This window comes from Streptomyces malaysiensis subsp. samsunensis, from assembly GCF_024519315.1.
Taxonomy (GTDB): domain Bacteria; phylum Actinomycetota; class Actinomycetes; order Streptomycetales; family Streptomycetaceae; genus Streptomyces; species Streptomyces malaysiensis.
In genome coordinates this window covers 171,700-227,816 of record NZ_JANIIC010000007.1, presented here as the reverse complement: position 1 = coordinate 227,816, position 56,117 = coordinate 171,700, and the positions used below count along the sequence as shown (strand labels likewise).

Annotated in this window: 54 protein-coding genes and 1 riboswitch (2 of these 55 only partly in view); of the genes, 17 read left to right on the top strand and 37 right to left on the bottom strand. The window is 71.4% G+C overall.

The window, feature by feature from the left end:
• On the bottom strand, positions 1 to 467 hold the 5' portion of the coding sequence (locus NQU54_RS09210; RefSeq protein WP_257630620.1) for a sulfite oxidase-like oxidoreductase. The gene continues 157 nt to the left of window position 1, outside the view; the window shows 467 of its 624 coding nt (coding positions 1-467); its start codon is at positions 465 to 467; the stop codon falls past the left edge of the window.
• 158 nt (positions 468 to 625) lie between these two features.
• Between NQU54_RS09210 and bfr the strand changes: the two genes are divergently transcribed.
• Positions 626 to 1,141 (top strand): bacterioferritin, encoded by a 516-nt coding sequence (gene bfr, locus NQU54_RS09205; protein WP_069869354.1) that lies wholly within the window; start codon positions 626 to 628, stop codon positions 1,139 to 1,141.
• A gap of 28 nt (positions 1,142 to 1,169) precedes the next feature.
• Here the strand turns inward: bfr and NQU54_RS09200 are convergent, their stop codons facing one another.
• Together NQU54_RS09200 and NQU54_RS09195 are read right to left on the bottom strand one after the other, a co-directional pair.
• A complete protein-coding gene (locus tag NQU54_RS09200; RefSeq protein WP_257630619.1) occupies positions 1,170 to 1,436 on the bottom strand; it encodes a (2Fe-2S)-binding protein in 267 nt (88 codons plus the stop codon).
• A gap of 163 nt (positions 1,437 to 1,599) precedes the next feature.
• On the bottom strand, positions 1,600 to 2,949 hold the full coding sequence (locus tag NQU54_RS09195; RefSeq protein WP_167501199.1) for a class II 3-deoxy-7-phosphoheptulonate synthase: 1,350 nt from the start codon (positions 2,947 to 2,949) through the stop codon (positions 1,600 to 1,602).
• 129 nt (positions 2,950 to 3,078) lie between these two features.
• Between NQU54_RS09195 and NQU54_RS50010 the strand changes: the two genes are divergently transcribed.
• Together NQU54_RS50010 and NQU54_RS09190 are read left to right on the top strand one after the other, a co-directional pair.
• Positions 3,079 to 3,135 carry a trp operon leader peptide gene (locus NQU54_RS50010; protein WP_107119202.1) on the top strand — a complete coding sequence of 19 codons (57 nt, stop codon included), beginning with the start codon at positions 3,079 to 3,081 and terminating at the stop codon, positions 3,133 to 3,135.
• Positions 3,136 to 3,228: 93 nt separating this feature from the next.
• Complete coding sequence (locus tag NQU54_RS09190) at positions 3,229 to 5,250, top strand: anthranilate synthase family protein (protein WP_257630618.1); 2,022 nt, start codon at positions 3,229 to 3,231, stop codon at positions 5,248 to 5,250.
• A gap of 171 nt (positions 5,251 to 5,421) precedes the next feature.
• On the opposite strand, the gene NQU54_RS09185 is transcribed toward NQU54_RS09190, so the two are convergent.
• The 4 genes from NQU54_RS09185 to NQU54_RS09170 all read right to left on the bottom strand — a co-directional run bounded on the left by NQU54_RS09185 (position 5,422) and on the right by NQU54_RS09170 (position 9,382).
• Positions 5,422 to 6,450, bottom strand: coding sequence for a 6-phosphofructokinase (locus NQU54_RS09185; protein ID WP_257630617.1), 1,029 nt, complete (start codon positions 6,448 to 6,450; stop codon positions 5,422 to 5,424).
• A 180-nt stretch (positions 6,451 to 6,630) separates the two neighbouring features.
• Complete coding sequence (locus NQU54_RS09180) at positions 6,631 to 7,311, bottom strand: response regulator (protein ID WP_257630616.1); 681 nt, start codon at positions 7,309 to 7,311, stop codon at positions 6,631 to 6,633.
• A gap of 22 nt (positions 7,312 to 7,333) precedes the next feature.
• Positions 7,334 to 8,578, bottom strand: coding sequence for a MacS family sensor histidine kinase (gene macS, locus NQU54_RS09175; protein ID WP_372505829.1), 1,245 nt, complete (start codon positions 8,576 to 8,578; stop codon positions 7,334 to 7,336).
• A gap of 78 nt (positions 8,579 to 8,656) precedes the next feature.
• Positions 8,657 to 9,382 carry a lysophospholipid acyltransferase family protein gene (locus NQU54_RS09170; RefSeq protein WP_069869349.1) on the bottom strand — a complete coding sequence of 242 codons (726 nt, stop codon included), beginning with the start codon at positions 9,380 to 9,382 and terminating at the stop codon, positions 8,657 to 8,659.
• 126 nt (positions 9,383 to 9,508) lie between these two features.
• On the opposite strand from NQU54_RS09170, the gene NQU54_RS09165 reads away from it, so the two are divergent.
• Together NQU54_RS09165 and NQU54_RS09160 are read left to right on the top strand one after the other, a co-directional pair.
• Positions 9,509 to 10,324, top strand: coding sequence for an alpha/beta hydrolase (locus NQU54_RS09165; protein ID WP_257630614.1), 816 nt, complete (start codon positions 9,509 to 9,511; stop codon positions 10,322 to 10,324).
• A complete protein-coding gene (locus NQU54_RS09160; protein WP_257630613.1) occupies positions 10,317 to 10,928 on the top strand; it encodes a hypothetical protein in 612 nt (203 codons plus the stop codon). Before NQU54_RS09165 ends, NQU54_RS09160 begins: the two co-directional genes overlap by 8 nt.
• Positions 10,929 to 11,064: 136 nt before the next feature.
• On the opposite strand, the gene NQU54_RS09155 is transcribed toward NQU54_RS09160, so the two are convergent.
• From NQU54_RS09155 to NQU54_RS09130, 6 genes are all read right to left on the bottom strand, one after another.
• Positions 11,065 to 11,862, bottom strand: a complete 798-nt coding sequence (locus tag NQU54_RS09155) for an endonuclease/exonuclease/phosphatase family protein (protein WP_257630612.1) — start codon at positions 11,860 to 11,862, stop codon at positions 11,065 to 11,067.
• A gap of 22 nt (positions 11,863 to 11,884) precedes the next feature.
• Positions 11,885 to 12,826, bottom strand: a complete 942-nt coding sequence (locus NQU54_RS09150) for an ROK family glucokinase (RefSeq protein WP_069869346.1) — start codon at positions 12,824 to 12,826, stop codon at positions 11,885 to 11,887.
• A 57-nt stretch (positions 12,827 to 12,883) separates the two neighbouring features.
• A complete protein-coding gene (locus tag NQU54_RS09145) occupies positions 12,884 to 13,339 on the bottom strand; it encodes a DUF5304 domain-containing protein (RefSeq protein WP_257630611.1) in 456 nt (151 codons plus the stop codon).
• A gap of 222 nt (positions 13,340 to 13,561) precedes the next feature.
• The gene (locus tag NQU54_RS09140; protein WP_257630610.1) at positions 13,562 to 14,860 is read right to left on the bottom strand and encodes an ArsA family ATPase; all 1,299 of its coding nucleotides are present in this window, start codon (positions 14,858 to 14,860) and stop codon (positions 13,562 to 13,564) included.
• 129 nt (positions 14,861 to 14,989) lie between these two features.
• Positions 14,990 to 15,430, bottom strand: a complete 441-nt coding sequence (locus tag NQU54_RS09135; protein ID WP_257630609.1) for an SRPBCC family protein — start codon at positions 15,428 to 15,430, stop codon at positions 14,990 to 14,992.
• Positions 15,431 to 15,496: 66 nt separating this feature from the next.
• Positions 15,497 to 16,258, bottom strand: coding sequence for a metallophosphoesterase family protein (locus NQU54_RS09130; RefSeq protein ID WP_069869342.1), 762 nt, complete (start codon positions 16,256 to 16,258; stop codon positions 15,497 to 15,499).
• A 251-nt stretch (positions 16,259 to 16,509) separates the two neighbouring features.
• Here NQU54_RS09130 and NQU54_RS09125 point away from each other — a divergent pair, with 251 nt between their 5' ends.
• On the top strand, positions 16,510 to 18,306 hold the full coding sequence (locus tag NQU54_RS09125) for an AMP-dependent synthetase/ligase (RefSeq protein ID WP_257630608.1): 1,797 nt from the start codon (positions 16,510 to 16,512) through the stop codon (positions 18,304 to 18,306).
• Between the two features lie 58 nt (positions 18,307 to 18,364).
• Here NQU54_RS09125 and NQU54_RS09120 read toward each other — a convergent pair whose 3' ends face one another.
• The 6 genes from NQU54_RS09120 to NQU54_RS09095 form a co-directional block, all read right to left on the bottom strand.
• On the bottom strand, positions 18,365 to 19,507 hold the full coding sequence (locus tag NQU54_RS09120) for a glycosyltransferase family 4 protein (RefSeq protein ID WP_257630607.1): 1,143 nt from the start codon (positions 19,505 to 19,507) through the stop codon (positions 18,365 to 18,367).
• Positions 19,508 to 19,577: 70 nt separating this feature from the next.
• The gene (locus tag NQU54_RS09115) at positions 19,578 to 20,852 is read right to left on the bottom strand and encodes a hypothetical protein (RefSeq protein ID WP_372505827.1); all 1,275 of its coding nucleotides are present in this window, start codon (positions 20,850 to 20,852) and stop codon (positions 19,578 to 19,580) included.
• Positions 20,853 to 21,192: 340 nt separating this feature from the next.
• Positions 21,193 to 22,353, bottom strand: a complete 1,161-nt coding sequence (locus NQU54_RS09110; protein WP_257630606.1) for a C40 family peptidase — start codon at positions 22,351 to 22,353, stop codon at positions 21,193 to 21,195.
• Between the two features lie 216 nt (positions 22,354 to 22,569).
• Complete coding sequence (locus NQU54_RS09105) at positions 22,570 to 23,595, bottom strand: C40 family peptidase (protein WP_093707363.1); 1,026 nt, start codon at positions 23,593 to 23,595, stop codon at positions 22,570 to 22,572.
• A 405-nt stretch (positions 23,596 to 24,000) separates the two neighbouring features.
• Positions 24,001 to 25,362 (bottom strand): NYN domain-containing protein, encoded by a 1,362-nt coding sequence (locus NQU54_RS09100; RefSeq protein ID WP_257630605.1) that lies wholly within the window; start codon positions 25,360 to 25,362, stop codon positions 24,001 to 24,003.
• A gap of 17 nt (positions 25,363 to 25,379) precedes the next feature.
• Positions 25,380 to 25,625, bottom strand: coding sequence for a hypothetical protein (locus NQU54_RS09095; RefSeq protein WP_069869335.1), 246 nt, complete (start codon positions 25,623 to 25,625; stop codon positions 25,380 to 25,382).
• 152 nt (positions 25,626 to 25,777) lie between these two features.
• Between NQU54_RS09095 and NQU54_RS09090 the strand changes: the two genes are divergently transcribed.
• A complete protein-coding gene (locus tag NQU54_RS09090; RefSeq protein WP_167501208.1) occupies positions 25,778 to 26,512 on the top strand; it encodes a rhomboid family intramembrane serine protease in 735 nt (244 codons plus the stop codon).
• The gene (locus NQU54_RS09085; protein ID WP_069869333.1) at positions 26,509 to 26,790 is read left to right on the top strand and encodes an Lrp/AsnC ligand binding domain-containing protein; all 282 of its coding nucleotides are present in this window, start codon (positions 26,509 to 26,511) and stop codon (positions 26,788 to 26,790) included. Before NQU54_RS09090 ends, NQU54_RS09085 begins: the two co-directional genes overlap by 4 nt.
• Positions 26,791 to 26,917: 127 nt before the next feature.
• Here NQU54_RS09085 and NQU54_RS09080 read toward each other — a convergent pair whose 3' ends face one another.
• The 6 genes from NQU54_RS09080 to ctaE all read right to left on the bottom strand — a co-directional run bounded on the left by NQU54_RS09080 (position 26,918) and on the right by ctaE (position 34,189).
• Entirely contained in the window at positions 26,918 to 28,345 is a 1,428-nt protein-coding gene (locus NQU54_RS09080; RefSeq protein ID WP_257630604.1) for an aminotransferase class V-fold PLP-dependent enzyme, read from the bottom strand.
• 197 nt (positions 28,346 to 28,542) lie between these two features.
• Positions 28,543 to 28,661, bottom strand: a riboswitch (SAM riboswitch).
• Between the two features lie 90 nt (positions 28,662 to 28,751).
• The gene (trpD, locus tag NQU54_RS09075) at positions 28,752 to 29,825 is read right to left on the bottom strand and encodes an anthranilate phosphoribosyltransferase (RefSeq protein ID WP_069869331.1); all 1,074 of its coding nucleotides are present in this window, start codon (positions 29,823 to 29,825) and stop codon (positions 28,752 to 28,754) included.
• A gap of 178 nt (positions 29,826 to 30,003) precedes the next feature.
• Complete coding sequence (gene qcrB, locus NQU54_RS09070) at positions 30,004 to 31,641, bottom strand: cytochrome bc1 complex cytochrome b subunit (RefSeq protein ID WP_257630603.1); 1,638 nt, start codon at positions 31,639 to 31,641, stop codon at positions 30,004 to 30,006.
• Complete coding sequence (gene qcrA / locus NQU54_RS09065; protein WP_257630602.1) at positions 31,638 to 32,693, bottom strand: cytochrome bc1 complex Rieske iron-sulfur subunit; 1,056 nt, start codon at positions 32,691 to 32,693, stop codon at positions 31,638 to 31,640. Before qcrA ends, qcrB begins: the two co-directional genes overlap by 4 nt.
• Positions 32,690 to 33,499: a cytochrome bc1 complex diheme cytochrome c subunit gene (gene qcrC / locus NQU54_RS09060; RefSeq protein ID WP_069869328.1), complete on the bottom strand. Its 810-nt coding sequence runs from the start codon at positions 33,497 to 33,499 to the stop codon at positions 32,690 to 32,692. The genes qcrA and qcrC overlap by 4 nt, the downstream gene beginning before the upstream one ends.
• A gap of 69 nt (positions 33,500 to 33,568) precedes the next feature.
• Positions 33,569 to 34,189 carry an aa3-type cytochrome oxidase subunit III gene (ctaE, locus tag NQU54_RS09055; RefSeq protein ID WP_069869327.1) on the bottom strand — a complete coding sequence of 207 codons (621 nt, stop codon included), beginning with the start codon at positions 34,187 to 34,189 and terminating at the stop codon, positions 33,569 to 33,571.
• Positions 34,190 to 34,400: 211 nt separating this feature from the next.
• Here ctaE and NQU54_RS09050 point away from each other — a divergent pair, with 211 nt between their 5' ends.
• Entirely contained in the window at positions 34,401 to 34,802 is a 402-nt protein-coding gene (locus NQU54_RS09050; protein WP_257630601.1) for a hypothetical protein, read from the top strand.
• Between the two features lie 25 nt (positions 34,803 to 34,827).
• Here the strand turns inward: NQU54_RS09050 and NQU54_RS09045 are convergent, their stop codons facing one another.
• The 4 genes from NQU54_RS09045 to ctaC form a co-directional block, all read right to left on the bottom strand.
• Positions 34,828 to 36,075 (bottom strand): L,D-transpeptidase, encoded by a 1,248-nt coding sequence (locus NQU54_RS09045; protein ID WP_257630600.1) that lies wholly within the window; start codon positions 36,073 to 36,075, stop codon positions 34,828 to 34,830.
• Positions 36,076 to 36,226: 151 nt separating this feature from the next.
• The gene (locus NQU54_RS09040) at positions 36,227 to 36,625 is read right to left on the bottom strand and encodes a cytochrome c oxidase subunit 4 (RefSeq protein ID WP_099013467.1); all 399 of its coding nucleotides are present in this window, start codon (positions 36,623 to 36,625) and stop codon (positions 36,227 to 36,229) included.
• A complete protein-coding gene (gene ctaD / locus NQU54_RS09035; protein WP_099013468.1) occupies positions 36,622 to 38,361 on the bottom strand; it encodes an aa3-type cytochrome oxidase subunit I in 1,740 nt (579 codons plus the stop codon). Before ctaD ends, NQU54_RS09040 begins: the two co-directional genes overlap by 4 nt.
• Positions 38,358 to 39,320, bottom strand: a complete 963-nt coding sequence (gene ctaC, locus NQU54_RS09030) for an aa3-type cytochrome oxidase subunit II (RefSeq protein WP_069869322.1) — start codon at positions 39,318 to 39,320, stop codon at positions 38,358 to 38,360. Before ctaC ends, ctaD begins: the two co-directional genes overlap by 4 nt.
• A 396-nt stretch (positions 39,321 to 39,716) precedes the next feature.
• Here ctaC and NQU54_RS09025 point away from each other — a divergent pair, with 396 nt between their 5' ends.
• Positions 39,717 to 41,120, top strand: a complete 1,404-nt coding sequence (locus NQU54_RS09025; protein ID WP_257630599.1) for a cysteine desulfurase/sulfurtransferase TusA family protein — start codon at positions 39,717 to 39,719, stop codon at positions 41,118 to 41,120.
• A gap of 178 nt (positions 41,121 to 41,298) precedes the next feature.
• On the opposite strand, the gene NQU54_RS09020 is transcribed toward NQU54_RS09025, so the two are convergent.
• Entirely contained in the window at positions 41,299 to 42,273 is a 975-nt protein-coding gene (locus NQU54_RS09020) for a carbohydrate kinase family protein (protein WP_257630598.1), read from the bottom strand.
• Between the two features lie 174 nt (positions 42,274 to 42,447).
• Between NQU54_RS09020 and NQU54_RS09015 the strand changes: the two genes are divergently transcribed.
• Both NQU54_RS09015 and NQU54_RS09010 read left to right on the top strand, forming a co-directional pair.
• On the top strand, positions 42,448 to 42,678 hold the full coding sequence (locus NQU54_RS09015) for a hypothetical protein (RefSeq protein WP_257630597.1): 231 nt from the start codon (positions 42,448 to 42,450) through the stop codon (positions 42,676 to 42,678).
• 91 nt (positions 42,679 to 42,769) lie between these two features.
• Positions 42,770 to 44,263, top strand: coding sequence for a hypothetical protein (locus tag NQU54_RS09010; protein WP_257630596.1), 1,494 nt, complete (start codon positions 42,770 to 42,772; stop codon positions 44,261 to 44,263).
• 116 nt (positions 44,264 to 44,379) lie between these two features.
• Here NQU54_RS09010 and erpA read toward each other — a convergent pair whose 3' ends face one another.
• Positions 44,380 to 44,733, bottom strand: coding sequence for an iron-sulfur cluster insertion protein ErpA (gene erpA / locus NQU54_RS09005; protein ID WP_257630595.1), 354 nt, complete (start codon positions 44,731 to 44,733; stop codon positions 44,380 to 44,382).
• Between the two features lie 227 nt (positions 44,734 to 44,960).
• Here erpA and nadA point away from each other — a divergent pair, with 227 nt between their 5' ends.
• On the top strand, positions 44,961 to 46,148 hold the full coding sequence (nadA, locus tag NQU54_RS09000; RefSeq protein ID WP_502362195.1) for a quinolinate synthase NadA: 1,188 nt from the start codon (positions 44,961 to 44,963) through the stop codon (positions 46,146 to 46,148).
• A gap of 139 nt (positions 46,149 to 46,287) precedes the next feature.
• Here the strand turns inward: nadA and NQU54_RS08995 are convergent, their stop codons facing one another.
• From NQU54_RS08995 to NQU54_RS08980, 4 genes are all read right to left on the bottom strand, one after another.
• On the bottom strand, positions 46,288 to 46,965 hold the full coding sequence (locus tag NQU54_RS08995) for a response regulator (protein ID WP_257630593.1): 678 nt from the start codon (positions 46,963 to 46,965) through the stop codon (positions 46,288 to 46,290).
• Positions 46,962 to 48,269 (bottom strand): sensor histidine kinase, encoded by a 1,308-nt coding sequence (locus NQU54_RS08990; RefSeq protein WP_257630592.1) that lies wholly within the window; start codon positions 48,267 to 48,269, stop codon positions 46,962 to 46,964. The genes NQU54_RS08995 and NQU54_RS08990 overlap by 4 nt, the downstream gene beginning before the upstream one ends.
• A 103-nt stretch (positions 48,270 to 48,372) precedes the next feature.
• Complete coding sequence (gene pspAA, locus NQU54_RS08985; RefSeq protein ID WP_069869315.1) at positions 48,373 to 48,651, bottom strand: PspA-associated protein PspAA; 279 nt, start codon at positions 48,649 to 48,651, stop codon at positions 48,373 to 48,375.
• Between the two features lie 43 nt (positions 48,652 to 48,694).
• Complete coding sequence (locus NQU54_RS08980) at positions 48,695 to 49,471, bottom strand: PspA/IM30 family protein (protein WP_069869399.1); 777 nt, start codon at positions 49,469 to 49,471, stop codon at positions 48,695 to 48,697.
• 263 nt (positions 49,472 to 49,734) lie between these two features.
• Between NQU54_RS08980 and NQU54_RS08975 the strand changes: the two genes are divergently transcribed.
• Positions 49,735 to 50,331 carry a DUF3043 domain-containing protein gene (locus NQU54_RS08975; RefSeq protein ID WP_372505826.1) on the top strand — a complete coding sequence of 199 codons (597 nt, stop codon included), beginning with the start codon at positions 49,735 to 49,737 and terminating at the stop codon, positions 50,329 to 50,331.
• Positions 50,332 to 50,417: 86 nt separating this feature from the next.
• Positions 50,418 to 51,170: a class I SAM-dependent methyltransferase gene (locus NQU54_RS08970; RefSeq protein WP_079153456.1), complete on the top strand. Its 753-nt coding sequence runs from the start codon at positions 50,418 to 50,420 to the stop codon at positions 51,168 to 51,170.
• 394 nt (positions 51,171 to 51,564) lie between these two features.
• Here NQU54_RS08970 and NQU54_RS08965 read toward each other — a convergent pair whose 3' ends face one another.
• Positions 51,565 to 51,768, bottom strand: a complete 204-nt coding sequence (locus NQU54_RS08965) for a hypothetical protein (RefSeq protein ID WP_069869314.1) — start codon at positions 51,766 to 51,768, stop codon at positions 51,565 to 51,567.
• 140 nt (positions 51,769 to 51,908) lie between these two features.
• Between NQU54_RS08965 and NQU54_RS08960 the strand changes: the two genes are divergently transcribed.
• Together NQU54_RS08960 and cobT are read left to right on the top strand one after the other, a co-directional pair.
• Positions 51,909 to 53,108: a bifunctional adenosylcobinamide kinase/adenosylcobinamide-phosphate guanylyltransferase gene (locus NQU54_RS08960; RefSeq protein WP_257630591.1), complete on the top strand. Its 1,200-nt coding sequence runs from the start codon at positions 51,909 to 51,911 to the stop codon at positions 53,106 to 53,108.
• 1,234 nt (positions 53,109 to 54,342) lie between these two features.
• Positions 54,343 to 55,428 carry a nicotinate-nucleotide--dimethylbenzimidazole phosphoribosyltransferase gene (cobT, locus tag NQU54_RS08955; protein ID WP_257630590.1) on the top strand — a complete coding sequence of 362 codons (1,086 nt, stop codon included), beginning with the start codon at positions 54,343 to 54,345 and terminating at the stop codon, positions 55,426 to 55,428.
• A gap of 12 nt (positions 55,429 to 55,440) precedes the next feature.
• On the opposite strand, the gene NQU54_RS08950 is transcribed toward cobT, so the two are convergent.
• Positions 55,441 to 56,117: the 3' portion of an adenosylcobinamide-GDP ribazoletransferase gene (locus NQU54_RS08950; protein WP_069869396.1), read on the bottom strand. 79 nt of this gene lie beyond the right edge of the window; only the last 677 of its 756 coding nucleotides appear in the window; the start codon falls outside the window, past its right edge — the gene reads right to left on this strand; its stop codon occupies positions 55,441 to 55,443.

Genomic DNA, 56,117 nt, shown 5'->3' with positions numbered 1-56,117 from the left:
TAGAGATGGGGCACCACCAGCCGCACCGGAAAGCCGTGCTCGGCGGTGAGCGGCTCGCCGTCCTTGTGGGTGGCGAAAATCGCGGTCTCCGTCATGAAGTCGGTCAGCCGGAGATTCGAGCTGAAGCCGTATTCCGCCCACACCATCACATGGGTGACATCGGGCGCCGGCGGTGCGAGCTCCACGATCGCCAGCGCGGAAACCCCGCCCCATTCGGCGTCGAGCATGCTGAATTTGGTGACGCAGTGCAGATCGGCGACAACGGTCGAGTAGGGCAGGGCCGAGAACTCCTCATGCGTCCAGCAGCGTTTATCGCCATCCGCCGTGGCGCCGAAGACCCGGAACTCCCATCGGTCCGGCTTGAACTTCGGGACCGGCCCATAGTGCGTAACCGGCCAACCGCGCTGGAGTCGCTGCCCCGGAGGCAGCTTCGCGAGCTCCCCCTCGCGGCTTTCCGACTGACCCATGGGCTCCATGGTCTCAGACCACCAGGGGTGGTCGTGACCAGGGCATCAGGGACAGGCACAACTCGTACTAAGCGTGCACTTACTGGACGCCCCAACAGGCGCGATGCGACGATGCGCGGAACCTGCCGTTCCCGATCGGATTGGAAGGAGCCCCTCCGATGCAGGGTGACCCCGAGGTCCTCGAGTTCCTCAACGAGCAGCTGACCGGCGAGCTGACCGCGATCAATCAGTACTTTCTGCACTCAAAGATGCAGGATCACTTTGGCTGGACTCGGCTTGCCAAATACACCCGGTCGGAGTCTTTCGATGAGATGAAGCATGCGGAGATGCTCACCGACCGGATCCTTCTCCTGGATGGGCTGCCCAATTACCAGCGGCTCTTCCATGTGCGGGTGGGTCAGACGGTGACCGAGATGTTCCAGGCCGACCGGCAGGTGGAGATCGAGGCGATCGACCGCCTCCGGCGCGGCATCGAGCTGATGCGGTCCAAGGGGGACATCACCTCGGCGAATGTCTTCGAGTACATCCTCGCCGACGAGGAACTCCACATCGACTATCTCGACACCCAGCTCGAACTGGTCGAGAAGCTGGGCGAGCCGCTCTACATCGCCCAGCAGATCGAGCAGCCCAGCGACAACGGCGACAACTACTCCGGGAGCGGAAAGGGCCACTGAGCCCGCGGCGGCAGCACCGATCCGCCGGTCAGGCCGCTTCGGCCGCCGCCTGTGCCGGGGCGGCAGCGGCTGCGATAGCCGCCGTTGTCGCGGCCGTCGTCAGGACCACCGGGTCCAGCGCCTCGCGCCGGGGGCAGGCACCGCGGCCCAGCAATGCCTGGATCTTCCGCACGCACGATCCGCAGTCCGTGCCCGCCTTGCAGGCACCGGCGATCTGGCGCGGGGTGCACGCGCCCGTCTCCGCGTGCTCACGCACCTGCCGCTCGGTGATGCCGAAGCATGAGCAGACGTACACGGGCTCTCCAGCGGTGACGATGGCGGATGGCGACAGCGTTGATCAGTGAGGTAACCCTTACCTTACCTGCCGCATCGGGCCCCCACAACGCACAGCGGGCGCGGATCCATGTGATCCGCGCCCCACCTGCGTCTTTGTGATCTCCACCGACCCCGGACGATGCCTACTGGTCCCGGTACATCTCCGCCACCAGGAACGCCAGGTCCAGCGACTGGCTGCGGTTGAGCCGCGGGTCGCACGCCGTCTCGTAGCGCTGGTGCAGATCGTCGACGAAGATCTCGTCGCCGCCGCCCACGCACTCGGTGACATCGTCGCCGGTCAGCTCCACATGGATACCGCCGGGATGGGTGCCGAGCTCCTTGTGGACCTCGAAGAAGCCCTTGACCTCGTCCAGCACATCGTCGAAGCGGCGAGTCTTGTGCCCGGACGCCGCCTCGAAGGTGTTGCCGTGCATCGGGTCGCAGACCCAGACGACCTGCGCACCGGAGGCGGTCACCTTCTCCACCAGGTCGGGCAGCTTGTCGCGGACCTTGTCCGCGCCCATCCGGGTGATGAAGGTCAGCCGGCCCGGCTCGCGGTCCGGGTCGATCCGCTCGATCAGCGACAGCGCCTCTTCCGGCGTGGTCGTCGGGCCCAGCTTCACGCCCACCGGGTTGCGGACCTTGGAAGCGAACTCGATATGCGCCCCGTCCAGCTGCCGGGTGCGCTCACCGATCCAGACCATGTGCCCCGAGACGTCGTACAGCTCACCGGTGCGCGAGTCGGTGCGGGTCAGCGCCGTCTCGTAGTCCAGGATCAGCGCCTCGTGCGAGGAGAAGAACTCGACGGTCTTGAACTCCTCCGGGTCCACCCCGCAGGCGTTCATGAAGGCCAGCGCCCGGTCGATCTCGCGCGCCAGCACCTCGTAGCGCTGCCCCGAGGGAGAGGACTTCACGAAGTCCTGGTTCCAGGCGTGCACCTGGCGCAGGTCCGCGTAGCCACCGGTGGTGAAGGCGCGCACCAGGTTCAGCGTCGAGGCCGACGCCTGGTACATCCGCTTCAGCCGCTGCGGATCGGGGATCCGCGCCTCGGGGGTGAACTCGAATCCGTTGACGGAGTCGCCACGGTAGGTGGGCAGGGTCACCCCGTCGCGGGTCTCGGTCGGCTTGGAGCGCGGCTTGCTGTACTGCCCGGCGATCCGGCCCACCTTCACCACCGGGACGGACCCGGCGTAGGTCAGCACGGCGCCCATCTGGAGGAGCGTCTTCAGCTTGTTCCGGATCTGGTCGGCGCCCACGCCGTCGAACGCCTCGGCGCAGTCACCGCCCTGGAGCAGAAACGCCTCGCCCCGCGCCACGGCCCCCAGGCGGTGCCGCAGCGCGTCGCACTCGCCGGCGAAGACGAGCGGCGGATAGGACTCGAGCTCAGCGATCACATCGCGCAGAGCCGCTCGGTCCGGCCAGTCGGGCTGCTGCGCCGCGGGAAGAGACTGCCAGGTGTTGCCACCAGCGTGGGTTTCAGCGTTCACGGTCACCCGCACAAGGTTACGGGGTCTTTACCGCCGTCCAGTCCGCCGCCCAGAAGATGAGACACCGGCCTTCCCATCACCTTCGAGAACTCCGGGCTCCACCTCATGCCCCGCCGCTGAGGTAGAGTCCACCGCATGTTCGCGCGACTGACCATGACCTGGTGGTGGACCGCTCATCCGGCGGCCCGCTGAATCGCGCACTCCCAAGATCTCGCGAAGGCCGCCCGAGGGGCGGCCTTCGGCGTTTCCGCGGGTCGTTCCTCATTCCGGAAGGAACCACCCGCCATGCAGAACAACGCTGAGGCCGTCGTCGCACGGCTGCTCTCCGACGACGCGCCGCCCTTCGCCCTGCTGCACCGCCGCACCCCCGGCCGGGCGCCCGACACCGTCGAGGTGCTGCTCGGCCCGGTCGGCGAGGTGGCGCGGCTGGCCGACATCCCGCTGCCCACCGGGGCGCCGGAGGACGGCGCGCCGGTCGCGGACGCCCTCGCGCTGGTGCCGTTCCGGCAGATCCGCGAGCGGGGGTTCGAGGTGCGCGACGACGGCACGCCGCTGGCCGTGCTGCGCCCGCGCGAGACCCACGAGCTGCCGCTCGCCGAGGCGCTGGCGGCGCTGCCCGCGCATCCGGTGCGGGTCGAGGGCGGGGCGTTCGACGTGCCCGACGACGCGTACGCCGACATCGTGAGCCGGGTCATCGAGGACGAGATCGGCACCGGCGAGGGCGCCAACTTCGTCATCCGGCGGACGTTCCGGGGCGAGATCCCGGGGTTCGGCAGAAGCGACGCGCTCGCGCTCTTCCGGCGGCTGCTGGCCGGTGAGCGGGGCGCCTACTGGACGTATGTGGTGCGGCTGGCGGACGGGCGGACGCTGGTGGGCGCCAGCCCGGAGGTGCATGTACGGATGACGGGAGGGAGGGGCGAGCGCGAAGCGCCCTCGTTCGAGGGTGGTGGCGGGCGAGGGGCGGGCACGGTCGTGATGAACCCGATCAGCGGGACGTACCGCTACCCCGAGGGCGGGCCGAGCGCGGAGGGGCTGCTGGAGTTCCTGCACGACCGCAAGGAGGTGGAGGAGCTGTCCATGGTCGTGGACGAGGAGCTGAAGATGATGTGCACCGTCGGCGACATGGGCGGGACGGTGATCGGGCCCCGGCTGAAGGAGATGGCGCATCTCGCGCACACCGAGTACGAGTTGCGCGGCCGCTCCTCGCTCGATGTCCGGGAGGTGCTCCGCGAGACGATGTTCGCCGCGACGGTCACCGGTTCGCCGGTGCAGAACGCCTGCCGGGTGATCGAGCGCTACGAGCCCATCGGACCGGACGGGGCCGGCCGCGGCTACTACGCCGGGGCGCTCGCGCTGATCGGACGGGACGGCGGCGGTGCGCAGACCCTGGACTCGCCGATCCTGATCCGGACCGCCGACATCGACGCCGGGGGATCGCTGAAGGTGGCGGTCGGCGCGACGCTCGTGCGCCACTCGGACCCGCGCGGCGAAGTGGCCGAGACCCATGCGAAGGCGGCCGGGGTGCTGACCGCGCTGGGCGTGCGGCCCGCGCCCGTACGGTCCGGGGCGGAGGGCCCGCGGCCGCGGCTCGCGGACGATCCGCGGGTGCGGGCGGCGCTGGACGCGCGGCGGGCGGACCTCGCGCCGTTCTGGCTGCGGATGCAGGAGCCGCCGCGGCGAGGGCGGGGGTCGGCGGATGGGCCCGTGGCCGGCGGGCTGTCCGGGCACGCCCTGGTGATCGACGCCGAGGACACCTTCACCGCGATGCTGGCGCATCTGCTGCGCACCTCGGGGCTGACCGTGACCGTGCGGCGGTACGACGAGCCGGGGGTGCGGGAGGCCGCGCCGGCGCATCAGGGGCCCGTGGTGCTCGGCCCGGGCCCCGGCGACCCGGGCGACACGGCCGACCCGAAGATGCGGTTCCTGCGGGCGCTGACCGCCGAGCTGGTGGCCGGGCACCGGCACGGGCTGCTGGGCGTGTGCCTGGGGAACGAGCTGATCGCGGCCGAGCTGGGGCTGGAGGTCGTACGCAAGGACGTGCCGTTCCAGGGCGCGCAGGAGCGGATCGACTTCTTCGGGCGCGAGGAGACCGTCGGCTTCTACAACACCTTCACGGCGCGCTGTGACGAGGCGGCGGAGGCGGAGCTGGCGACGCACCGCGTGGAGCTGAGCCGGGACCCGGTGACCGGCGATGTGCACGCGCTGCGCGGACCGGGTTTCGCCGGGGTGCAGTTCCACCCGGAGTCGGTGCTGTCACGGGACGGTGCGGCGCTGGTGGCGGAGCTGCTGGCGGCCGTGCTGGTCTGAGGGGCGCACCGGCCCGGAGTGCGGCCGGTGCCAAGGGCCCGGCGGTGGGCGCCGCGCTGCGGGGCGCGGTGGGCCCGAACGGCCCCGAGGAGCCCGCCCGGCGGGCGGCGTGACGATGGGCCGGGTGCGGGGTACGCACCCGGCCCATCGCCGTACTGCACCCAGACGGCCTCAGCCGAAGAAGACCTCGGCCTCGGCGTAGAGCGAGGGATCGACCGTCTTGAGCCGTGCGGTCGCCTCGGCGAGCGGAACCCGGACGATGTCGGTGCCGCGCAGCGCGACCATCTTCCCGAAGTCCTCGTCCCGCACCGCGTCGATGGCGTGCAGCCCGAAGCGGGTGGCGAGCCAGCGGTCGAAGGCGCTGGGCGTGCCCCCGCGCTGGACATGGCCGAGGACGGTGGTGCGGGCCTCCTTACCGGTGCGCTTCTCGATCTGCTTGGCCAGCCACTCGCCGACCCCGGAGAGCCGGACATGGCCGAAGGAGTCCAGGGTGTCGTCCTTCAGGACCGCGTCGCCGTCCTTGGGCATGGCGCCCTCGGCGACGACGACGATCGGGGCGTAGCGGATCTTGAAGCGGGATTCGACCCAGGCACAGATCTGGTCGACGTCGAAGCGCTGCTCGGGGATGAGGATGACGTTGGCCCCGCCGGCGAGCCCCGAGTGCAGGGCGATCCATCCGGCGTGACGGCCCATCACCTCCACCACGAGGACGCGCATATGGGATTCGGCGGTGGTGTGGAGCCGGTCGATGGCCTCGGTGGCGATGTTGACGGCGGTGTCGAAGCCGAAGGTGTAGTCGGTGGCGGAGAGGTCGTTGTCGATGGTCTTGGGGACGCCGACGCAGCGGATTCCGTAGTCGCCGGAGAGCCGGGCGGCGACGCCGAGGGTGTCCTCGCCGCCGATCGCGATCAGCGCGTCGACCTCCTCCTTGACCAGGGTCTCCTTGACCCTGCGGATGCCGTCCTCACTTTTGAGGGGGTTGGTGCGGGAGGAACCGAGAATGGTGCCGCCGCGCGGCAGGATGCCGCGCACCGCGCGGATGTCGAGGGGAACGGTGTCGTTCTCGAGAGGGCCTCGCCAGCCGTCTCGGAAGCCGATGAAGTCATAGCCGTATTCCTGTACGCCCTTGCGCACGACGGCGCGGATGACCGCGTTGAGCCCGGGGCAGTCACCGCCGCCGGTCAGCACTCCGACCCGCATCGTTTCTTCCCTTCTCCCGTGGAATCCCGTGATTGGGCCCGGTACGGAAAGCCACGCTAACGGTGATCCAGGTCACACGGGATGGGGCGTCACTCGATTCCCGTGCGCACCAAGGGAGTTGGTTTTGAACTTCACCCGTACGAGGGGTGACTGGGCGTCACCGGCCTCGGCCGGACGGCGTCAGGCGTCGTCCAGGCCGCGCTCGATCGCATAGCGGACCAGCTCCACCCTGTTGTGCAGCTGGAGCTTGCCGAGGGTGTTCTGGACGTGGTTCTGCACCGTGCGGTGCGAGATGACCAGCCGCTCGGCGATCTGCTTGTACGAAAGGCCCTTGGCCACCAGCCGCAGCACCTCCGTCTCACGCTCCGTGAGCTGCGGGGCGGCAGGCTGGTCGGCTGCGGTGGGGGTGGGCTCGCCCGCGAGCCGCCGGTACTCGCCGAGCACCAGGCCCGCGAGGCCGGGGGTGAACACCGGGTCGCCGGCCGCCGTGCGGCGCACCGCGTCCAGGAGTTCCTCGGTGCTGGCCGACTTCAGCAGATAGCCGGTGGCCCCGGACTTGACCGCCTCCAGGACGTCCGCGTGCTCACCGCTCGCGGAGAGCACCAGCACCCGCAGCTCGGGGCGGTCGGCCAGGACCTCCTTGCACACCTCGACCCCCGCCAGCCCGGGCAGGTTGAGGTCGAGCACCAGGACATCGGGCCCGGCGGCCTTGGCCCGGCGGACCGCCTGCGGTCCGTCCCCGGCCGTGGCCACCACGTCGAACCCGGCCTCGGCCAGGTCCCGGGCCACCGCGTCACGCCACATCGGATGGTCGTCGACCACCATCACCGTCACCGGGCGGCCGTCGTGCTGAGTGGTCATCGTGCCGCTCCCCCCTTCGCCTTCATCGTGCCGCTTCCCCCTTCGCCTTCGCCTTCCTCGCCGACGCCTTGGGGACCGTCAGCTCCACCTCGGTGCCCTGCCCCGGCGCCGAGATCCACGCGGCGGTGCCGCCGAGGTCGCGCAGCCGCCCCCGGATCGACAGGGCCACCCCCAGGCGGCCCTCCGCCTCCGCGTCCGCCAGCCGCCCCTCGGGGATGCCGGGGCCGTCGTCCCGTACGGTCACCATCACCGCGTCCGGCTCGTCCTCCAGCAGGATCCAGGCGTGCGCGTCCTGCCCGGCGTGGACCCGTACGTTGTCCAGGGCGGCGCCGACGGCGGCGGCCAACTCCCCGGCGACGCCCGCCGGGAGGACCACCGGGGCGCCCGGCTCGGAGAAGGTGACCCGGGAACCGGCGTGCGGCGCCAGCAGGGCCCGCAGATCGCAGGGACCGCCGTCGGAGCGCTCGGGGCCCGGCGCGCAGGGCTCGGCCGACGGTCCCACCGCGTCCGGGAGGCCGTCCGGATCGGGTGCGGCGTCCACCCCGTCCGCCCCGCGCGACGGGGTCACCAGACCGGTGGAGACCAGCGTGCGCAGCGCGATCTCCTGCTCCCCCGCCATCCGGCCCAGTTCGGCCGCCTCGCCGCCGATCGCGGCGCCGCGCCGCTGCACCATGGCGAGCACCTGGAGCACGCTGTCGTGGATGTCGCGGGCCAGCCGCTCCCGCTCCCGGGTCGCCGCCTCGATGCGCAGCGCCCGCGCGAGGGTGCGCTCACTGGCGCGGGCCACCTCGACCACATAGCCGATGCCCACGCTCGCCACCCACACCAGCGACAGCATATGGATGGTGTCCTGGGCGAATTCGCCGCGTTCGATCACATTGGCGGCGCAGACCACGGTGGAGGCCGAAGCGCCCCAGCGCCAGCCGCCCTTGATCGCGAAGCCGAGGACCGCGCCCATCGTCCATATGGAAGGCAGGGTGGGTGTGCCCTCGGCGATCCGGTCGTGGTTGTCCACGAGCGGGGTGAGCAGAATGCCGGTCACCGCGATGCCGAGGTCGCCGACGAGGAACCGCCGGGTGCAGCGCTCGGCCGAGGAGACCATCCGGAAGGTGAGGGCCGTCCACAGCGTCAGCACCGCCATGTAGACGACGGCGCCGACCGGATGGTCGTAGTCGTCGAAGGAGTAGACGCACAGGCCGAGCGCGTAGAGCAGGGTGAGCACCCGGTAGGCGGTCAGCGCCTGCCACAGCGGCTGCTCGACGGACATCCGCACCACGCGCTCGCCCCCGGCGCGCTCACCTCTGGACCGCTCCGCCAATGTCCCCCACCCCCGGTGCCGGCGCGGCTAGGCGCCGGACTTGTGCTTGTCCTTCTCCTTCTCGGCCTGCTTCCGGGCCGCCTCCGCGTCCGCGATCTGCCGCTTGGCGGCGGTCGCGTAGATGTCCACGTACTCCTGGCCGGAGAGCTTCATGATCTCGTACATGACCTCGTCGGTCACCGAGCGCAGGATGAAGCGGTCGCCGTCCATGCCGTGGTAGCGGCTGAAGTCCAGCGGCTTGCCGATCCGGATGCCGGGCCGCATCAGCTTCGGCATGACCTGGCCGGGGGGCTGGATCTTCTCGGTGTCGATCATCGCCACGGGGATCACCGGCGCACCGGTGGCGAGCGCGACCCTCGCCAGACCGCCCGGCTTGCCCCGGTAGAGCCGTCCGTCGGGCGAGCGGGTGCCCTCGGGGTAGATGCCGAAGAGCTCACCCCGCTTGATCACCTCGATACCCGCCTTGATGGCGGCCTCACCGGCGCCGCGCGAGCCCGAGCGGTCCACCGGGAGCTGTCCGACGCCCTTGAAGAAGGCCGCCGTGAGCCGCCCCTTGAGCCCGGGGGTGGTGAAGTACTCCTGCTTGGCGATGAAGGTGACCTTGCGGTCGAGCACCGCGGGCAGGAAGAAGGAGTCGGAGAAGGAGAGGTGGTTGCTCGCGAGGATCGCCGGACCCTCGGCGGGGACATGTTCCAAGCCCTCGACCCAGGGCCGGAAGGTGAGCTTCAACGCGCCACCCACCGACAGCTTCATTGCGCCGTAGAACAACCGGGACCTCCTGTATCCGACGAGGAGACCTTAACCTGCCTACCCCGTACGCGGCGCGCCGCGTACGCTGAGGACCTCGATGCCCGCTTCCCCAGTGAACGGAGATCCGTGGTGCCGCTCCTGCCCGGAGCCGAGCCGTTCCGCCACGACGGCGGAGAGATCGGCGTCCTCGTCTGTCACGGCTTCACCGGCTCCCCGCAGTCCGTGCGGCCCTGGGCCGACCATCTCGCGGCCCGTGGTCTGACCGTCTCACTGCCGCTGCTTCCCGGCCATGGCACGCGCTGGCAGGATCTCGCCGTCACCGGCTGGCAGGACTGGTACGCCGAGGTGGACCGCGAGTTGCGCAGGCTGTCCCGGGAGTGCGCGCGGGTGTTCGTCTGCGGTCTGTCGATGGGCGGGGCGCTCGCGCTGCGGCTGGCCGCCCAGCACTCCGCGGCCATCAGCGGCGTCGCCGTCGTGAATCCGGCCAACCGGATCCACGATCCGCTCGCCGTGGCCCTTCCGGTGCTGCGTCATCTGGTGCCGTCGGTGAAGGGCATCGTGAGCGATATCGCCAAGCCGGGGGCGCGGGAGTCCGGCTACGACCGGATGCCGCTGCACGCCGTGCACTCGATGCGCCGCTTCTACCGGGTGGTCGACGCCGAACTGCCGCAGGTGACCCAGCCGCTGCTGGTGATGCACAGCCCCCAGGACCATGTGGTGCCGCCGGCCGACTCCGAGCGCATCCTGAGTCAGGTGTCCTCGCGGGACGTCACCGAGCGGCTGCTGGAGCGCAGCTACCACGTGGCGACCCTGGACCACGACGCCGACTTCATCTTCGAGGAGACGGACGCGTTCATCACCCGGCTGACGGCGGGTATGGGTGAAGACACCCGGACCGGCCTCGGGAAGGGCAGCGGAAAGGAGGGGGCGGCGGCCAGTGGCTGAGCGCGATTCGAATGAGAACGAGGCGGACGCGCGGCGGGACGACGACGCCGCCTTCGCCGCGATCGTCGCCGCGTACGGTGAGGAGCCGCAGGACCCGCCGGGCGCCGAGCGGTGGCCCGCCGTCGAGAACCTCGACGAGGAGCGGGACCGCCGGTCCGCGGCCGACGACGACACCACCGACGCCGAGGGATCCGGTGACGGCGACGCCGCCGGCGACGCGGCCACGGGCGGGCTGACCAAGACCGACAAGACCGACAAGCCGGTGGGCGGCTTCATCGTCTACGCCCCCGGGGTGGGCCCCCGCGACTGGGAGCCCGACGAGCCGTCCGAGGACGACTTCGACGAGACCGGCGAGGGCCATTTCGTCCCGCCCGAGCCGCCTCCGCTCCCCGAGTCCGACGCCACCTCCCGCTTCGCCTGGCTGGGCGTGCTGGGCGGGCCGCTGCTGCTGCTCGGTGTGGTGCTGTTCCAGGTGGAGATGGTCTGGTGGATCGCGACGCTGGGCGTCGGGGGTTTCCTGGGCGGCTTCGTCACGCTGGTGCTGCGGATGAAGGACGACGACGAGGACGAGGACGAGGACCCGGGGCGCGGCGCCGTCGTCTGAGCCTCGCCGTCGTTCGACCACGGCGCTCCGGAACCGGGCACCCCGGCTCCGGGTCCGGGTCCAGCCCGGACGGGCGTCCGGCCCCTGCCCTGGGCGGGCGTCCGAATCCCGCCCGGAGCGGGTTCGGACCGCGGGCTCAGACCGGGGATACGCGGGGCAGCCTGAGCGCGGCCAGGACCGGAAGGTGGTCCGTGGCCGCCCGGAGGTCGGCGTCGGTGACGCCCGGCAGCCCGGCCGGGACCCCACAGCCGATGATCTCGACGCCTTCGGAGGCGAAGAGGGCGTCGATGCGCCGGCGCGGATCCTCGGGGGTCGAGGTGGCCTCGCTCCCCCAGGGCTCGGTGGCCCAGCCGTCCCGCAGCTTCCCCGCGATCCGGCGGAAGGCGCGGCCGTCGGGCCGGTCGTTGATGTCACCGGCCGCGATGGCGTACGGGACGTCCAGCGCGGTCAGGTGGTCCAGCAGCATCCCGGCCTGTTCGTAGCGCTCGGCCTCCGCGAGGCTCAGATGGCAGCTGACCACTCCGAGCCGGACGCCGTCGCCGCCCACCGGACCGCCGGTGTCGCGGTGGCCGCCGCCGAAGCGCAGCACGGCGGTGGCGAAGCCGCGCCGGTGCAGCCCGGGGACGCGGGGCAGCAGGGTGTCCTCGGCGTGCTCCACATGGGCGCGCAGCGAGGTGAGGATCATCGGGCCGGCGGCGGTGGCCCCGCCCGTGGTGTAGACGAGGCCGGTCTCCCGGGCCAGCCAGGCGGCGGCCTTGCGCCAGCGGAAGAAGCGCGGTGCCTCCTGGACGCAGACGACGTCGGGGGCGCAGGCCCGGATCACCCGGGCCAGCGCTTCGCGGTCGTCGCGCAGGGAACGGATGTTGTAGCTGAGCACCCGCACCACCGCCGCGTCCGGGCCGGTGGTGGATCCGGGCAGGTCCGCGAGCGGCACGATGACGTTCCCCCCTCGCGTCTCAGCCCTGGCGGGCCAGGTCGGCGGCGCCGACGAGCCCGGCCTTGCCACCGAGCTGGGCGGCGAGCACCTGGGCGTGCGGACGCCACTGATTGCCCACCAGCCAGCGACGGAAGGACTTGCGGATCGGCTCCAGGACGAGATCGCCCTCGTCGGAGACCCCGCCGCCGACGATGAACGCCGAGGGGTCGAAGAGCGAGGCGAGGTCGGCGAGCCCGGCCCCGGCCCAGCGGGCCAGCTCACGGAAGGAGTCGATGGCGACGGGGTCGCCCTGGCGGGCGGCGTCGCTGATGTGCTTGCCTTCGATGCCCTCGGCGGTGCCGTCACCGAGGCCGAGGAGCAGCGTGGCGTTCTCCGGGGTGGCGGCGGCGCGCTGCTGTGCGTAGCGGACCAGCGCACGGCCGGAGGCGTACTGCTCCCAGCAGCCCTGGCTGCCGCAGCCGCACAGCAGACCGTCCGGGACGACCCTTATGTGGCCGAACTCGGCCGCGACGCCGAAGCGGCCGCGGTGCAGCCTGCCGCCGATGATGATGCCGCCGCCGAGGCCGGTGCCCAGCGTGATGCACACGACGTCGTCATGGCCGACTCCGGCGCCGAAGCGGTACTCGCCCCAGGCGGCGGCGTTGGCGTCGTTCTCCACCACGACGGGCAGGCCGACGCGCTGTTCGACCTTGTCCTTGAGCGCCTCGTGCCGCCAGTTGATGTTGGGCGCGAAGAGCACCGTGGCGCGCTTGTCGTCCACGTACCCGGCCGCGCCGATGCCGACGGCCTCGATGTCGTGCCCCTCGCTGACGATGCGCACCGCGTCCGCGATGGCGTCGACGACTCCCTCGGGAGTCTGCGGGGTCGATACCTGGCTCGTCTCGAGAATCGAGCCCTCTTCGTCGACCACGCCGGCCGCGATCTTCGTGCCGCCGATGTCGACGCCGATGGTGAGTCCCATGAGTCCCTCAGTTATTTGGTCGAACCCCGCCGAGGCTAACGGTACCGGAGGTGGCGCTCAGTCGAGGTCGATGTGTTCACTACTCGAACTCTCGGATTCTTCGCCTCCGCCCTTCGTACCGCTCTCGGAGCCTTGGGTCCAGCGCCGCTCCTGGCCGGTCACGGCGGCACGATAGGCGGCGAGCAGTTCGGTTCCGGCACTTGCGAGGTGTTCGAAAACATCTGGATTGCGCTCTATGACCGGTTCTACGGCGGCCTTCGCCTGTTCGATCAATTGTTGTACGGCCCCCTGAACAGCCGCCCCGGCGATGGGCGCCTGGGCCACCTTGTCGGCGAGCGCGTCGGCCAGCTTGAGGAACTCGTCGGCCACGCTCCCCGGCTCCTCGGCGGTCTGCCTGGCCCGCTCGGCGGCGAGGTCCTCGGCACAGGCACGCTCCCAGGCATCGGGGTCTATCTCGGTGACCGGCACTTCGGTGACCGGGGGCTCCGGGGGGCGCTCGGTGGCATCGCTCATGGCGAACTCCTGCGGCGGGGATGCTGGCTGCCCGGTGACGTTCATCCGGGCTTGTGACCGACGTTACCGGAAGGAGGAGGCCGGGTCAGAGCCGGAGACCGGCCGGAGTCCGAGCGGAGACCGGCCGGAGTCGGGGCCCGGGACGGGCCGAACTCCGGCCCGTGTCGGGGCCTGGGACCGGCCGGGGTCGCGGCCGAGGACCGGCCCGGGTCGCGGCCCGGTTCAGAGCCTCTTCGGCCACAGGTCGGGGTCGGGGGTGAAGCGGACCTGGAGCCATCCGTCGCGCAGCCCGGCGCCGGAGACCGTACAGCGGCGCAGCGCGGACGGCAGCGGCAGCACCCGGTGGAACGGGCCGACGGCGACGATCAGTTCGTCGCCCCGGCGCACCAGCCCGAGCCCGTCGCGGTCGGCGCCGGGCAGCGGCAGCCGCCACAGCAGCACCCCGTCCTCGGCCAGCCGGTCCTCGACGGTCCAGGGGTCGGGGGCGGGCCGGTCGGGCCGCGCCCCGGGGGCCCCGACGGCCCCGGCGAGCGCGGCCAGCCCGGCCGGGGCGCGCTGGGCGCCGTCGCCGGGCGGCGCGTCCACGGGCCGCGGGTCGCCGAGGCCGTGCGGATCGCGGCCCAGATGCGGCAGCTCACGGACCGGAACGGTGGGTGCCCACTGTTCGTACAGCTCCTTGAGCGCGTCCTGCTGCTGGCCGGAGAGCGCGGCGAGCCACGGGTCGGAGGTGCCGGTGGGCAGCAGCCGGTTGGCGATCACCGCCTCCACCCGGCAGCCGTGCAGGGCGAGACCGGCACGGGCGGTGCGCAGCGCCCGGTCGGCGAGCGGTCCTGGCTCCACGACCAGCCGTACCGTCGTGGCCTCGGACTCGATCACGCCCTGGACGGCGGCCAGCTCCCGCTCCCAGCGCTCGGCCGTCTCGTACAGCTTCTGCGCGGGCATCGGCACCCCCGCCAGCTGGGCGAGCATCGGCCGCAGCGCACGGGCCGCCTGCCGCTCGGCGGGCAGCAGCCGCCGCAGATAGCGCCGCAGTTGCTCGGGCAGCGCGAGCAGCGCCACGGTGTCCGGCGCGGGCGGCAGATCGACGACGAGGACGTCCCAGCCGGTGCCGGGCGGGGCGGTCTGGGCGGCGCGCAGGGCGCGCAGCAGCGCGATGGCCTCCACCCCGGGGAGCGCGGTCAGCTCCTCGCCGTCCAGCGGGGTGGCGCCGAGCATGTCGATCAGACCATGGCCGCGATCTTGAAGGGCGGTCAGCTCACCGCGGAACCACTCGTCCGCGACGACCCGCGCGGCCCACAGCCCCGGGGCGAGCTCGACCGGTACGGACCACGGCAGCCGGTCCGCCGACCGCCCGGGGGCGGACCGCAGCGCGCCGATGCCGAGCAGCGCCTCGGGGGTGCCGTCCGGGTCGGCGGTGAGCAGCAGCGTCCGCTGCCCCTCACGGGCGGCGGCGAGGGCGGTCGCGGCGGCCACGGTGGTGCGGCCCGCGCCGCCGGTACCGGTGACGAGGACCGTACGCATGAAAGGAGCCTCCGGCAGGGTGATGCGTCAGATGCGTGGCATGGGCCGGACGATCCGCCCTGGCCGGAGCGTACCCCGCGCCACCTACCGCCCCGGGCACCGTCGGGGCCCGGGGGTGGCCCGCGCGGGTCAGGCGCCCTCGACGCGCTTCTTCAGGCCCGCGAGCGCGCGGTCGATGATGACCTTTTCGGCCTTGCGCTTGATCATGCCCAGCATGGGGATCTTGACGTCGACCGTGAGCTGGTACGTCACCTCGGTGCTCTTGCCGCCGTCGCGCACCGACAGCCGGTAGGAGCCGTCGAGGGTGCGCAGCATCTGGGACTTGACCAGGGACCAGTTGACCTGGTCGGCTCCGGTCCAGCTGTACTGGAGGGTGTAGTCGTCCTTGATCGCTCCGGCGTCGAGCAGCATCCGCACCTGCTCGGCCCGCCCCTGGGCGTCCTTGGTGAGGATGTCGGCCTCCTTCACCTCACCGGACCACTCCGGGTAACGGTCGAAGTCGGCGATCACCTCCATCACGTCGGCCGGGGCCGCCTCGATCGTGATGCTCGAGCTGGTGTGTTCCGCCATCGCCGTGGCTCCTCCGTACCGGTCCGCCGCATGGGATCCCTGCCGGTGCAGGCTACCGCGCGCCGGTCACCACTCCAGCGTCCAGGGGGTGCCGGAGGACGCGAAGTGTCCGACATTGACGCACTCGGTGGCGCCGATCCGCATACGGCGGGCGAGCGGCTGATGGACATGGCCGAAGAGGGCGTACTTGGGACGGACGGTGTGGATCGCCTCCAGCAGGGCCGCGCTGCCGCGCTCGAAACGGCGGGCGACGGTGTCGTAGCAGAGGTCGGGCACCTCAGGGGGGATGTGGGTGCAGATCACGTCCACCGCGCCGAGGGCCGCGATCTTCGCCGCATAGGTCTCGTCGTCGATCTCGTAGGGGGTGCGCATCGGGGTGCGCAGCCCACCGCCCACGAAACCGAAGACCAGCCCGCCGATCTCGACGCGCTCACCGTCGAGGACGGTGGTGCCGGACTGGGCGTATTCCGGCCACAGCGACGGCATGTCGACATTCCCGTAGGTGGCGTACGTCGGGGTGGGGAACGCGGCGAAGAGCTCGGCGTACTGGCGGCGGACCGCGGACTCTATGGCCGCGTTGCGGTCGAGCCCCGCCCACAGCCGGTTGCCGAGCTCCCGGGCCTCCTCGAAGCGGCGGGCGGTGCGCAGCTCGACCAGCCGGTCGGCGTTCTCCTCCCCGAAGAGGTCGGGGAAGATGCCACGTGAGTGATCGGCGTAGTCGAGGAAGAGGACGAGGTCACCGAGGCAGATCAGGGCGTCGGCGCCGTCACCGGCCTTCTCGAGGTCCTCACTGTTGCCGTGCACGTCACTCACCACGTGGACTCGCATGCGTGTCACCCTAAGACGTAAGGGCCCGCGCCCGTAAGGTGTTCTGCCTGCACCGCCCCGCGTCCACCTGCGGTTCCTCAGCGGACGCGGCTTCCGTCGACTAGTCTGCGGGCAGCGTGAAGGCGGTGTGTGACGCATCAAACATCTGGGCTGGAACCCCTATCCCGGAAGCGTACCGATGGGTAACGTCCGGGCCGTCCATCACCCCCATGCCCTGTAGCGGCGCCGGCGCCCCATGAGGAGCAGCAGTCTTGCGCGAGTTCAGCCTTCCGGCCCTGTACGAGGTTCCGGCCGACGGCAATCTGACGGATCTCATCCGCCGCAATGCCGCACAGCATCCCGATGTCGCCGTGGTCGGCCGCAAGGTCGACGACCGTTGGGAGGACGTGACCGCGACCGCGTTCCTGGCCGAGGTCCGCGCCGCCGCGAAGGGTCTGATCGCGGCCGGGGTGGAGCCGGGCGACCGGGTCGGCCTGATGTCCCGGACCCGCTACGAGTGGACCCTGCTGGACTTCGCCATCTGGAGCGCGGGCGGGGTCACCGTGCCGGTGTACGAGACGAGTTCACCGGAGCAGATCCAGTGGATCCTCAGCGATTCCGGCGCGGTGGCGGCCCTGGTCGAGACCGGCACCCATGAGGCCGCCGTCGAGGCGGTCCGGGACACCCTGCCCGCCCTGAAGCACGTCTGGCGGATCGAGGGCGACGCCATCGACACGCTGCGGAAGCTGGGCGCGGACGTGGCCGACGAGAAGGTGGACGAGCGCTCCTCGATCGCCACCGCCGACTCCCCCGCCACCATCGTCTACACCTCGGGCACCACCGGCCGTCCCAAGGGCTGTGTGCTCTCGCACCGCAGCTTCTTCGCCGAATGCGGCAACGCGGTGGCGCGGCTCAAACCGATCTTCAACACCGGTGAGTCGTCGGTGCTGCTCTTCCTCCCCGAGGCGCATGTCTTCGGACGCCTGGTGGAGATCGCGGCGGTGCTGGCGCCCATCAAGCTCGGCCATGTGCCGGATGTGAAGTCCCTGACCGACGAACTCGCCGCCTTCCGGCCCACCTTGGTGCTGGGCGTGCCGCGCGTCTTCGAGAAGGTCTACAACTCGGCGCGGGCGAAGGCCCGCTCCGAGGGCAAGGGCAAGATCTTCGACAAGGCGGCCGAGACCGCCATCGAGTACAGCAAGGCGCTGGACGCCCCGGGCGGGCCGTCCCTCGGGCTCCGGTTCAAGCACAAGGTCTTCGACCGGCTGGTCTACAGCAAGCTGCGGGCCGTGCTGGGCGGCCGGGCCACCCACGCCATCTCCGGCGGGGCGCCGCTGGGCGAGCGGCTGGGCCACTTCTACCGGGGCATCGGCTTCACGGTGCTCGAGGGGTACGGCCTGACCGAGTCCTGCGCGGCGACCGCCTTCAACCCCTGGGACCGGCAGAAGATCGGCTCGGTCGGGCAGCCGATGCCGGGCACGGTGGTGCGCATCGCCGACGACGGCGAGGTGCTGCTCCACGGTGAGCACCTCTTCACCGAGTACTGGAACAACGAGGCGGCCACGGCGGAGGCGCTGTCGGACGGCTGGTTCCACACCGGGGACGTGGGCACGCTCGACGAGGACGGCTATCTCACCATCACCGGCCGGAAGAAGGAGATCATCATCACCGCGGGCGGCAAGAACGTCGCCCCGGCGGTGATCGAGGACCGGATCCGCGCCCATGCCCTGGTCGCCGAGTGCATGGTCGTCGGCGACGGCCGTCCCTTCGTGGGCGCGCTGGTCACCGTGGACGAGGAGTTCCTGCCGCGCTGGGCGGCCGAGCACGGCAAGCCCGAGGGCGTGACGGTGGACGAGCTGCTGGAGGACCCGGAGCTGCTGGCCGAGATCCAGCGGGCGGTGGACGACGGCAACGCGGCGGTGTCCAAGGCGGAGTCGGTGCGCAAGTTCCGGGTGCTGGCGGCGCAGTTCACCGAGGACTCCGGGCATGTGACGCCCTCGCTGAAGCTGAAGCGGAACGTGGTGGCGAAGGACTTCGCGGCGGAGATCGAGGCCCTCTACCGCGGCTGACGGCGGCGGGACCGTCCATCAAGGCTCACGACGGCCCGAGACTCGCCCCGGGCCGTCGTCACAGCAGCGACTTCAGCCGGTCGGCCAGCAGATCCCAGCGCCAGCGCTCCTCCACCCAGGCGCGCCCCCGCTCGCCCATGCGGTGGCGCAGCTCGGCGTCCTCCAGCAGGGTCACGACGCGCTCGGCGCTCTGCTCGGCGGAGCCGCCCCGTACGACCCAGCCGGTCTCCCCGTCCAGCACCGCGTCCGGCGCCCCGCCCGAGTCCCCGGCGACGACCGGCAGACCGGTGGCGGACGCCTCCAGATAGACGATGCCGAGGCCCTCGACGTCCAGCCCGCCGCGGCGGGTGCGGCAGGGCATGGCGAAGACGTCACCCGCGCCGTAGTGGGCGGGCAGCTCCTCCCAGGGGACGGGGCCGGTGAACCGCACCGACTCGGCCACGCCCGTGGTCTCCGCGAGCCGCCGCAGATCCTTGGCGTACGGCCCGCCGCCGACGATCAGCAGCACCGCGTCCGGGACCCGCTTCAGGATCCGTGGCATGGCCTGGATCAGCGTGTCCTGCCCCTTGCGCGGCACCAGCCGGGAGACGCAGACCACGACGGGCCGCCCGGCGAGGCCCAGCCGGGCCCGGATCTCGTCGCCGCCGGAGCCGGGGTGGAAGGTCTTCTCGTCCACGCCGGGCGGGAGTTGGACCATCCGGGCGGCGTCCTCGGGGTCGAGCGCGGCGGCGATCCGGGAGCGGGTGTACTCACCGAGATAGGTGAGGGTGTCCGTGGCCCCGCCGATCCGCCGCAGCAGCCCCCTGGAGGCGGGCAGCTGCGCCCAGGCGGCCTCGTGGCCATGCGTCGTGGCCACCAGCCGCCGCGCCCCCGCCGCGCGCAGCGCGGGGGCCATCAGCCCGAGCGGCGCGGCGGCTCCGAACCACACCGCGGTGCAGCGGTGCTCGCGCAGCAGCGCGGCCGCGCGGCGGGTGACGCGCGGGGTGGGCAGGAGCATCGTCGTCCGGTCCCGGACGACCTGGAACGGCTGCTCGGCGTCGAAGCGGGCGGTGGCCTCGGCACCCTCCCGGCCGCGCTTCCAGGTGGAGGCGTAGACGACGATCCGGTCCGGGTCCAGGCGCAGCGCGATGTTGTGCAAAAACGCCTGGATGCCGCCGGGGCGGGGCGGAAAGTCGTTGGTCACGAGCAGGGTCTTGTCCATCGTGGCCGACAGTACCGGGTGCGGTGGCGCACCCGCTCCGCCGCGCCCGGCCCCGCGCCCCGGGCGGCGCTCAGGCCAGCTCGGCCGCCACGTACTTCCGCCACAGCGCCGTGAACTCCGTCAGGCTCACGCCCAGCACCTTGCGCAGCGCGGACTCCACCGCCCCCGAGCGCTCGGGCGCCCGGCCCACCGCGCGGTAGAAGTCGACCAGCTTCCGCTCGCCCCACCGGTCCGCGATCAGACGGCAGGCGAGCCAGCCCTGCTCATAGGCGCGGGAGAGCCGGTCGGGGTCGCTGCCGAAGCGGAAGTCGTCGTCGCGCGGGAGCGCGGCGGGCAGCTGCCCGGCGGCGACGGCGTCGGTGAGTTCGGGGGCGATATGGCGGGGGGTGCGGCCGGGGGTGCGATAGCCCACCCAGTCGGCGAAGCCCTCGGAGAGCCAGAGCGGGGTGGAGGCGCTGGTGGCGGTGCGGGTGGCGACATGGGCCGTCTCATGGGTGATCACGACGCGCCGGCCGAAGTCGCCCAGGACCTGGTACGCCTCGGGGTTGACGATCACACGGTCGGCGGGCGCCTCGTCACCGGCGCCACCGACCTCGCCCGTGGTGACGGCGGCGATCCCGCGGTAGCCGTCCGCCGAGGCGCCGAGCAGGGCCGCCATCCGGCCCAGGGAGACGGGCACCTCGACCACGACGCGTCCGGCCCACTCATGGGGCCAGACCTGGCCCAGGACGGGCACCGCCCGGTCCGCGATGCCGGCGAGCGCGCGCAGCACCCGCCGGTCCTGGCCGACGCCGAGGACGAGGCTGTGGGCGCCGCGGACGACGTCGACCGTGCCCTGGTCCCAGAGCTGCTCCATGCCGCGCTTGCCGTTCACCACCCCGTCGTCGGAGGCGACGTACCACCGCCCGTCGCGCCGGGCGAGGGTCAGGTACTGGGCGGAGACGACCGGCGCGGTGTCGTATCCCTTGAGCCGGTACCGGAGTTCGACCTGCGCGGCGAGGCTGCGGCCGCCGACCGGCGCGGTCCGGAAGCCGCCGGTGCGCACCAGGCGGTAGGTCCAGGAGCGCAGCGGTACGGCGGCCATCTGCCGGAACACCCGGCGCTGCTCGGCCAGGTAGCGGGTGGCGCCGCGGTCCACGGTGGCCAGGAAGGCGTCCGTGTCCCGCTCCCGGACCGCCGCGGCCCGCTGGTCCAGCATGCGCTGCACGGCCCGGCCGTCGCGCTCCTCGGGGTCGTCGGGGGCGGGAGCCGGGCCGCAGCCGCTCAGCGCGGTCAGCGAGAACGCGCCCACCAGCGGCAGGCACAACAACGCCCGCCATCCGCCCGACCTCCAACGACCCGCCACGTCTTAGATCGTACGAGCCCGCGCGCCGGCTTCAGCTCCGTCTTGCGAGGAACCCCGGGCGTTCACGCCCGGAAGGAATCGCACCCCTCGGCCCCGGACCGCCCAGTGGTCCGGTAATCTCCTCGCATCCGCCTGCCAGCCTGCAAGGCACGAACCGGCTTGCCGGGGATACGGCTCAGATGGCGCTGACCGGGCGGATGTCGCCGGGCCTGCCCCGGCGTGGGGCCCCGTCAACGGTCCCGCACCGCAGACCCGCGATGGATGTGACCCCGGGTGCAGAAACCAGCTGCGCAGGAGCGCATGAATCGGTGTGACCGGCTGAGTCGACAGCTTGGTCCGTTCACAGCCGAGAAGTTGACACGCGTGTGATGGAAGAGATCGGCAACATGCCGACGGGGTCGTAGCGGACCCGCGCCCCGGGGTAGGGGGCGTGGATCACTTGTCCGTTGCCCGCGTACATGGCCACATGGCTGGCGTCGGAGCGGTAGACCACCAGATCGCCGGGGCGGGCCTGGGACAGCGGCACCGGCTGCCCGGCGTGCGCCTGGGCCTGTGAGGTGCGCGGAATGGCCACCCCGGCGCGGGCGTAGGCCCATTGCATCAGCCCGGAGCAGTCGAAGGCGGTGGGACCGGCCTGACCCCATGCGTACGGCTGCCCCACGGCCGCCCGTGCCGCGCCGAACGCCGCGGAGGCCCACCCCGAGGAGGGCGCGGCGTCCGGCCCGCCGTTCAGGCCGCCCGGGAGCTCGCCGGAGCCGCTCCCGGACCCGCCACCGGTCCCGGAACCGCGGCCGGGGAGGGCGCCGGGCGGCAGCCCCGCGAGGGCATCGGCCTCCCGTCCGCCCACCCGCGAGGCGCGCCGCGCATAGGTCTCCCACTCCCCCGGCGGCAGCGCGTTCACCAGCCGCCGCGCCGTGGCCAACCGGCGCTGGACCGCCCGCTTGTGGCGGGCCACGGCCCGACGGCTGTGCTCCAGCCTCAGCAGCTTGGCCGCGGCCTCCGCGCGCTCCTGCCGCAGGGTGCGCTGTGCGCTCCGGAGCACCCGCAGCTGGGCCGCCTGGCGGTTGCTGATCCGCTCCAGCGTGGCGGCCCGGTCGAGGTAGTGGTCCGGGTCCCCGGAGAGCAGCAGGGCGAGGGCCGGGTCGATCCCGCCGGTGCGGTACTGCCCGCCCGCGAGCGCGCCGAGCGCCGCCCGCATCCGGTTGACCCGCCCCTGGCCGCGGGCGACCCGGTCCTGGACCCGGTCGACCTGGCGGCGCAGGGCCCGGGAGCTCGTCTCGGCCGCGTTGTAGCGCTCGGTGGCCCGCTCCGCCTGGGTGTAGAGCGTGGTGATGCGGTCGCCGACGGACCGGGCGGACGGATGGCCCGCCGGGTCATGCGGTTCGGCACCGGCGGGCACGGCGGACAGCGCGGCGACGGAGGCCACCGCGGCCGCCGAGGCGGCGGTCCATACGGTGACCCGGCCGGACCCGGGTTTCGCGACGCGGCGACAGGACGCCATGGGAAGCCGCACTCCCTTCCGCAGTGTCGGGCGAGAACTGCGGGCAGACAGTAGCCGTGGGGCTACCCGCGATCCAACGGCCGCGGGTGCGGACATGACTGACGCCCCGCCGACTGACGCAGGTCACCGGCGGGGCGGGGGATCAGCGAGTGCGCTGGAGATTCGCCCGAAAGGATGGACCTTGGGGCGGTTTGAGACCTGTTTTCCGGCTCCGGATCAGACCCGGACACCGAACTGGAAGGGCATGTTGTCCATCGACTCGTAGCGCACACCGGCACCGGGCTTGGGCGCGTGCAGCACCTGGCCGTTGCCCGCGTAGAGACCTATGTGGTGCAGGTCGCCGTAGAAGAGCACCAGGTCGCCCGGCTTGAGCTCACCGCGGCCTATGCGGCTGCCGGCGTTCGCCTGGTCCTGGGAGATGCGCGGCAGCTGCACCCCGGCCTGCTGGTAGGCCCAGCCGGTGAGTCCGGAGCAGTCGAAGGAGGACGGACCGGTCGCGCCCCAGACGTACGGGAGGCCGATCTTCGTCTTGGCGGCGGCGAGCGCGGCGGCGGCACGGCCCGACTCGGGCACCTCGTTGCCCAGGTCGACGCGCTGGTTGGAGCGGTTGGCGCGCTCCGCGTCCTGGGCCGCCAGCTTGGCGCGCTCCTTGGCGGTCAGGGTGTTGAGGAGGTTCCGGGCCTTGGACAGCTTGCCCTGGATCTCGTCCTTCTTCTTGCCGAGCGCCTTACGGGTGTCGGCGAGGTCCTGGAGCTTGGTGGACGCCTCTTCGCGCTGCTGCTTGAGGGTGCGCTGCTTGTCGGCGATCTTCCGCAGGGACTCGGCCTGCTTGCCGCTCAACTGGCTGAGGGTGGACGCCTTCTCGAGGTAGGTGTCCGGGTCGGAGGAGAGGAGCAGCTGTACCGAGGGGTCGATCCCACCGGAGCGGTACTGGGCGGTGGCCATCGCGCCCAGGCCGTCGCGCAGCTTGTTCAGGTCCTCCTGACCGCGCGCCACCTTGTCCTGGAGGTCGCCGACCTGCTTCTCCAGCTTCTCCTGCTTCTCCTTGGCGCCGTTGTACTTCTCGGTCGCCTGCTCCGCCTCTTCGTAAAGCTTGTCGACCTGCTCCTTGACGTCCTTCTTGTCCTGCTTCGGAGCGGCCTGGGCGGCCTGGGAGGTGAGCGCGACGGCGGCGGCCGCGGTCGCGGTGAGAACGGTTACCCGAGTGCGGCTCGGCTGCTTGGGTCGACGGTGGGACGCCACGAAGGCGAGCTCCTTCTTCCTCCAGCCGCCTACCGGGAGTTGTGGGGTTGCGAAACCCCGGCTCCGCGACAGGGCGCGGACTCGGCGGTACCTCCGCTGTCACCCCGGATGGGTGATCAACCGCGCGAAGGTTCGAGCTGACCATAGTGACCTCGCCGTGATCCGTTCAAATCCCGACGGCAAAAAAGTCGCTCCGCAAGCGCATCTTTTACAAACATCACACAGGCAGTGATGACCGATCGACGCTCCGCTGATGCCGGAAGTGGTTCGGGTCAGACTTCTGAAGTGATTCGGGCACGGAAGCCCGGAACCGGGATACAGGGGATACACGGGATACGCGGGATACGCGGGATACGCGGGATACGCGGGATGCACGCACAACCCGGATACGGCGCCACCCGTGGTTCAGGTGCGGGCAAGTCGCTTCAGCAGCAACGCGGATGCCACGGGACGCGCTCCGGCGCGTGCCACCCCGTCGGCCACCTCGCGGTCGGTGGACACCACCACCACCGGCCGGCCCGGCGGCTCGGCCCGCACCAGCTGCCGGATCAACTCGTCCGCCGTCACCCCCGGCTTGCTGAACAGCACCCGCACCCCGCGCGGCGGCGCGAGCAGCACCGGCGCGGCCAGCTCCGCCCCGTCGAAGACACATGTCATCTCCGCGCCCGTCTGGGCCGCGAGCACCGCGAGACCGCCCAGCAGCCGCAGCCGCTGCTTCTCCAACGGCATCGTGGGGTAGCCGGTCTTGGTGACGTTGTAGCCGTCCACCACCAGATGGGCCTGCGGCAGCGCGAGCAGCTGGTCCAGCAGCGCCGGGTCCATCTCCGACAGCGCCCTGGTCGCTATGTCCTTCGGCGTCATCTTCCCCGGCTCCACGGCGTCCACCGTGTCCGCCGGGCGCATCGACGCGGGCGGCAGGGCCAGTTCGCGCCGCAGCCCCTGCGCCGCGTCCAGCACCGTGTCCAGCAGCAACCGCAGCCGCATGTCCTCCACGCTGCGCCCCTCGCGCACCGCCCGCCGGCTGGCCTCCAGCGCCGACTCCGCCTCCCCGAGCCGGGCTCGCAGCCGCCGCGCCTCGGTGTCGGCGGTGGCCTGGCTCGCGGCCGCCTCCGACCGTACGGACTCCAGCTCCGCCTCGATCTTGCGCAGCGCGGCCGCGCCCCGCTTCACATCGCTCTGCGCGCTGCGCAGTTTGCGCTGGAGCACGTCGTTCTCCTTGCGGGCCGTCTCCAGCTCGGCGCGCGTCCGCTCCGTCTCGTGCCGGATCGCCGCCTTGGCCTCGGCGAGTTCGTCGCGCAGCCGCTGGAGTTCGCGCGCCGCCTCCTCGCCGGCCCGCTCGGCGGAGGCCCGCTGGGCCTCCTCGCCCGCCGCCTCGACCAGCTTGACCCAGCCCGCCGGGCGCAGCACATACGCCACCGCCGCGACATCCACCGGATCGGCCGCCGCGGGCGGCGACCCGCCCTCGATCGCCTCGGCCAGCTCCCGCTGGGCCTCCCGCAGCCGTCCCGCGATCCGCTGCCGGAAGACGGGGTCGCTCTCCACCGCGGCGGCCATCGCGTTGCCCGCGAACTTGGCGCGCCGGGTCGGGGTGAAACGGGCGTACTGCCGCAGCTGGGTGGGCAGCTCGGTGACCGTCAGACCGCCGAAGGCGTCCGCGACCAGCGCCACCACACGCCGTCGCACCCCTTCCGGCAGGGGGCGGTCCAGCGCCTCGGTGACGCCCTCGGCGTCACCGGCCACCCCGGGGTCACCGGTCCGCTCCACCACCTGTCACCGCTCCGTTCTCAGGCGCTCTGGCCGGCGCTCGGGCGATCCACGAGCTCGATCTGGTCGACCGCGTTGCACCAGCGGCAGCGCACTGACTCAATGCTCTCACCGAGCACCTCGCGTTCCTCGACTCTGGGTTCCCCGGCCAGGTCGAGATGCACATACTCCACGGCTCTGGTCGCGCGGGTCACATCGAACCGGGTGAGATTGCCGCAGAGCGTGCAACGCCAGCGGGTCTGGGCGGTCGGCAGGGGCACGGCCATGGTGCGGTCCTCGCTTCTCGGCTCGTCGGCGGCGTCCTGTAACCCTACGGCCTGAGCCCTGGCCCGCGCCGGGGCCCGTCTCCCGCCCGCGGCCACGAGGAGCGCGGCGAGGCGCTCTGTGGAGGTTGCGTCCGGTACGGAATGATCTGACCATGATCGAGACGTCGTCGGGGCCGGGCCGCCCCTGGATGGCGGGGCCCGGCCGCCCGTGGATGACGTACGGCCTGATCGTCAGCTGCTGCCTGATCTTCGTCCTCGGACCGGCCTCGGGGCTCAACCCCGGCTATGGCTCGGGCGGGCGGCTGGTGGAGGCCCAGTCCACGTACTTCGAGCGCTGGGGCGTGGTGCCCAGCGCGCTGTGGAGCGGCGCCCCGGACCAGCCGCTCGCCCCGCTGACCGCGCTGTTCGTGCACGGCAACTGGCTGCATCTGCTCGGCAACATGCTGTTTCTCTACGTCTTCGGGGCGATGACCGAGGAGCGGATGGGACGCCTCCAGTTCGCCGTCTTCTACCTCGCCACCGGCTATCTGGCGCTGCTCGGCTACGCCGCGGCGCACGCCGACTCCGCCCAGAGCCTGGTGGGCGCCTCCGGGGCCATCTCCGGGGTGCTCGGCGCGTTTCTGTGGCTGTTTCCCCGGGCCCGGGTGACCAGCCTCTTTCCGTTTCTGCTCTTCCTCCCGCTGCGCTTCCCCGCCTGGGCGGTGCTGATCTTCTGGGTGGCCCTCCAGTGGCTGGCCGCCCGGGAGGCCGACGACCGCCCGGGCGTGGCCTATCTCGCCCATCTCGTGGGCTTCACCCTCGGGTTTCTCTTCGCGTGGGCCCGATTCGGGCGGACGGCTAGAGTGGGCGGCGCAGCCCGGGCCAGTGAGGGAGAAAGCCAGCCGTGATCACTTCGATCGTGCTCATCAAGACCAACGTGGACCAGATTCCGGAGACCGCCGAGAAGATCGCCGCGATCGGCGGTGTGAGCGAGGTCTACTCGGTCACCGGCGCGCACGATCTGATCGCGATGGTGCGGGTGGCCCGGCACGACGACCTCGCGGACATCATCACGGGCCAGATCAGCAAGGTGCCGGGGGTGGCCTCGACCGAGACCCACATCGCCTTCCGTACGTACTCGCAGCACGACCTGGAGGCCGCGTTCGCGATCGGTCTGGACGGCTAGGGGAACCGGGGCTTCGCCCCCAGACCCCGGGGCCTGGGGGCGAAGCCCCTGCCACGCGACGGAGCCGCGCCGTAGACCCCGTAGGGCCCGGCCGCGCCCGAACGCTCGGGCCACAGGTCCAGAATCCTCAGCCGCGGTCCGGGACGCAGCGGCCGTCCTCGGTGCGGTAGCTCCACCGGGCCCCGTCGCGCACCAGCTCCTTCACGGCGCCGACGAACCGCTCCACATGCTCGTCCGGGGTGCCCGCCCCGAAGCTGACCCGGATCGCGTTCAGCGCCCGCTCCCCCGGCGCGGCCTCGGGCGCACCGCACTCGCCCGGCTCGTCGGGCTCGCTGTCCAGCAGGGTGCGGACCAGCGGATGCGCGCAGAAGAGCCCGTCGCGTACGCCGATGCCGTACTCCGCGGAGAGTGCCGCCGCGAAGTGGGAGCTGTTCCAGCCCTCCACCACGAACGACAGCACCCCGACCCGGGGCGCGTCGTCGCCGAACAGCGAGAGCACCCGCACCTCGGGCACCTCGGCCAGCCCCGCCCGCGCCTTCTCGATCAGCTGCCGCTCGCGGGCGACCAGCCCCTCGAAACCGGCCTCGGTGAGCGCCTTGCACGCCGACGCGATCGCGTAGACCCCGATCACGTTCGGCGAGCCCGCCTCGTGCCGGGCGGCGGTGGTGTGCCACTCGACGTCGACACCGCCGTCGTCCCTGCGGGCCACCTTACGGCTGGCGCCGCCGCCCGCCAGATACGGCCGGGCCTCCCGCAGCCAGTCCGCCCGCCCGGCCAGCACACCGGCCCCGAAGGGCGCGTACAGCTTGTGCCCGGAGAAGGCCACCCAGTCGACGTCCGCCTCCGCGATGTCCACGGGGTGGTGCGGGGCCAGCTGCGCGGCGTCCAGGACGATACGGGCGCCATGCGCGTGCGCGGCCGCGGCCAGCTCCCGCACCGGCCACAGCTCACCGGTCACATTGGACGCGCCGGTCACACAGACCAGCGCAGGGCCCCCGGCGCGCCCCACGAGCGCCTGTTCCAGCGTCTCCACCGCCTGCCGCGGGGAGCGCGGGGCGCTGAGGTAGCGGACGGCGAGGTCCTCCCGCTGCTCCCACGGCAGCAGCGAGGCATGGTGCTCGGTCTCGAAGACGAAGACCTCGGTGCCCCGCGGCGCCACGGCGGCCAGGAGGTTGAGCGAGTCGGTGGTGGAGCGGGTGAAGACGACCTGGTCGTCCTCGCGGCAGCCGAGGAAGGCGGCGACGTCCTTACGGCTGTTCTCGAAGAGGTCGGTGGACAGCTGCGAGAGATAGCCCGCCCCTCGGTGCACGCTGCCGTAGTAGGGCGCGTAGGCGGCGATGTCGTCCCAGACCCGGCGCAGCGCGGGGGCGCTGGCGGCGTAGTCGAGCGCCGCGTAGGTCACCTCGCCCCCGGTGACCAGGGGCACCAGAACGTCGCTGCCCAGCACGGGCAGCGGTTCACAGGCGGCGACGGACGAGTCCGCGCAGGCGGAGGCCGCAGCGGGAACGGAGGCGGCGGCGAGGGCGGAGGCGGGGGCGGCGGGGCGCACGGACATGGCGAAGTCTCCCGTAAGGGTCGAAGGAATGCGTGCCGCGCACGGGAACGGCGGCGAGCCGGCCGTCGGGGCGCGGAGAGGACGCTCGACGCACGGCGGACACCGCGCGGAGCAGGAGAGAAACGGGCCGTCCGGCCCTAGCGCATTCGCTGCATCACGGAAGAGCTCCCTCGACCACCAGGACCCCTAGTGCGAGGGGTCCGCGCTTGCCGCCGGCCTCGCTGCCTGGCGGCCTGGTCATCACCCGGGGCACCCCGCCACGGACGGAGGGTTGCCGGACAGCGGGCCGGGGCCGTAGTCGCTGTCGCTCGTGACCTGGGCAGGAGTATGCCATGTCCTACGGCGGTGCCCATGCCCTGTCCGTATCCCGGACAGAACATGGGCACCGTGACCGACGGCGGAGCGCTCAGGCGTGGGTGGCCCGTACCCACCGCTCCAGGACGTCGCGCGCCGCGCCCGAGTCGATCGACTCGGCGGCCCGCGCGGCGCCCGCCGCGATCCGGTCCGCCAGGGGCTTGTCGCCCGGCTCCGGCTCGAGCGCGACCAGCGCCGCCGCCGAGTTCAGCAGCACCGCGTCCCGGACCGGGCCCTTCTCGCCCGCCAGCAGCCTGCGGGCCACATCGGCGTTATACGAGGCGTCAGCGCCGCGCAGGGCCTCGATGGGGGCCAGTGCGACGCCCGCGTCCCGGGGGTCGAAGGTCTCCTGGCGCACGGCGCCGCCCCGGACCTCCCACACCTGGGAGGTCGTGGTCACGGTGAGCTCGTCCAGCCCGTCGTCGCCGCGGACGACCAGCGCGGAGGAGCCCCGCTCGGCCAGCACACCGGCGATGATGGGCGCCATCCGGGCGTCGGCGACCCCGGTGGCCTGGCACTTCACCCTCGCCGGGTTGGTCAGCGGGCCGAGCAGGTTGAACGGGGTGGCGACGCCCAGCTCACGGCGGGCCGAGGCGACATGCCGCAGCGACGGGTGGAACTTCACCGCGAAGCAGAAGGTGATCCCCGCCTCCTCCGCGACCTCGACCACCCGCTCGGGGCCGATGTCCAGGTTGACGCCCAGCTTCTCCAGCACATCGGAGGCGCCGCTGGCGGAGGACGCGGCGCGGTTGCCGTGCTTGACGACCCGCGCGCCGGTACCGGCCACGACCAGCGCGGACATGGTGGAGATATTGACGGTCCTGGCGCGGTCGCCACCGGTGCCGACGATGTCCACGGTCGCCCCGGGCACCTCGATCACCCTGGCGTGCTCGTACATGGCCCGCACCAGACCGGCCACCTCGGAGACCGTCTCGCCCTTGGCGCGCAGCGCGATCGCGAATCCGGCGATCTGGGCGTCGGTGGCCTCGCCCCGCATGATCCGGTCCATGGCCCAGGCGGTGTCGTCCACGTCGAGGTCACGGCCGGCGATCAGCGTGCTCAGTACGTCCGGCCAGGTGCGGGCCGTCGCGGTGCTGTCGCCTCCGGCGGTGGTCACAACGTCCATGGTCCGCTCCTGGATCCGTGGGGTGGGCAGGGAAAGGGGTCCGCGCACTTCAGCGGCCCGTCGGCAAGCCTATCGGCAGCACGGCCGGGGCCCCGGCCGGACCGTGCGGTCCGGGCCGGGGCCCTGGTCTGTGGCGTAGCTGTATGAAGAAACCGGTCGCTGGAGGGGCTCCGGGAGATCAGTGGTGGCCGTGGCCGCTGGTGATCTCGTGGTACTCCTCGCGGGTCGGCTTCGGAATGACGTTGTCCTCGCCGTAGTAGCCCTTGGAGAGCTTCGAACGGAGCTTCTGAGAAGGCTTTATCTTCTGCTTGACCCCGTTCTCGTCGACCGCGGGGCCGATCTCGTAGGGGTCGGGCTGGTCGTGCTGGGTGAGCGTGTGCAGCTGCTCCTGCGAGAGCGGCTCGTGGACCTCGATGAACTCACCGTGCGGCAGCCGCTTGATGATGCCGGTCTCCCGGCCGTGCAGCACCTTGTCCTTGTCGCGCCGCTGGAGGCCGAGGCAGATCCGCTTGGTGACGATGAACGCCACCACCGGGCCGACGAAGAAGCCGATCCGCACGAACCAGGTGATCGCGTTGATCGAGAGCTGGAAGTGGGTGGCCCACAGGTCGTTACCGCCACCGACCAGCATGATGAAGTACGCCGTCAGCCAGGCGACGCCGAAGGCCGTACGGGTCGGGGCGTTGCGCGGGCGGTCCAGGATGTGGTGCTCACGCTTGTCGCCGGTGATCCAGGACTCGATGAACGGGTAGAGCCCGATCGCGAAGAGGACCAGCGGGAAGAGCACGATCGGGATGAACACGCCCAGGACGAGCGTATGACCCCAGGCGGTGATCTCCCAGCCCGGCATCACCCGGACCAGACCCTCGGCGAAGCCCATGTACCAGTCGGGCTGGGCGCCGGTGGACACCTGGTCCGGCCGGTAGGGACCGATGGTCCAGACGGGGTTGATGGTCGCCACCGCGGAGAGGACCGCGATCACACCGAAGACCAGGAAGAAGAAGCCGCCCGCCTTGGCCATGTAGACCGGCAGCAGGGGCATGCCGACGACGTTCTTCTCGGTCTTTCCGGCCCCGGGGTACTGCGTGTGCTTGTGGTAGAAGACCAGGATCAGGTGCGCCACCAGCAGGCCGAGCATGATGCCCGGCAGCAGCAGGACATGGACCGGGTAGAGCCTCGGGATGAGATCCATTCCGGGGAACTCGCCGCCGAAGACGAACATCGAGATGTAGGTGCCGACCACCGGGATCGACAGGAACACACCCTCGATGAACCGCAGACCGGTGCCGGAGAGCAGGTCGTCCGGGAGCGAGTAGCCGGTGAAGCCGGTCATCATGCCGAGGAAGAACAGCAGGAAGCCGAACAGCCAGTTGATCTCACGCGGCTTACGGAAGGCGCCGGTGAAGAACACGCGCATCATGTGCGTGAACATGCCGCAGAGGAAGACCAGCGCGGCCCAGTGGTGGATCTGCCGGATCAGCAGACCACCACGCACCTCGAAGCTGATGTCCAGCGTCGAGGCGAACGCCTCGGACATCTTGACGCCCTGCATCGGGACGTACGGCCCGTGGTACGTGACCTCTTCCATGCTGGGGTGGAAGAACAGCGTCAGGTACACACCCGTGAGGATGATGACGATGAAGCTGTAGAGGCAGACCTCGCCCAGCATGAAGGACCAGTGGTCCGGGAAGATCTTGCGCATATTGGCCTTGGCCAGGCTGTAGACCCCCAGCCGGCCATCGGCCCAGTCCGCGACACGCTCCCCCGCGGGCGCTTTGCCGCGGCGCTGCGCGCCGCTGTCGCTTGCAGTACTCATCCGCGCTCCCAGTAAGCAGGACCGACGGGCTCCGGGAAGTCGCCCATGGCTTCGAGGTACCCCTGGTCATTGGCCCTGATCCGCAGCTGCGGCAGTGCGTGACCGGCCGGACCGAAGATCACTCGGCCACCGTCGGAGAGATCGAAGGTCGACTGGTGGCAGGGGCACAGGACGTGGTGCGTCTGCTGCTCATAGAGGTTGATCGGGCAGCCGACGTGGGTGCAGATCTTGGAGAACGCGACGATGCCCTCGTGCGACCAGTCCAGTTCGCGCTTGTCCTTGATGTTCTCCGGCTGGAGCCGGACCAGCATCAGGGCCGCCTTGGCGATCTCCGTCTGGAAGTCGTGCTGGTCCTCGCTCATGCCCTCGGGCATGGCGAAGGTGAGCGAGCCGACGGAGATGTCCTCGGGACGCAGCGGCTGCATGGTGTTGTAGTTCATCAGCCGCTTGCCCCTGGCCCACTTGGTGTGCCGCAGCTTGGTGCCGGGCAGCGGACCGAGGTCCCGCAGCAGCACGATGCCGGAGAGCGGCACCAGCGCGAGCGCGCCGAAGAGGGTGTTGCGGGCCAGCTTGCGCCGCCCGAAGCCCGACTCCTTGGCGCCGGTGTGGAACTCCTCGAGGACCTTCGACTTCACCTCGGGACTGGCCTCGATGGGGTGCCGCTCGTCGGCGATCTCCTCATCGGACATCAGGGTGCGGGCCCAGTGGACCGCGCCCGCGCCGATGGTGAACAGCGCGATGCCGAGCGTCACTCCGAGCGCGAAGTTGAGCGCGCTGATGTGCCCGATCGGGAAGACGTAGATGTACCTGTCGACCGGGATCGCCACATACGCGGCGATGAAGGCGATCGTGGCCACCATCGAGACCGTGAAGAGCAGGGCGACGGTGCGCTCGGAGCGCTTCGCGGCGCGCTCGTCGATGTCCTGCTTGCGGTGCTCGTGCGGGGGCAGCCCCGGGTCGGCGAACGGGTCGTCGACCGGCCTGACGGCGCTCTCGGCCCCCCGTGCCTCCGGCAGCTTCTCTTCTGCTTCTGAAATCTCGTGGCTACTCATGACTTCTTGGCCTTTGCGGTCCGGGCTGCGACCCAGATGGTGAGGACGATCATCGCGCCCATACCGAAGATCCAGCCGAACAGACCCTCACTCACCGGGCCGAGCCCGCCGAGCTCGAGACCGCCGGGGCTCTTGCTCTTGTCGCTGTTGACCGTGTCGAGGTACGCGATGATGTCCTGCTTGTTCTTCTCCGGCATCACGGTGTCGGGGAAGGAGGGCATGTTCTGCGGGCCGGTCTGCATGGCCTCGTAGAGATGCTTGGGGCTGACTCCGTCGAGGGCCGGTGCGTACTTGCCGTTGGTCAGGGCACCGCCCTTGCCGCCGAAGTTGTGGCACTGCGCGCAGTTCGTACGGAAGAGCTCCCCGCCCTTCGCCACATCCGCGCCGTCCGGGCTGTACTGGCTCTTGGTGGGCGTCACCGGACCCGCACCGAGCGAGGCGATGTAGGCGGCGAGCTGCTCGATCTCGGCGTCTGAGTAGATCTTCTTCTTCTTCGGCACCTGGGCGCCCGGCTGCTGCGCGGGCATACGACCGGTGCCGACCTGGAAGTCCACGGCGGCGGAGCCGACGCCGACCAGGCTCGGGCCGTCAGAGGTCCCCTGACCGCCCGTGCCATGGCAGGTGGCGCAGCCGACGGCATAGAGCTTCTTGCCCTCCTCGATGGCGAGGGACTGGGCGGAGCTGTCGTCGGCCTTCGCCTCGCTCGGCGAAAACGCGGCGTACAGCCCCCCAGTGACCGCCAGCGCGAAGAGTAGGACGACGAGCGCAGCCAGCGGATGGCGCCGTCGTGCGGAGAGCTTTTTCACGGATTACCCCGGTGTCAGGATCTTCTGCGTCGATGCTGTTAAGGACGTGGTTCCGGTGCGGTGACCGGCTTACTTGATCATGTAGATCGTGGCGAAGAGGCCGATCCAGACGACATCGACGAAGTGCCAGTAGTAGGACACGACGATGGCCGCCGTCGCCTGCTGGTGGGTGAACCTCTTGGCCGCGTACGTCCTGCCCAGGACCAGCAGGAAGGCGATCAGGCCGCCCGTCACATGCAGTCCGTGGAAGCCGGTGGTCAGGTAGAACACCGATCCGTACGGGTCGGAGGAGAGCGAAAGCCCGTCCTTCTTGACCAGCTCGGTGTATTCGAAGATCTGACCGCCGATGAAGATCGCGCCCATGATGAAGGTGATCACGAACCAGGAGCGCAGCTTCTTCACATCGCCACGCTCGGCGGCGAAGACGCCGAGCTGGCAGGTGAGGGAGGAGAGCACCAGGATCGTCGTGTTCGTCGCCGAGAACGGGAAGTTCAGCGAGGACGCCATTTCCTTCCAGTGCTCGGCTCCGGTCACCGATCGCAGGGTGAAGTACATCGCGAAGAGGGCCGCGAAGAACATCAGCTCGGAACTCAGCCAGATGATGGTTCCGACGCTGGTGAGGTTCGGCCTGTTGACCGACGGGTGCGCGTGCCCGGTTTCTACTGCTGTTGCTGTCGCCACGACCGACATTATGTCGGTCGCTTATCCAGCCCTCACTCCCGGGGGTCCCGTTCGGAGTGTCAAGGGCCGCGTCAAGGACATCGACCCTGCTCGTCGGGGCTCTTGCGGACAGTCCCTCGAAGGAGGGAGAGATCCGTACGCCCCCTCCTCCGGACGGCTGTACGGGAGTAGCATCCGCCCCAGGAGCCCGGCAGATCACTTACTTCGCCCGGAGGTCATGATGCGCCCGATCGCAACGGTGCTGGTCTACAGCGATGACGCGAGCACCCGCGAACAGGTGCGCCTGGCAGCCGGGCGGCGGCCCGCCGCCGATGTGCCACCGGTGGAGTTCGTGGAGTGCGCCACCCTCCCGGCCGTTCTCTCGGCGCTGGAGGACGGCGGTATCGACGCCTGTGTGCTGGACGGTGAGTCGGCGCCCGCGGGCGGGATGGGCGTCTGCCGGCAGATCAAGGACGAGATCTTCCGGTGTCCGCCGGTGCTGCTGCTCATCGGCCGCCCGCAGGACGCCTGGCTGGCCACCTGGAGCCGTGCGGAGGCCGCGGTCACGCATCCGGTGGACCCGCTGGCCCTGGCGGACGCGCTGGCCGGACTGCTCCGCAAGCGGCTCTCCGTGAACGCCTGACCTCACCGTCCTTCCTCTCCACTGCTCAGACCTGAGGACGCAGCCGGGCGGAGTCGGCGGGGGTGGCGTCGGGCTGGCCGGCCGCGACGGCGCTGCCCTTGCGCCAGTCCGCCCAGGCCATGTTCCAGTCGCCGTAGCCGTTGCCGAACGGCGCCATGTCCTCTCCGTCGCTGTGCACCACCTGGACGATGTCACCCAGGCGCACGGTGTTGAAGAACCACTCGGCGTTCGCCGTGCTCATACCCGTGCAGCCGTGGCTGACGTTGGCGGCGCCCTGTGAACCGGTGGACCAGGGCGCGGCATGGACGTATTCACCGCTCTTGGTGACCCGGGCGGCCCAGTGGACCATCAGGTCGTAGGAGCCCGCGCCGAGCCCGATGCTGGCGCCCGTCATCCGCACGGCGGACTCCTTGGCCAGGACCACCTTGATGCCGTTCCGGGTGTCGAATCCGGGCATACCGGTAGTGATCGGGATGGTCCGGATCGGCACTCCGTTGCGTTTCACCGTCATCTGGTGGGTACCGGAGTCGGTGAGTGCCTCGAGGCGGTCGCCGGTGGTCAGCCGCAGCGACTTGGCCCCGCCGCCGTAGAGCCCACCGCCGATCCTGATGCCCTTGAGGTTGGAGTGCACCGTGATGGTGGCGTGGGCGGGCCAGTACTCCTGCGGGCGGTAGTGCAGGGTGCGGCTGTCCACCCAGTGCCAGACACCCTCCACCGCGGGCCGTGAGTCCACCTTCAGGGCGCGCTCGATCACGGCGCGGGCCTTGGGGTCCTTGACGGGCCGGCTCAGCTTGGCCGTGACGGGCTGCCCCACCCCGTACTGCCCCGCCTTGGGGCCGAAGGTGACCTTCAGCAGCCGACGGGCGGAGCTGGTGGTGAAGTCGACGGTGCGGCGGCCCGGAGCGCCGTTGGAGTCCTCCGTGGACACCTTCAGCGTGTAGTGGGCTCCCGCGGCCAGTGGCACGGTGCTGCGCCAGTGCTTGCCGTCGTCCGCCAGCTCACCCCGGACGTAGCGGCCCGCGGCGTCGGTGGCCGTGACATCCGTGATCCGGCTGTCGTCGCCCTTGGCCGTCACTTCGAGCGGCTTGTCCGGGTCGGCCTTGCGGTCGTCGCCGTCGCCGCTGAACGAGATCTGGTCGGCGGCGTCGTACGGCTTGGCGGACAGGGGGTCGGGGGATCCCCCACATCCGCTCAGACCCGCTATCAGCGGCGCCACCAGCAGGGCGCAGGTCAGCGCCGCCCGGCTTCGCAGTGATCGAAATGTGTGGCTCATGGACCCAACGTAAGAACGGTGTCCGGGAACGGCGCGCGGAGCGAGGCAGCGGAGTGAACCGGCTGGCTCACCGGCGCGGCACAACGCCGAGCGGGGCCCGGAACACCTGGGGAGGTGTCCGGACCCCGCTCGGGTCGGCCGGTCGGGCCGGCTACTGGTTGGCGTTCTCGCCGCGGTAGTACTCGAAGACCCAGCCGAAGAGACCGATCATGATGATCGGGGCCGAGAAGAAGAGCAGCCACCAGCCGAAGACCACGCCCAGGAAGGCCATGGCGCCACCGACGGCCAGGGAGAGCGGCTGCCAGCTGTGCGGGGAGAAGAATCCCAGCTCGCCGGCGTCGTCCGCGACATCCGCCTCCTTGTTGTCCTGCGCACCGACATCCACCCGGCGGGCCGTGAAGGCCAGGTAGTAGCCGATCATGATGCTCAGCCCGAAGGCCAGGAAGAGCGCGGTGGTACCGGCCGGCTCCTTCGACCACACGCCATAGACGATCGCCATGGCGAGGATGAAGACGGCCAGCCAGATGAACATCCGGCCTTGGACCTTCACTTGCCGGCCTCCTTACCACCCGCGAGGGCCTTGTCATCTTCGGGCGCACCGTAGTTCTGGAGCTGGTCGAGCGCCGCGATCTCCGGGTGGTGCAGATCGAAGGCCGGGGATTCGGAGCGGATCCGCGGCATGGTGAGGAAGTTGTGCCGCGGGGGCGGGCAGGAGGTCGCCCACTCCAGCGAACGGCCGTAGCCCCAGGGGTCGTCGACCTCGACCTTCTTGCCGTACTTGGCGGTCTTCCAGACGTTGTAGAGGAACGGCAGTATCGACAGGCCCAGCAGGAAGGAGCTGATGGTCGAGATGGTGTTCAGCGTGGTGATGCCGTCGGCCGCCAGATAGTCGGCGTACCGGCGGGGCATGCCCTCGGCGCCCAGCCAGTGCTGCACCAGGAACGTGCCGTGGAAGCCCACGAACAGCGTCCAGAAGGTGATCTTTCCGAGCCGCTCGTCCAGCATCTTGCCGGTCATCTTCGGCCACCAGAAGTGGAATCCGGCGAACATCGCGAAGACCACGGTGCCGAAGACCACGTAGTGGAAGTGGGCCACCACGAAGTACGAGTCGGAGACATGGAAGTCCATCGGCGGCGACGCCAGGATCACACCGGTCAGACCACCGAAGGTGAAGGTGATCAGGAAGCCGATCGCCCAGAGCATCGGGGTCTCGAAGCTGAGCGACCCCTTCCACATCGTGCCGATCCAGTTGAAGAACTTGATACCGGTCGGCACCGCGATGAGGAACGTCATGAACGAGAAGAACGGCAACAGCACTCCGCCGGTGACATACATGTGGTGGGCCCACACCGTCACCGAGAGACCGGCGATCGAAATGGTCGCGGCGATCAGGGAGATGTAACCGAACATCGGCTTCCGGGAGAAGACCGGAATGACCTCGGAAATGATGCCGAAGAACGGCAGCGCGATGATGTACACCTCTGGATGGCCGAAGAACCAGAAGAGGTGTTGCCAGAGCAACGCTCCGCCATTGGCCGCGTCGAAGACATGCGCCCCGAATTTACGGTCCGCCTCCAGGGCGAACAGCGCGGCGGCCAGCACCGGGAAGGCGAGCAGGACCAGCACCGCGGTCAGCAGCACGTTCCAGGTGAAGATCGGCATGCGGAACATCGTCATGCCGGGAGCGCGCATGCAGATGATCGTGGTGATGAAGTTGACCGCACCGAGGATCGTGCCGAAGCCGGAGAGGGCCAGACCCATGATCCACATATCCGCGCCCACACCCGGCGAACGCACCGCGTCCGACAGCGGGGAGTAGGCGAACCAGCCGAAGTCGGCCGCGCCCTGCGGGGTCAGGAACCCGCCCACCGCGATCAGCGAGCCGAAGAGGTACAGCCAGTACGCGAACATGTTCAGCCGCGGGAACGCCACATCGGGCGCACCGATCTGAAGCGGCATGATCCAGTTCGTGAAGCCCGCGAACAGCGGGGTGGCGAACATCAGCAGCATGATCGTGCCATGCATGGTGAACGCCTGGTTGAACTGCTCGTTCGACATGATCTGCGTACCCGGACGGGCCAGCTCGGCGCGCATCAAGAGCGCCATCAGACCGCCGATGCAGAAGAACGCGAACGACGTGACGAGGTAGAGCGTGCCGATCGTCTTGTGGTCCGTGGTGGTCAGCCACTTGACGACGACATTGCCCGGCTGCTTCCGCCGTACCGGCGCTTCCGGCTCTTGCGAGGCCGTGGTGCCGGCACCCTGGGGTTCGTTGAGGATGCTCACTGGATCTTGGTCTCCGCGTTCTTGGCGGCGTCCGTCTGCTCAATGCCCGCCGGGATGTAGCCGGTCTGGCCCTTCTTCGCCAGGTCCTTGAGGTGCTGCTGGTAGCGCTCCGGCGACACGACCTTGACGTTGAAGAGCATCCGGGAGTGGTCGACGCCGCACAGCTCGGCGCACTTGCCCATGAAGGTGCCCTCGCGGTTCGGGGTGACCTCGAAGCGGTTGGTGTGACCCGGGATGACGTCCATCTTCATCAGGAAGGGGACCACCCAGAACGAGTGGATGACATCGCGGGACGTCAGGATGAACTGGACCGACTCGCCCTTCGGCAGCCACAGGGTCGGGCCCGGGTTGCCGGTCTGCGGGTTCCGCTCGCCGGGGGTGCCGGCCTCGTAGACGCCCTCGGCGCCCTTGGGGACCGCGCTCAGCATCCGCTTGGGGATCGCGGAGATCTCCTTGGCTTCCTGCTTCGGAGAGGCCGTGGACCCGTCCACGTTCTCCATGTAGTTGAAGCCCCAGCTCCATTGGTAGCCCACCACGTTGATCACGTGGTCGGGCTTCTTGGAGGTCTTGAGGAGCGCGTTCTCATCGCGTGCGGTGAAGTAGAACAGCACCGAGACGATGATGATCGGGACCACGGTGTACAGCGCCTCGATCGGCATGTTGTACCGGGTCTGCGCGGGAACCTCGATCTTGGTCCTGCTGCGACGGTGGAAGATGACCGCCCAGATGATCAGGCCCCAGACCAGGACGCCCGTGGCGAGCGCCGCCGCCCACGAGCCCTGCCACAGGGAGAGGATCCGCGGCGCCTCCTCCGTGACGGGGGTAGGCATTCCGAGGCGGGGGAAGTCCTTTGATGTGCAACCGGTGGCGGTCGCCAGGACCAAGCCCGCGGCCAGCGCCTGCAGCAGCTTCCGCCGCACCGGGCGCCGCGACGAGCGGTCGGAGCCGTTGGGACTCACGTAGCGCCTTCCCGAGAGTCTCGCCCGCGCGGTCGGCCGCGGCCGTCTGTCTGGTCGGTCGCCGGCCCGGTGCGGGCAGGGGTTTGGATGTTTATGCGGACCAAACCCTACTGGACGCCATTTGGCGTCGCGCGGGGAGGGTGCCCAACGCGCCGGGGCCCTCCACGAAGGGGTGGAATACCGGGATCCGGCAGGCTTTTCCGGGCCGCCGCCACCCCGGCTCCGGGCCCGGCTCGGGGCCTGGTTCGGGGTCTGGTTCGGGCCCCGCCATGACCTCGGCTCCGGCCCGGCTGCGGTCCCGGTTCCGGCCGGGTGCGACCCGGATCCCGGTCCCCGCGCGGACCCCGCGCGGTCGTGCCCGTCCGTTCGCCGGTCGCGGCGACTAGCGTTCCCTATGTGCCCTACTTCGACGCGGCCTCGTCCGCTCCTCTGCACCCCGTCGCCCGGCAGGCACTCCTCGCCGCACTCGACGAGGGGTGGGCCGACCCCGCACGCCTCTACCGGGAGGGGCGGCGCGCCCGGCTGCTGCTGGACGCCGCGCGGGAGGCGGCCGCCGAGGCCGTCGGATGCCGCCCGGACGAGCTCGTCTTCACCCCTTCGGGGACGCGCGCGGTGCACGAGGGCATCTCGGGGGCGCTCGCGGGACGGCGGCGCGCCGGTCGCCGTCTGATCGTCTCCGCCGTGGAGCACTCCTCGGTGCTGCACACGGCGGGCGCGCACGAGGCGGACGGCGGCACGGTCACCGAGGTCCCGGTGGACCGTACGGGACGGATCGCGCCGGGTGCGTACGCGGCGGCCCTGCGGGAGGCGCCGGACGGGGTGGCGCTGGCCTGTCTGCAATCCGCCAACCATGAGGTCGGCACCCTCCAGCCGGTGGCCGAGGCGGTCGAGGAGTGCGCGGCGGCGGGCGTACCGCTGCTGGTGGACGCGGCGCAGTCGCTCGGCTGGGGCCCCACGGAGGGCAATTGGTCGCTTCTCACCGCAAGTGCCCACAAATGGGGCGGCCCTGCGGGGGTGGGGCTGCTCGCGGTGCGCAAGGGGGTGCGCTTCCGTACGGTCCAGCCCGCCGATGAGCGGGAGTCGGGCCGCTCCCCCGGGTTCGAGAACCTCCCCGCCATCGTCGCCGCGGCCGCTTCGCTGCGGGCCGTCCGGGCGGAGGCCGCCGCCGAGGCGGAGCGGCTGCGGGGGCTGGTGGACCGGATCCGGGCGCGGGTGCCGGAGCTGGTGCCGGAGGTCGAGGTGGTCGGCGATCCGGAACGGCGGCTGCCGCATCTGGTCACCTTCTCCTGTCTCTATGTCGACGGAGAGGCGCTCCTCCATGAGCTGGACCGCGCGGAGTTCTCGGTCTCGTCCGGCTCCTCCTGCACCTCGTCCACGCTGACCCCGAGCCATGTGCTGCGGGCCATGGGCGTGCTGTCCGAGGGCAATGTCCGGGTCTCGCTGCCGCGCGGTACGGCCGAGGCGGAGGTGGACCGGTTCCTGGAGGTGCTGCCGGGGGTGGTGGCCGACGTACGGGAGCACCTGGGCGCGCCGAAACCGGCCGAAGCCGCGCCCGGACCGGATCCGGACCCCGAACCGGAGCTGGTGGTCGACTCGCTCGGCAAGCGGTGCCCGATCCCGGTGATCGAGCTGGCCAAGGTGATCGGCGAGGTCCCGGTGGGCGGCCTGGTGACGGTGCTGTCCGACGACGAGGCCGCCCGGCTGGACATCCCGGCCTGGTGCGAGATGCGGGGCCAGACCTACGAGGGCGAGCGGCCGGCCGACCGCGGCGTGGCCTACCGGGTGCGCCGCCGCGCCTAGGGGTGTCCGGCGGACGTGACGCCTGCGGCGGGCCACGCGGCGGAGCCGCATATCGATGCTTTCCCCTCCCCGCCCCTTCCCGCATATCGACACAGCCCCGCGCCCCTTCAGGGCGCCGCGGATCCGCTGGGCTGCCGGCGGGGCCCAGGGGGCGACGACCCCCTGGGCGCCCTACGGCTCAGGGCAGGTGGGCCGCGATCTCGCCCGCCGCCTCATGGCCGTACGCCTTGGCGAAGCGCTCCATGAAGTGACCGCGACGCAGCTCGTACTCCTGGGTGCCGACGGTCTCGATGACCAGCGTCGCCAGCATGCAGCCCACCTGGGCGGCCCGCTCGAGCGGGAGCTTCCAGGACAGTCCGGTCAGGAAGCCCGCACGGAAGGCGTCGCCGACGCCGGTCGGGTCGGCCTTCTGCTCCTCCTCCGGGCAGCCGACGACGATGGGCTCCTCGCCCTCGCGGTCGATCCGCACGCCCTGCGCGCCCAGCGTGGTGACGCGGGTGCCGACCTTGGCGAGGATCTGGTCCGCGGTCCAGCCGGTCTTGGTCTCGATCAGTGCGGCCTCGTACTCATTGGTGAAGAGGTACTCCGCACCGCCGATCAGCACCCGGATGTCCTCGCCGTCCATGCGGGCGAGCTGCTGGGAGGGGTCGGCGGCGAAGGGGATGCCGCGCGAGCGGCACTCCTCGGTGTGGCGGACCATGGCCTCCGGGTCGTCGGCGCTGATCAGCACGAGGTCGAGGCCGCCGACGCGCTCGGCGACCGGCTGGATTTCGATCTGCCGGGCCTCGCTCATGGCGCCCGTGTAGAAGGACGCGATCTGGTTGTGGTCGGCGTCGGTGGTGCAGACGAAGCGCGCGGTGTGCTGGACCTCGGAGATCCGCACGGACGCGGTGTCCACACCGTGCCGGTCCAGCCAGGCGCGGTAGTCGGCGAAGTCCTCGCCGGCCGCGCCGACCAGGATCGGGCTCAGGCCCAACACACCCATGCCGAAACAGATGTTGGGGCCGACGCCGCCACGGCGGACGTCGAGGGTGTCGACCAGGAAGGAGAGGGAGACCGTATGCAGTTGATCGGCGACCAGCTGATCGGCGAAGCGGCCGGGGAAGGACATCAGATGGTCGGTGGCGATGGAGCCGGTTACGGCAATACGCACGAGAGTCGCTCCTGCGGGGCGGAGAGAGTCGGACGCTTCACGCTATCTGTTCGGCCCTGCCCATACGAACGGAAGAAACTACCCGATAGTAGGGCTTTTTTCGCCGACACCCGCTGAATACGGTGCGTGGGCACGGGGTACGCGTCGGCGACCCCATGGACCAGGAGGCCCTCCATGCCCCAGCAGCACCTCACCCCCACCCTTCCCGCCACCGGGGCCATCGAGCCCGAGTATCTGGAGGGGCTGCGCGGCGACGGTGCCCGGATGGCGCCGCACTGGACGTCGGCCACCGTATCGCCTCCCACCAGCCCCGTTTCCCCGGTCGCCGCCTCCCGCATCCGGGGGATCAGCGTGCCCGCGGCATCGGCCGATCTGCTGGCCGGGATGTCGGACTACGGCAACTGAAGGAACCGGCCGCGCCCCGGCTCCGTCTCACCGGCATCTCCTCGCGAGGGATGGGACCGTAGAACGTGAGCGGAGCCGAAGGAGCGAAACGGTGAGCACCGAGGACACCGACACCCCGCAGACCCCCGACGACGACACTCCCCGATCGCGCCGGCGCTCGCCGCTGGCCGTCGTTTCGGTGGCGGCCGCGGTGCTGGTCGCCGGTGGTGGCGGCGCCTACTGGGCGTCCACCGCGGCGGACGGCGGCACCCGGGGCACGGGCGCGCCCGGCAAGGACGGATCGCCGAAGTCCCTCGCACTGGACGCCTACGCCTCCCCGAGCGGAGACGGAGAGCGAGGAGGGGACAACGGCATCGCGCCCGGTGAGCCCGATCCGCATGGCGGGCGCTATGTGGTGACCGGCGAACTGCCGGACGGGCCCGATGAGGCGCCGGTGTATCTGACCGACCCGAAGGTCACCGAGGCCGATGTGGCGCGGCTGGCGAAGGCCCTGGACGTCTCCGGCAGCCCCCGCGCCGACCACGGGTACTGGAAGGTCGGCGGCACCCCGGACGCGGGCGGCCCCACGCTGCGGGTCAGCCGGACCGGACCGGGCAGCTGGTCGTACTCGCGCTATGGGGCGCCGGGCGACACGTCCTGCGTCCACCCGGACGGGAAGAAGCCGGACGGAAAACACTCCGACCGGGCCGCCCGCACCGACAAGGACGACGGTACGGACGAGGCCGACAAGAGCTGCCCGTCCTACCGCGAGGGCGACCGGCGCGGTGACAACGGCGCCGCCGAGGGCCGCGACAAGGCGGTGTCCGAGGCGAAGGCCGAGCGCGCCGCCGAGCCGGTGCTGGAGGCGCTCGGGCTGTCGGACGCGAAGCTGGACGCGAGCGGCCTGTACGGCGCCGTGCGGATGGTGAACGCGGACCCGAAGGTGGGCGATCTGCCCACCTACGGCTGGGGGACCAATCTCCAGGTCGGCTCGGACGGCCAGCTGGTGGGCGGCAGCGGCACGCTGTCCAAGCCCGAGGAGGACGACACCTATCCGCTGATCGGCGCGGAGCAGGCGCTGCAACGGCTCAACGCGAGGTCGGCCAAGGGCGACGGCGCCCCGGACAAGGTGACGGTGCGGAAGGTGACGTTCGGCCTCGCCTCGCACATGGTGGACGGCCGGCGGGCGCTGGTGCCGTCGTGGATCTTCGAGACCAAGCCGACCGGGACCAACCGCGTGGCGGTCACCCTCCCCTACCCCGCGGTGAAGCCGGAGTACATCAAGAAGGCCGAGCAGCCGGGCCACTCCCCGTCGGCCCCGCCGGGCAAGGGGACTTCCAAGCCGGATGACATCACCTCGTACACCGTGGACGGCAAAACCCTGACGGTGCGCTTCTGGGGCGGTGTCTGCAACACCTACTCGGTCTCCGCGAAGGAGACCTCCGAGCGGGTGACGCTGGAGCTGAAGAGCAAGCCGACCCATCCGGGGCGGGCCTGCATCCTCATCGCCAAGCAGCTGGACCGGAAGGTGACGCTGAAGGAGCCGCTGGACGGCCGGAAGGTCGTGGACGGTTCCACCGGTGAGACGGTGCCGCTGCGGAAGTGAGCGGACCGCTCGGAACAACGCCCGGGACAGCCGTCCGGGGCATGCGGAAGGGGGCGGGCCCGGTGGGCCCGCCCCCTTCACGTTTCGCTGTTTCCCGCCGCGACGGCGCCGGGGTTCTAGCTGAAGGAGTCACCGCAGGCGCAGGAGCCCGTGGCGTTCGGGTTGTCGATGGTGAAGCCCTGCTTCTCGATGGTGTCGACGAAGTCGATCGAGGCACCGCCCAGGTACGGGGCGCTCATCCGGTCGGTCACGACCTTCACACCGCCGAAGTCCTTGACGACGTCGCCGTCGAGCGAGCGCTCGTCGAAGAAGAGCTGGTAGCGCAGGCCGGAGCAGCCGCCGGGCTGGACGGCGACACGCAGCGCGAGGTCGTCGCGGCCCTCCTGCTCCAGCAGGCTCTTGACCTTCGACGCGGCGGCGTCGGACAGGATGATGCTCTCGCTCGCGGTGGTCTCGTCCTGAACGGTCATCTGCTTCTCTCCCGGGTCGTACGGACTGCTTGCCCTCGGCACAAACCAACGGCGTCCCGGATTCATTCCGGGCCCCAGCACTTATCCCTGTTGCCCTTCATGCTCGCATACGGGGCCACACACCGGAATGCGTCACATCGACACAATGCCCATCGTCAAAGTGACGTGAAGCCGCTATGATAGATAGCGTCATTCTGACGATTAGGGTTCCCAGCGAAGAAAGAAGGGTGCGTGACGTGACCACCGCCCAGCCCCTCGACGTGCAGCCGACCCCGCTCGCTCTGCTGCTTCTCGGCCGGGAGGCCGACCCCCGGAGCGAGCGCGGCGTGGAGTGCCCGGGAGACCTGCCGGCGCCCTCCGACCCGGATCTGGTGGCGCGCGCCCGCGCGGCCAAGGAGAAGCTCGGGGACAAGGTCTTCGTCCTCGGCCACCACTACCAGCGCGACGAGGTCATCGAGTTCGCTGATGTCACCGGGGACAGCTTCAAGCTGGCCCGTGACGCGGCCGCCCGGCCGGACGCCGAGTACATCGTCTTCTGCGGTGTGCACTTCATGGCCGAGTCCGCCGACATCCTCACCGGCGACGCCCAGCAGGTCGTCCTCCCCGATCTGGCGGCCGGCTGCTCGATGGCCGACATGGCCACGGCCGAGCAGGTCGCCGAGTGCTGGGAGGTGCTGACCGAGGCGGGCGTGGCCGATGTGACGGTGCCGGTCTCGTACATGAACTCCTCCGCCGACATCAAGGCGTTCACCGGTAAGCACGGCGGCACGATCTGCACCTCCTCCAATGCCCAGCGGGCACTGGAGTGGGCGTTCCAGCAGGGCCGGAAGGTGCTGTTCCTGCCCGATCAGCATCTGGGGCGCAATACGGCCGTCCGCGACCTGGGGATGTCCCTGGAGGACTGCGTCGTCTACAACCCGCACAAGCCGAACGGCGGGCTCACCCCCGAGCAGCTGCGTGCCGCGACGATGATCCTGTGGCGCGGCCACTGCTCGGTGCACGGCCGCTTCTCGCTGGACTCGGTCAACGATGTGCGCGAGCGGATACCGGATGTGAAGGTGCTGGTGCACCCCGAGTGCAAGCACGAGGTCGTGGCGGCGGCGGACTACGTGGGCTCGACCGAGTACATCATCAAGGCGCTGGAGGCCGCCCCCGCCGGTTCGAAGTGGGCCATCGGCACGGAGCTGAACCTCGTACGGCGCCTGGCCAATCGTTTCGCCGACCAGGGCAAGGAGATCGTCTTCCTCGACAAGACGGTCTGCTTCTGCTCGACCATGAACCGGATCGATCTGCCGCATCTGGTCTGGGCACTGGAGTCGCTGGTGGACGGCAAGGTGGTCAACCGCATCCAGGTCGACGAGGAGACGGAGCACTTCGCCAAGCTGGCCCTGGAGCGGATGCTCAAGCTGCCGTAGGCAGCGTCTGGCGATGGGGCGGTCATCGGGCCGCGGCGCGGTCGCCACCGCCGGTCCGTGCCATGCCACGCCGTCGCGGCGGCAGGGATCCTGCCGCCGCGACGGCGGACGCGCGCCCGCGGCTCCGCCCGCGCGGCGATCAGTGGCCCGCGCGGACCAGCCCCGTCTCGTAGGCGATCACCACCAGCTGGGCGCGGTCGCGGGCGTTCAGCTTGGCCATCGCGCGGTTGACATGCGTCTTGACCGTGAGCGGGCTGACCTCCAGCCGGGCGGCGATCTCATCGTTGGACAGCCCGCCCCCCACCTGGACCAGGACCTCGCGCTCGCGGACCGTGAGGGCCTCCAGCCGTGAGGAGTCATAGGCGCTGTCGCCGTCGCCCCCGTCGCCCTGGGCCAGGAAGCGGGCGATCAGCCCCTTGGTAGCGGCCGGGGACAGCAGCGCCTCGCCCGCCGCCGCGATACGGATCGCCGCGAGCAGCTCTTCGGGTTCCGCGCCCTTGCCGAGGAAGCCGCTGGCCCCCGCCCGCAGCGAGTCCACCACGTACTCGTCGACCTCGAAGGTCGTCAGCATGACCACCCGGACGTCCTGGAGCCGCGGATCCTCGGTGATCATGCGGGTGGCGGCCAACCCGTCCGTACCGGGCATCCGGATGTCCATCAGGACCACGTCGGCACTCTTCGCCCGGGCGATCTCCACCGCCTGCGCGCCGTCGGACGCCTCCCCCACCACCTCCATGTCCGGCTCGGAGTCCACCAGGACGCGGAACGCGCTGCGCAGCAACGTCTGATCGTCCGCCAGCAGCACCTTGATCGTCATGAGTCCCTTCCCCTGCGTGGCTGTAGAGGAAGTCTCACCCGCACCCGGAATCCGCCCTCGGGCAGGGGTCCCGCCTCGCAGCTGCCGCGCAGCGCGGTCACCCGCTCGCGCATCCCCAGCAGTCCGTGTCCGCCGCCACCGGTCTCCTCCCCGGGCTCCGCGCCGCCCGCCCGGGGCTCCCCGGACGCGCCCCTGCCGTCCGGCGCCTTCTCCGGCCCCTCGGGCCGTGCCCCCGCTCCGTCGTCCTCGACCGTGACCTCCAGGGCGCCCCAGACGCGTGCGATGCGGACCTCGGCCGTGGCCCCGGGCCCGGCGTGCTTGTGCGCATTGGTCAGGGCCTCCTGGACGACCCGGTAGGCCGTGAGGTCCACCGACCCCGGCAGCGGGTCCAGCGCCTCCCGTGCCTCCGCCCGGACCTTGACCCGCATCCCGGCCCGTACGAAGCCGTCCACGAGCTGGTCCAGGACGGCGAGGCCGGGGGCCGGTTCGGTGGGGGCCGCGGGATCGCCGTACTGCCGCAGCAGGCCGACCGTGGCACGCAGCTCGTCCAGCGCCGAACGGCTCGCCTGCCGTACGTGCGCGAGCGCCTCCTTGGCCTGGTCCGGGCGGTTGTCCATGACATGGGAGGCGACCCCGGCCTGGACGTTGACCAGCGCGATGTGATGCGCCACGACATCGTGCAGCTCACGGGCGATCCGCAGCCGCTCCTCGGCGACCCGGCGGCGCGCCTCCTCCTCACGGGTCCGCTCGGCGCGGACCGCCCGCTCCTCGATGGCGGCGATATAGGCGCGCCGGCTGCGCACCGCGTCGCCCGCGGCCGCGGCCAGCCCGGTCCAGGCGAAGAGGCCCCAATTCTCCTGCGAATACCAGGGGTTGAGCGCGAAGAGCATCCCGGCCCCGGTGAGCAGCACGGCCGTGGCGGCGCCGAGCCGCCAGGTGGTGGGGCGGTCGGTGCGGGCCGCCACGGTGTAGAGCGCCACCACGACCCCGAACACGATCGAGGTGCGCGGCGGGCCCACGTCATTGGTGACGATCTCGACGAGGGTGAGGACGACGTTGAAGGCCAGCACCCCGCGCGGCCGATCGCGGCGGAACACCAGCGAGGCGGCGACGAGCACGGCCAGCAGTACGAAGAAGGGGCCCAGCGGCTGGTTGCGCATGCGCGGGCCGGCCACCGCGCCGATCAGGATCAGCGCCAGGACCCCCATCGCCACCAGGATGTCCAGGGCACGGGGGTGAGCGCACAGCCAGCGGTGCGGACGGGCCAGACCCGGCCCGACGGCGAGGGGAGTCACGGGATCCAACGGTAAGGGCCGCGGCGGGCCGCCCGACTTCCTGGGCGGCCCGGACCCGGCCGGTGAAGGGAGGCACGGCCTGTGCTGGAGTGTGATCCGGGGGCGCGCCGCACTAGCCCGGAATGAGGCCGTCGTCCTTGAGCATCGCCTTGACTTCCTCGAGGGTCGCGTCGGCGGCGGGGAGGATCAGCCCGGACGGCTGGAGCGCGTCGTCGGGCAAGGGCTCACCGGCCGAGCGCACCGCGTCCAGCAGCGCGCCCAAGGTCTTCCGGAAGCCCTCGTGATCGCCGCCCTCGATCTCGGCGAGCAGCTCGTCGTCCAGCCTGTTCAGTCCGGGCAGATGGCTCTCGGCCACCCGCACCTGGCCCTCCCCCATGATCCGTACGATCATGACGACCTCCTTGGAGACCTCGCCCAGGCGGGGGCGCGGGAAACTACTGCTTGTCGAACTTGTGCTGGGTCTGGGACTGCTGGCCCTCGTCCGCCTTGCCGCCCTCGATCGCCTGCTGCGGGCTGCCGCCGGCCAGCTCGGCCTTCATCCGCTGAAGCTCCAGCTCCACGTCCGTGCCGCCGGAGATCCGGTCGAGCTCGGCCGCGATGTCGTCCTTGGTGGCCATCCCGGACTGGTCGTCCAGGGCGCCGGAGGCCAGCAGCTCGTCGATCGCGCCCGCGCGGGCCTGGAGCTGCGCCGTCTTGTCCTCGGCACGCTGGATCGCCATGCCGACATCGCCCATCTCCTCGGAGATGCCGGAGAACGCCTCGCCGATCCGGGTCTGCGCCTGGGCCGCGGTGTAGGTGGCCTTGATGGTCTCCTTGCGCGTGCGGAAGGCGTCGACCTTCGCCTGGAGCCGCTGGGCGGCCAGGGTCAGCTTCTCCTCCTCGCCCTGGAGCGTCTGGTGCTGCGTCTCCAGGTCGGTGACCTGCTGCTGTAGCGCGGCGCGGCGGGACAGCGCCTCGCGGGCCAGGTCCTCCCGGCCGAGCGCGAGCGCCTTGCGGCCCTGGTCCTCCAGCTTGGTGGACTGGCCCTGCAACTGGTTGAGCTGGAGCTCCAGGCGCTTGCGCGAAGTCGCCACGTCGGCGACGCCGCGGCGCACCTTCTGGAGCAGCTCAAGCTGCTTCTGGTACGAGTAGTCAAGGGTTTCGCGCGGGTCCTCGGCCCGGTCCAGGGCCTTGTTGGCCTTCGCGCGGAAGATCATCCCCATACGCTTCATGACACCGCTCATGGGCCTCGCGCGCCCCCTTCTGACGGACGTATGACTCCGGCACTCCAACAGACCCAGCCTACGGGGCCTGCTTCCATTACCGCACTGTTCGAGCCCGCTCGCGCTCCTCCTCCAGGACGATCAGGGCGGTAGGAGCCTCCGGCGCAGGGAGGAGTGCGCCCCCCTGTGTCCCGATTAGGGCGGGACTCCGTTGCCCGATCGTTCCCCCTGAGGCTGGGGCGCACACCCCGCACCCCGTACCCTTGGGCCTTGTGTTCCGAAGCCGTTCCAAGGATGAGCAGGCCGCTACCGCCAAGGTGACCGCGGACCAGCCGCAGCAGACCCGTGACCCGCAGGCGCCCAAGGGCCGCCCCACTCCCAAGCGGAGTGAGGCCCAGTCCCAGCGCCGCAGCCTGGCGAAGACGCCGGCCAACCGTAAGGACGCCACGAAGCGTGCGCGCGAGGCCCGTCGCGCCGATCTGGCCCGTCAGCGCGAGGCGCTGGCCGGCGGTGACGAGCGGTATCTGCCCGCCCGCGACAAGGGTCCCGTGCGGCGCTTCGCCCGCGACTTCGTGGACTCGCGGTTCTCCGTCGCCGAGTACTTCCTGCCGCTCGCGGTGGTCATCCTCGTGCTGAGCATGATCCGGGCCGGCGCCATGCAGAGCTATGTGCTGCTGCTGTGGATGGTGGTCATCGTCCTGATCGTGATCAACTCCATCATTCTCGGCTTCCAGCTCAAGCGGCAGCTGCGGAATCGCTTCCCCGACGAGAATCTGCGCGGCGCCATGCCGTACGCGCTGATGCGCACCCTCCAGATGCGCCGGCTGCGACTGCCCAAGCCGCAGGTCAAGCGCGGAGAGCGGCCCTGAGCGGCGAATCCTCCGGTTCTTCTGGTACTCCCGGAGTCTCCGGCTCTGCCGGCTCGTCCCGGTTCGCCGGCGGGGCGGGTAACTGGCTGAGCGGCCTCGGGGGGCTGCGGAACACCGTCCGGCAGGCGCTGGTCGCCCACCAGCTCGATGAGCAGATCACCGCACGCTTCCCCGTGGGGCGGCGGCTGCGGGTGCTCGACGTGGGCGTCGGCCAGGGCACCCAGTCCCTGCGGCTGGCCCGCGCGGGCCATGAGGTCACCGGACTGGAGTCCGACCCCACCATGCTGGAGGCGGCACGCACCGCGCTCGCCGACGAGCCCGAGGGCATCCGGCGACGCGTACGGCTGCTCGAGGGCGACGGCCGGGAGACCGGGGCGCACTTCCTGCCGGGCACCTTCGATGTGGTGCTCTGCCACGGGGTGCTGATGTACGTACCCGAACCGGATCCGCTGCTCGCCGGGCTGGCCCGGGTGCTGGCCCCCGGGGGACTGCTGTCGCTGCTGGTGCGCAACGGTGACGCGCTGGCGATGCGGGCGGGGCTGGCCGGGGACTGGGACACGGCGCTGACCGCCTTCGACTCCCCCTCGTACATCAACCGGATCGGGCTGCCGGTGCGCGCCGACCGGCGCGAGCAGTTGACCGAGACCCTGACCGCGATCGGCGCGCCGCTGCGCGCCTGGTACGGCGTGCGGGTCTTCACCGACCTTGCCCCGAACGACGCCGAGCCGCCCGGTTCCCCGGAGTGGGAGCGGCTGCTGGCGGCCGAGGAGCGGGCGGGGCGCACGGATCCGTATCGCGCGGTGGCGGCGCTGCTGCATATGTGCGGGGTGCGCGGCTGACGCGGGGGTGCGTGGCTGATCCGGCGGCGGGGTGGCGGTGGGACCGCCACCCCGACGGACCGGTGGGAACCGCCGCCCGTACTAGCCGGTGAGGATCGCCGCCCCGTGCCGGGCCGCCCCGTACGGCCCGGCATGCGCGAGCAGCGCAGATCTGAGGTGGGAGGCCCACCGGCCCACCGACCCATCGCGTCGAGCCGGGCGAGCGCCCGGCCCATCGCGCCGTACAGGGCGCGCGCCCGGCTCGGCGCGCGCCCTGTACGGCAGTGCCCGGCGTGTTCGGCTGAGCGCGCCCCCGGGGCGCATGCCGACTCATCTCGTTCGTAGGCCCCACCGGGCGGGTGCCCCGCTCACCGCGTATGCGCTACGCGGCGTGCGTGTTTCCTGGGCGCTTTGTCTATTCGGCTTGCAGACTCATCGGACCGTAGATCTTCGTACCGTCCTCGAACAGCGTCACCTGTTCCGCGCCTCCTTCGAGGAGCTCCCGCCACTCCTCACCGATCCACGACTCCGCGTCCCCCTGGGTCGGGAACTCCTCCGGCTGCACCGCGGGCTTCGTCTCCGTCCCGTCGGACTTCTCGAACCGCCATGTCCACGCCATTCCAGCCTCCTCCATCCCGCCGGCCCACAGGTGATACCCGCCGGTCCACAGGTGATGTCTGCCCGCAGCCTAGGTGACTGATCACTCCGTACGGGGTGGCCCCGCGCGACCCGTGGGAACGGACGCGAGACGATCGGGGCGTGGAACTCACTCTTCTGGGCACCGGGGCCCCCGACGGGCTGCCGCGCCATGGCTGCCCCTGCGCCTCCTGTGCCGCCGCCGTCGGCGAGGAGGCGCGGGCCGCCACCTCGCTGCTGATCGATGGGGCGCTGCTGATCGATCTCACCCCGGGGGCCGCGTTCGCCGCCGCGCGGGCCGGGTATTCGCTGATCGGCGTCCGGCAGGTGCTGCTCTCCCATCCGCACGCCGGTCCGGCCGTCGAGTTCCCGGCCGGGCTGCCGGCGCCGGGGCGGGTGCCGGACGGCCGCACGCTGTCCCTGATCAGCGGCCACCGGGTGCGGGCGGTCGCGCTGGACTCCCCCGGTACCGGCTACGAGGTCACCGGCCCCGACGGCACCCGGCTGCTGTACCTCCCGCCGGGCGGCGGCGCGGCCGGACTCCCCGATCCGGCCGAGCCGTACGACATGGTGCTGCTCGACGTACTGGGCCGCCCCGACGCCCTGGCGGCCCTGCGCGCGTCGGGCGCCGTGGGCGCCACCACCGATGTCCTGGCCGTCCACCTCGACCACACCGTCCCGCCCGGCCGGGAGCTGCACCGCCGGCTGGCCACGGCGGGGGCGCGGGCGGTGCCGGACGGGCGGACGCTGATCGTCGGCGAATACCACGCGGTGCCGGATCTGCCGCGCCGCACGCTGGTGCTGGGCGGTGCCAGGTCCGGTAAGTCCCTCGAGGCGGAACGGCGGCTGGCCGCGTTCCCCGACGTCCTGTACGTCGCGACGGGCGGCACCCGCGCGGGCGACCCCGAGTGGGCCGCCCGCGTCGCCGCCCACCGCGAGCGCCGCCCCGGCTCCTGGCGCACCACCGAGACCTGCGATCTGGCACCGCTGCTCGCCGAGGACGGCCCACCGCTGCTCATCGACTGCCTGGCGCTGTGGCTCACCGACGCGATGGACTCCGTGAGCGCCTGGGACGACGAGAAGTGGGCACACGGCGGCGAACGCGCCCTCCGCGAGCGGGTGTCCGCCCTCGTCGCGGCGGTCCGCGCCACGAGCCGCACGGTGGTGGCGGTGAGCAACGAGGTCGGCGCGGGGGTCGTTCCCGCGACCGCCGCCGGTCGTCGCTTCCGCGATGAACTGGGGCGGTTGAACGCGGGGTTCGCGGATGAGTGTGAGCAGGTGTTGTTGGTGGTGGCGGGTCAGCCGATGCCGCTACGCGGCTGATCTGGGTTGAGGCTGGGCTGGGCCCGGGTCGGCCCAGCCGGGCCCCGGACGCCCCGAGCCGGGCTGACCCGGGTCCGGGGCCGCGCGGGACTGCTCGGCTCGGCTGAGTGCGGCTTTCATCTCGCACCTTCGGCGCATTTGAGCAGCGGAGCAGGGGGATGGCGGGCGCAGCACCGCCGCCGAGCGCCGGGACGGTGGGGGTACGCGCCGGTGACGGCATCCCTCATCGGCAGCCAAGGCCCCATCCGGACTGCGGGCCATCGGTCCCCCGCCGCGCGGGACTACTCAGCTCGGTCGGGTGCATCGCCATCTCGCGCCTTCGGCGCATTTGAGCAGCGGAGCAAGGGGGTGACAGGTGCGGCACCGCCGCCGAGCGCCGGGGCGGCGGTGGCTTGCGCCGGTGGCGGCATCCCCCATCGACAGCCAAGGACCAACCCGGACTGCGGGCCCGTGGGTCCCTGGCCGCGCGGGGCTACTCGGCTCGATCAGGTGCGGCCTTCGTCTCGCGCCTTCGGCGCAATTGAGCAGCGGAGCCGGGGGATGGCGGGCGCGGCGCCACCGCCGGGTGCCGGGGCGGCGGGGGTACGCGCCGGTGGCGGCATCCCTCATCGGCAGCCAAGGACCAACCCGGACTGCGGGCCATGGGTCCTGGGCCGCCGGACCGCCGAATCGCAGGGGGTCGGGGTACCCCCTGCGAAAACGTTTGACAAATTAGTTGCTTCAGATCAAACGTTTTTTGCAGGGGTACCCGGAGAGGCCGACTTGGGCCCCACCGACCCGCAGCCCGGATGGCCCTCGGCCACCAACACGAGAAGCCGCCACGGCCGCAAGCCCCCACCAACCCGGCACCCGGCAACCTGGCCTCACCCGCCACCCCCTGCCCCGCTGCTCAAATGCGCCGAAGGCGCGAGACGAAAGCCGCACTCAACGGAGCCGCGCGACCCGTCGTGGCCCCGCCCAGCCCGGCGCAGCTCCGCGCGGCCAGTGGCCCGGTTCGGCGGACCCGAGCCACGCACGGCCGACCGCCCCGCCCCATCCCGCCGGCAGCCCGGCAACTGGCCCCGCCCCGCGCACCGGAGCCGTCAGCGGGACCCGCCCCACCGGCCCGGCGGGCGCAACGCATCCGCGCCCGTCGCCCCCTGCCGCGCTGCACAATCGCGCCGGAGGCGCTGGACGGAAGCCGCGCTCGACGGAGCCGCGCAGCGCGTCGGGGACCACCGGTAGGGTTCGGCAGGTGAGTGCTCTCAATCTCGATGACTTCGTCGACCTGATCGAGCGCCCCGACGGGGGCATCCGGCGTGACGCCGAGGAGCGCCGTGAGCGGCTCGCGCTGCCGCCTGGTGCGCTCGGGCGGCTGGACGAGCTGGGTGAGTGGCTGGCCGCCGCGCAGCAGCGGGTGCCGGTCAAGCCCATCGAGCAGCCCCGAGCCATCCTCTTCGCGGGCGACCACGGCGTCTCCGACCTCGGCGTCTCCGCCCGCCCCGCCAGGAGCACCCACCGTCTGGTCCGCGCCGTGCTCGACGGTGAAAGCCCGGCCGCCATCCTCGCCGCCCGTCTCGGCACGCCCGTCCGCGTCATCGACATGGCGCTGGACTGCGACCCCGAGGAGCTCCCGGAGGACGTCACCCGCCACCGCGTACGCCGAGCGTCCGGCCGGCTGGACGTCGAGGACGCGCTCACCCTGGACGAGGCCGAGCGGGCCTTCCGTACCGGGATGGCCATCGCCGACGAGGAGGCGGACTCCGGTACGGACCTCCTCGTCCTCGGTGACCTCAGCGTCGGCGGCACAACCGCAGCCGCGACGCTGATCGCCGCGCTGTGCGGTACGGACGCCTCCGTGGTCACCGGCCGTGGCGGGGCCGCCATCGACGACCTCGCCTGGATGCGTAAATGCGCCGCGATCCGTGACGGGCTGCGCCGGGCCCGCCCGGTGCTGGGCGATCAGCTCCAGCTGCTGGCCACCGTCGGCGGTGCCGATCTCGCCGCGATCACCGGCTTCCTGTTGCAGAGCGCGGTGCGCCGCACCCCCGTGATCCTGGACGGCGTGGTCTCGGCGGCCTGTGCGCTGGTCGCTCAGCGGGTGGCGTTCCGGGCCCCGGACTGGTGGCTGGCCGGTCAGGCCAGCGGCGAACCGGGGCAGGAGAAGGCACTGGACCGCATCGCCCTCACCCCGCTGCTCGACCAGGGCGTCACGGTCGGCGAGGGCACGGGCGCGCTGCTCGCCCTGCCGCTGGTGCAGGCGGCCGCCGCCCTGCACGCCGAGCTCCCGGAGCGCGACGAGGGCAACGGGGGCAACGAAGGCGACGAGAGCGGCGGCTAAGGGCCCAGGGCCCTAGCCGAAGGTCAGGACCACCAGGGCGGCCGTGGCGGCCGTCTCCGCGAGCGCGCCGAAGACATCGCCGGTCACCCCGCCGAGACGGCGGCGGCAGTGGTGCAGGAGGAGTTCGGCGGCCGCCAGTGCGGCCAGGGCGGCGAAGGCGTGCAGGACGACGGCGTACGGGCCGAAGGGGACGGCCACCACCGCACAGCCCACCACCGTCACCGCCGCCACGACACCCGCGGAACGCCACGGCACGGCGCCCGCGACCGCCGCGCCCAGCCCCTCCGGCCGCGCCGCCGGAACGCCCACGCGGGCGGCGAGTGTCAGGGCGCAGCGCGCGGTGACACCGGCCACGGCCGCCCCGACCGCGCCGTGCGCCCAGCTCTGTCCGTAGAGCTGGGCCAGGGCCGCCACTTGGCCGAGCAGGACGAACAGCAGCGCGATCACGCCGAACGGCCCGATGTCCGACCGCTTCATGATGCGCAGCGCGTCCTCGGCGGGTTTGCCGCTGCCGAGCCCGTCCGCGGTGTCGGCGAGCCCGTCGAGGTGGAGGCCGCGGGTCAGTACGGCGGGTATCGCGGCGGTGGCGACGGCCGCCAGCAGCGCCCCACCGCCGAGGAACAGCAACACCCCGCCCACCGCCGCCGCGCACAGCCCCACGGTCAGCCCGGCCAGTGGAGCGCACAGCA

What these genes read in the sequence shown, in the direction of transcription:
- bfr (WP_069869354.1), top strand. Translation starts at nt 626, where the DNA reads ATGCAGGGTGACCCCGAGGTCCTCGAGTTCCTCAACGAGCAGCTGACC.
- NQU54_RS09190 (WP_257630618.1), top strand. Translation starts at nt 3,229, where the DNA reads ATGCAGAACAACGCTGAGGCCGTCGTCGCACGGCTGCTCTCCGACGAC.
- NQU54_RS09185 (WP_257630617.1), bottom strand. Translation starts at nt 6,450, where the DNA reads ATGCGGGTCGGAGTGCTGACCGGCGGCGGTGACTGCCCCGGGCTCAAC.
- NQU54_RS09180 (WP_257630616.1), bottom strand. Translation starts at nt 7,311, where the DNA reads ATGACCACTCAGCACGACGGCCGCCCGGTGACGGTGATGGTGGTCGAC.
- macS (WP_372505829.1), bottom strand. Translation starts at nt 8,578, where the DNA reads ATGTCCGTCGAGCAGCCGCTGTGGCAGGCGCTGACCGCCTACCGGGTG.
- NQU54_RS09170 (WP_069869349.1), bottom strand. Translation starts at nt 9,382, where the DNA reads ATGAAGCTGTCGGTGGGTGGCGCGTTGAAGCTCACCTTCCGGCCCTGG.
- NQU54_RS09150 (WP_069869346.1), bottom strand. Translation starts at nt 12,826, where the DNA reads ATGGGACTCACCATCGGCGTCGACATCGGCGGCACGAAGATCGCGGCC.
- NQU54_RS09145 (WP_257630611.1), bottom strand. Translation starts at nt 13,339, where the DNA reads ATGAGCGATGCCACCGAGCGCCCCCCGGAGCCCCCGGTCACCGAAGTG.
- NQU54_RS09140 (WP_257630610.1), bottom strand. Translation starts at nt 14,860, where the DNA reads ATGCGTACGGTCCTCGTCACCGGTACCGGCGGCGCGGGCCGCACCACC.
- NQU54_RS09135 (WP_257630609.1), bottom strand. Translation starts at nt 15,430, where the DNA reads ATGGCGGAACACACCAGCTCGAGCATCACGATCGAGGCGGCCCCGGCC.
- NQU54_RS09130 (WP_069869342.1), bottom strand. Translation starts at nt 16,258, where the DNA reads ATGCGAGTCCACGTGGTGAGTGACGTGCACGGCAACAGTGAGGACCTC.
- NQU54_RS09120 (WP_257630607.1), bottom strand. Translation starts at nt 19,507, where the DNA reads ATGGACAAGACCCTGCTCGTGACCAACGACTTTCCGCCCCGCCCCGGC.
- NQU54_RS09110 (WP_257630606.1), bottom strand. Translation starts at nt 22,353, where the DNA reads ATGGCGTCCTGTCGCCGCGTCGCGAAACCCGGGTCCGGCCGGGTCACC.
- NQU54_RS09095 (WP_069869335.1), bottom strand. Translation starts at nt 25,625, where the DNA reads ATGGCCGTGCCCCTGCCGACCGCCCAGACCCGCTGGCGTTGCACGCTC.
- NQU54_RS09090 (WP_167501208.1), top strand. Translation starts at nt 25,778, where the DNA reads ATGATCGAGACGTCGTCGGGGCCGGGCCGCCCCTGGATGGCGGGGCCC.
- NQU54_RS09080 (WP_257630604.1), bottom strand. Translation starts at nt 28,345, where the DNA reads ATGTCCGTGCGCCCCGCCGCCCCCGCCTCCGCCCTCGCCGCCGCCTCC.
- trpD (WP_069869331.1), bottom strand. Translation starts at nt 29,825, where the DNA reads ATGGACGTTGTGACCACCGCCGGAGGCGACAGCACCGCGACGGCCCGC.
- qcrB (WP_257630603.1), bottom strand. Translation starts at nt 31,641, where the DNA reads ATGAGTACTGCAAGCGACAGCGGCGCGCAGCGCCGCGGCAAAGCGCCC.
- qcrA (WP_257630602.1), bottom strand. Translation starts at nt 32,693, where the DNA reads ATGAGTAGCCACGAGATTTCAGAAGCAGAAGAGAAGCTGCCGGAGGCA.
- ctaE (WP_069869327.1), bottom strand. Translation starts at nt 34,189, where the DNA reads ATGTCGGTCGTGGCGACAGCAACAGCAGTAGAAACCGGGCACGCGCAC.
- NQU54_RS09050 (WP_257630601.1), top strand. Translation starts at nt 34,401, where the DNA reads ATGCGCCCGATCGCAACGGTGCTGGTCTACAGCGATGACGCGAGCACC.
- NQU54_RS09045 (WP_257630600.1), bottom strand. Translation starts at nt 36,075, where the DNA reads ATGAGCCACACATTTCGATCACTGCGAAGCCGGGCGGCGCTGACCTGC.
- NQU54_RS09015 (WP_257630597.1), top strand. Translation starts at nt 42,448, where the DNA reads ATGCCCCAGCAGCACCTCACCCCCACCCTTCCCGCCACCGGGGCCATC.
- erpA (WP_257630595.1), bottom strand. Translation starts at nt 44,733, where the DNA reads ATGACCGTTCAGGACGAGACCACCGCGAGCGAGAGCATCATCCTGTCC.
- NQU54_RS08995 (WP_257630593.1), bottom strand. Translation starts at nt 46,965, where the DNA reads ATGACGATCAAGGTGCTGCTGGCGGACGATCAGACGTTGCTGCGCAGC.
- pspAA (WP_069869315.1), bottom strand. Translation starts at nt 48,651, where the DNA reads ATGATCGTACGGATCATGGGGGAGGGCCAGGTGCGGGTGGCCGAGAGC.
- NQU54_RS08980 (WP_069869399.1), bottom strand. Translation starts at nt 49,471, where the DNA reads ATGAAGCGTATGGGGATGATCTTCCGCGCGAAGGCCAACAAGGCCCTG.
- NQU54_RS08965 (WP_069869314.1), bottom strand. Translation starts at nt 51,768, where the DNA reads ATGGCGTGGACATGGCGGTTCGAGAAGTCCGACGGGACGGAGACGAAG.